The organism is Campylobacteraceae bacterium (assembly GCA_013215945.1).
Taxonomy (GTDB): Bacteria; Campylobacterota; Campylobacteria; order Campylobacterales; family Arcobacteraceae; genus NORP36.
On sequence record JABSOM010000007.1, the window covers coordinates 115,343 to 173,013 of the forward strand.

Below are 57,671 nucleotides of genomic sequence, written 5' to 3' on the forward strand. Positions count from 1 at the left end.
TCAATTACTTTAGTTGGAAAAAAACAAAATGTATTTTTTTTAAAAAAACAGCTTTTATCCAATGACAGTAGCGGATCACTTATAAAAAGAGTAGTAGAAGTAATTTCTTTAAAAAATGTAGAAGCTAAAAATGTTATCAAGATAATTGATGCCATTATAGGAAAGAAAAAATACCTAGACCCTAATATGAAACCTCTAAGCTCGATTGACGAAGAATCAAATTCTATTATTTTAGCTGGGCCTTTAGACGAAATAGAGTTTATTAAAGAATTGATTTCTAAACTTGACAAAGATAAATTGCAAGTATATGTACAAGCTAGAATTATTGAAGTGAACGAAAGTCTTGTTTCTGAAGTAGGGGCAAAATATGGAATTGCGGGAGGACGTGGAAATTCAAATGGAATTTTTACTTTTTCATCAGCACTTAATGGAGGGAAAGCTTTGGCTTTTGATACTTCAAGTATCGGACTTGTTTTGCCTAATATAAGCTCTGGACTTGCACTAGGGGCCAGTATTAATTTACTAAAAGAAAACTATGCGCTGGATATTGTTTCAGAACCCTCTATTTTATGTATAAATAATAAAGAATGTTCTATTTATGTAGGGGAAACTATTTCTATTAAAACAGGCTCTAGTACAACGGATGGAGGTGTTACCAATGATTCTTTTAAAAGAGAAGATATAGGACTTACCTTAAAAGTAAAACCTCGTATTTCGAATGATAATAAAGTGACGCTCTCAATAGAAACAATTTTAGAAGGGGTAAAACAAACGGTTTCTGTTAGTGGAAACCCTGATACCTCTAAAAAAGAAGTCAAAACAACAGCTATTGTAAACAATGGAGAATCCGTTATTATTGGGGGGCTTATTGAGAATAAAATGGAAGAAACCAATACTAAAGTACCTTTTTTAGGGGATCTTCCTCTTATTGGAGCTTTATTTAGGAATAAAAGTGAAAGTAATGTTCAAAAGAACCTTGTAATTGTCATTACTCCTTATATTATTCCTAAATCTAGGGATTTATCTTATGTAAGAAATCAGCTTGCACAATTAAAAGCATTGGAATCAAAATATACCAAAGATATGGAACTAAGGCTCTTAGAAAACAAATTAAAAAATGATAAAAATGATAAAAAACGAGAAAAAAAACTTAAAAAAGTTAAAATTGCCTTAGCTAATCAAGTAGTATCTCAAAATAAAAAGAAGAAAATATCGAATACCTTTATGAAAGAAAGACAAGAAAAGATTAACAGGTTAATGGGTCATGATTAAAGAAGAACTGCATGATTTAAACCTCACGCCTCATATCCTTGAAGGGTACGAATTGGCCTTAAAAAACTTTGTATTGTTTAGTGAATATGAAAATAATACTATTATTGCTGTAAGCTCTTTACATTTAGAAATTGCTTTTGATTATCTTTCAAAATATGAATATTCTTACGAAGTGAAATTTTTAGATGAAATATCTTATGAAAAACTTTTTTCAAAATTTGTTGATTTTCGAGCGGATAAACAAATGTCCAAGATTCAAGAAGAACAAGAAAACGCTCAAATGCAAGAGGATGATTTTACATTAGATGAATTTTTAAAAGTGGGCTCTGATATTTTAAGCTCAGAAGAATCAGCTCCCATAATCAAGTTCGTTAATGCACTGTTTTATCAAGCCATTAAAAAAAATGCTTCAGATATTCATATTGAAATGCATGAATATAAAGGTGAAGTAAGGTATCGAATGGATGGGGTTCTCTCAAAACATATTGAGTTGGATAAAAATATCATGGCTTTAGTAATATCAAGAATAAAAGTAATTTCAAACCTTGATATTTCTGAAAAAAGAATTCCACAAGATGGACGTACACAAATTAAAATATCTAAGAAAACCTTGGATATTAGGGTTTCCATTTTACCTACTTTTTATGGGGAAAGAGTGGTTATGAGAATACTTATGCAAAGTGAAGATATTTTATCTTTAGAAGGTTTGGGCTTTTCTTCACAAGTAAGAGAAGGTCTGGATAAAGTTTTATATAATTCTTATGGCATGATATTAGTAACTGGTCCAACAGGAAGTGGAAAATCAACCACTTTGCATTCTTTATTGCATAAAATTAAAAGTGAAGAACAAAATATTATAACCATAGAAGATCCAGTAGAATACAAATCCAATAATATATCTCAAATTCAAGTCAATGCAAAAGTTGGGCTTACTTTTGCAAGTGGCTTACGCTCCATTCTAAGACAAGATCCTGATATTATTATGTTAGGGGAGATTAGAGATGAAGAAACGGCTTCTATATCTATTCAAGCAGCATTAACGGGTCATTTATTGTTTTCAACCTTACATACGAATAGAGCACCTGCTGCAATAACAAGATTAATTGATATGGGGGTTGAAAAATATCTTCTTTCTTCTTCTTTATTAGCTGTTCTTGCACAAAGGTTGGTACGAATATTGTGTGAACAATGTAAAGAAGTAGATATTTTAAGTTCCCATCATGATACCTTCACCCTAGAAATAAATTCAAAAATTTATAAAGCAAAGGGATGTAAAATATGTAATTACACTGGATATAAAGGAAGAGTTGCTATTGGGGAATTGTTTATTATTACTGAAGAAATAAAAGAGTGCTTAAAACAGGATGTAGATGATTCTACTTTAATGAAAATTGCTATTGATAATGGAATGATAAGTTTAAGTATTCAAATGATACATCTATTAGAAGAAGGTAAAACCTCTTTTAATGAAGCAATACGAATTGGTCTGTAAATGAAAAAAGCCTTTACTTTAATAGAAGTTATTATTTCAATTACTTTAATGTCTTTTGTAATTGTACTTTTATTAAATCTAAAAGAACAAAATCTCTATCTCGTAGATAAAGCACAAGACTCACAAGAAAAGAATGCTTATTTTTCATCCTTTGTTTTATCTTCATCTTTTCAGAATATAAATAATGAAAATATATATCTTTCTGATGTTTTAAGTTTTCAAAAATATGAACATAATAAAAACGTTAAAGACTTTAAAATAACAGTAAAAAACACAGCATTAAAAAGTAAAGTATATGAAGTTTCTAGCTTGAATAATATTGAGTTTAAAGCATATGAAGGCCTATTCTCAAATAAAGACACACAAAAAAAATACTATTTTTTTAAGATAAACTAATGAAATTAAAAGCTTTTACTTTAATAGAAGTGATTATTTCTATTACACTATTTTCTATTATCTTGCTTTTTATGTATAAAACTTTAGACATGACAAACTTTTCTAATAAAATTTTTGAAGATAAAATAGAAAAAAATATGCTTCAAAACAGTGTAAAACAAATTATTGTAGAAGATATTTTAGAAGCATCAAGTGTTCTTAATATAGATAACACAGCTGAGTTTTCACTCTTAGAAATACAAAGTAATAATATGTACCATGATGTTTTTTACAAATATATATATTATCTTGTCTCAAGAGAAAAAAATTTACTCAGAATTGAAAGTTTAAATAAAATAAATTTTAAAAATTTTACACATGAAAGTTTAGAAAATGCTTATGTTGACCTTCTATTAAAAAACATCGAAATATTTTCTTTAGCAACATTTAGCAAAAACTACAGCAAAAATAATGCTGTCACTATCTTATTAAAACAAAAGAATACTAAAGAAATACTAATCACTTCTCTTGTAATGGCTAAAAAAATTAAATAAATCTTTTGAAAAAAAAGGATATTAAAGCTATTTAATTTATAGTTTAAAGAAGTATAAATTTATAATTATTGTGTTTAAATATCTTACCTTTATTCATCCCTCTGTTTATAATAGAATGATATCTAGAGAAATCAATTTTAGGTTTAGTTGTCATTAAATTTTTTTATAAAATAGTTAGTTAAATTATATATTTAATCTAATTAATCTGTATTAGAGATAAAAAGAGGTGGAGATTCAGTCCCTGGGGTGTAAAATTAGGGGTGTAAAATTTGGAGAATGGAGACTACTAAGATGAAAAAAGAACAATGAGTAATATATATTTACAATACTTTAGAAATATAATTGGTATTATCCTTGCCCTTATTGGTTTATATTTAGTTTTAATTGCAGAATTAGGAACATATGGAAGCTTATTCTTTCTTATTGGTATTTTTATGGTTAAAGGAATTAAAAAAGATGAAAAATAAAAAAGATAATGTAAAAGCAAAAGGAATTATTGGATTAATAGTTATGTCATGTACGATAATTTTTCCATCTAATTTTTATCCAGAATATCTAAATAACAACTATTTACTTTTTTTAGTTCTGGCAATATTCTTAATTTCTGCTTACTACTCAGGTATGTGGATGTTTAAACTATCACAACCAAAAAATTATGATTTGTATATGAAGCACAAATAAAGAAATGGGGAGATAAATTAAAAATTACACCCAAATTACACAAATTACACCCAAAATTACAAAAATTACACCCCAAAATTACACCCCAAAAATTACACCCCAAAAATTACAATTACACCCCCAATTACACCCCAGAGAATGAATCTCCACTTTTCCATTAAATCAATTTTCATGATATAATAAAATATATTATTTAAACTTTGAACTTGGGAATAAAAATGCCAACAAGAATAAGAATAGATTTAGCAGGATATCATCATATAATTAATAGAGGGGTAAACCGCTGTAATGTTTTTAATAATGATAATGATAAAGATATGTTTTTACTGATTATAAATAAAACTTCAAAGACGCATGATATTGTACTACATGATTATGTTTTGATGGATAATCACTATCACTTGTTAGTAGAAACAAAAAAAGAAAATCTTCCAATGTTTATGAGAATAGTAAATGCAAACTACGCAAAATATTACAATAAGAAATATAATAGAAGTGGCCATTTATGGCAAGATAGATATAAATCAAGATATATAATACATGATGAATATTTCTATATAGTAATAAAATACATTGAAAATAACCCCGTAGAAGCAAAAATGACATCAGAAATAGGCAAATATAAATTTACCTTGGCTTATAATATATTACATTCAAAAAAATATAAGGAGTGTTGTAAAGAATCTATATTAATTAAAGGCTTTAATCTAAAGGAATTAATTGAATTTTTAGATATTTCCATTACAGAAGATGAATTAAAGATATTAAATGAGAAAGCAAAAGTAGATGTAAAAAGAATCGAAGAAAAAATTGTTATAAAAGAAATAAAAGAGTTATATATATATTTTGTAAATATTAATACAAAAGAAAAAAGAAATAAAGCTATACTAGAAGCATATTATGATGGACATACACAAGTTAAAATATCAGAATATTTAGATGTATCTAAATCTCTTATTTCGAAGATACTAAAAAGTGGAGATTCATTCTCTGGGGTGTAAATTTCATTCTCTGGGGTGTAAATTTGGTGTAAATTTTGAATGGTAGAGTATATGACGTAGATACCGCTAGATTTTTATCTGCTGATCCGAATATTTTTCATCCGTTTGTTACGCAGAATTTTAATCGTTATTCTTATGTTATGAATAATCCTTTGATGTATACGGATCCTAGTGGGTTTGATGCTCTTACTGAATCTGAGCACAATGATACATGGGGAGATTCTTCTAGTGATGGTGGAGGTTATGATCCTAGTGCTGGTGAGAAAGAAGCTAGGGATTATAATAATAGTAGTGCTAGTAAAAAAGAAGAATATAAACGAAACAGAGCTAAAAATAAAAAAGATATTGAAATAGAATATGAACGTAGAGTAAGTCAAATGAAAGCTGAGGCTTCTATGCGAGAAGCTAGGGCTAGAGCTAGAGCTAATGAAGCTTCGAATAAAAATGTTGGACAGTTGAAGACTGGGAAAAGTTGGACAGATAAAAAAACAAAAAGAGCTAATGCAAATGCAAAAGCTATGGAAAATGTACCGGGGTGGAGTCATCCAAATGATATAGCAAAACAAAGAGCACGGAGTATGTTGGATACACCAGCAGCGAGATTTGGGCTAAATGCAATTGATAGAGGAATAGCAGGAGCAGGGCTTGGATCATTTCTTGGCCCTGGAGGGTCGTTTATTGGTGCAACAATAGGAATCTCAATTGGTTTACTTGAACAGGGAGTTTATGAATCAATTAAATGAATAAAAGTTAAAATATAGATTATTTTTAGAAGAGATATAAAATATAAAGAAATTAAGTACATAAGGATTTAGAATATATAATAATGATTTTAATAAAAAGGACTTTGTGTGAATATGAAAGAACGAGAAAATAAATATAAATTTTTTGCAATATTATTTTTATTATCAGCATTTATTAGTTTAATTAAATTTATAATAACAACAGATATTCCATTGTATAATTTTATTGAAATTATTATTCTAATAGTTATTTCAATCTACTTGTTTACTAAATCTAAAAAAATTGAAAAAAATAATCCAAAAGATAATGAAAAAAGAAATCTTATAGTATATAAATCGGATAATATTATAATATGGGAAGAATTAAAATTTAATATAGAAGAATTTTATAAAAAGAATTACTTTTCTCGTATTGTAATTAACAAAGAAAATACTTGGATGATTAAAAAAAATGAAAATGAAGAAAATAATACTTATATCGCTATGTTTCTTAGTAGTAATTGTATAAAAATAGAAGTTTTTAATGCAATTCCTATTGATATTAAAATAATAGATAACTTTAACTTAAGAGTTGAAAGAAATAAAGGAAATGAAGGAAATGAAGGAAATGAAGGAAATGGGGAGAGGCACCATTAAATCAATAATCCCTATTTTTAGGTCTTCCAATAGGATTTAAAGTTGATTCTAAACCATATTTGTTACTTGTAAAAGATTGCCAAGTAGGATCACCTAAAGGTGATTGTCTACTAATTGAATTCCTTATTGAATCTAGGTTTGTTTTGCTAGATTTCTCATTTATATAACTATGCCAATTTTTTGGGAGTACAATAGGTAAATTATTTATGATTAAACTACTAAGCTCATTAACTCTATTATAAGCAGAACTATATTTATATAAAACACAATCTTTTACTATCTTAGCTCTTAAAGGATTAGCTTCAACATACTTAATTAAAGTAAGTAAATATACTTCTTCTTGAACAATAAAACTCTTATACCTTCCTTGCCATAAATGGCCAGATAATTTATATCTTCTGTTGTAATATCTTACATAAGATGAATTAATATGATGCATAGCAAATGATAAATTCTCGCCTACATTTGTGTATAAAACTAAATGATAATGATTCGACATTAAACAATAAGCATAACACGATATATCATATTTTTCTTTTGCATCAAAAAGAAGATTCAAAAACTTATCATAATCATAAGAATCATGAAAGATTGCACTTCTTCTATTTCCTCGATTGATAATATGATATATTTGTTCATCTGCTAAATTTCTTGCTATTCTAGGCATGGTTAATCCTTTAATAAAAGGTTACATATAATAACACTAAATAATTAATATTTTTATTAAAAAGGTGACTGTCCACATTTTTTTGGTAGTAAAGAGCTCATACAAAGTTGCCTTTGCGCTTTTTTCTTTTTCTTAATTGTAAGAAAAAGAAACAAAAAGAAGCAACTGACGAAATGATAAAGCCCTTCGGGTTCCTAAATATTTTTATTGTTTAACTAGGTTCAAAAACTCCCTAAAATGTGCTAATGAGCACATTTCTAACGCTCACACAGTTTTCACCTTTTTCCGTTAAAAAATAAAAATATTTAGCTTTATCAAAGTCAGGGAAAGAGCCGTGAGAATGTCATTTTTATTTGATTATTTTTTGTATTTTACTTTGTATAAAAAGAGGCGTAAGCTTCAAGGTTTATTCAAGTAATTTAACAATAGCACTAAAAGATTCTTTTTTTGCATGATCTAAGGCATTGAAACCATTTTTATCTTTTATTTCTTTATTGGCTCCATATTCTAATAAAAGTGCTACAATTTTTTGATGATTTTTTCCACCATTTGATAAAATAACTGTTTCTAATAAAGCAGTCCAGCCTAAATAATTGATATGGTTTATATCTATTTTAGTTTTTTCTAATAAAAGTATTACTGTACTTACATAGCCTTTTTCACATGCTGGAATAAGTGCTGTTCCTCCATAATAATTTAAAATATCTGTTTTTGCATTTTCTTTTATTAAAACATTTAAAAATTCATTCATTCCTTTTGCACCTGCATATAAAAAAGCCGTCTGATCGATTACATTTTTTGAAAGATTTTTATCATAATAATCAATCTTTGCACCTAGTTTTATTAATAGTTTCAAAGCTTGAAGATTCTTTTTCATTGTAACTCTCAATACAAGTGAACGCCCAAGATTATCAACAATATCAATGTTGTGCCCTTGTGAAATTTTATTTTCTAGGCTTTGTTTATCTCCTTTTAGCGCAAGAGATAACAATGTATCAAAACTGTCATTTGCAAAAATATTTAAAGATAAAAGAAAAAAAAGAAAGAAATAGATTTTTTTTATTTTATACATAATAAAATCCTTCAAAAGTATTGTTTATATATTAACATATAAATAATATCTATCTAAACGTTAGTAGAAAGTATATTTGGATTTAAATAATCTATTATCATCAAATAAACATTTTTTAAAAAATTATAGCCCTTATAAAATAAAAGAGAGTAAATTTTATTATCTTTGTCCAGCCCTAGGAATTTTTTATAAATAAAGAGAAAACCTTTTTTTATCTTTGTTTTTTGCACCCATTTTTTCATAAAATTTTATTGCTTTATAATTATTACTTGGTGTTTGCCATTCTATATGATTACATCCCAAATTTTTTGCATGTTCTTTAATTTTTGACATGAAATTTTCTCCCAGACCCTTTCCTCTATGAGACTCTTTTATATACAAACAGTCCATGTGTAAATAATAATCAGCATCCCAGGTTGAGAATTCTTTTATCACTGTTGCATAGGCAAGGATTTCTTTATTTTGTATGGCTACAAAACAAGTAATGTTTGAATCTTCTTTAAACAAAACAAGGTGTAGTTTTTCCTCCTTGCCTGTTTTATCATAAGATGTATTTTCGTATTTTGCATGTAGAGCACATAAGTTTATGAGCTCTTTTATTTCTTGTTTTTGTATTTTTCTTATTAAAATATCACTCATTTTAACAAGCACAAGAGATGGAACTTGCTTTTTGTCCTTCTTTTCCTTTGGTTTCATAACCATCTCGTAACCACCAATCATGTCCACCCATTAATTCTTTTACTTTAAAGCCTAATTTACTCATATTTAAAGCGCCTTTAGTAGAACCATTACATCCAATACCATCACAATAAGTAATATAAAGAGTGTTTTTATTAAAATCTTTTGTAGAGTTTTCATTCATATCTTGGTGATAAAGATTAATACTCGAAGGAATATGTGAACGATCATACGCTTCTTTATTTCGTACATCAATTATTACAATATCTTCTTTATTTGTAATAGCAGCAAATAAATCTGAAGAATCTATTTCGTATTTTAATTTGTTTTCGTAGTGAGAAATTTGTGTTTTCATATTAATCCTTTTTCTTGAGTGCATTATATCACTAGAGAAAAATTAATTCTACACAATTCTTACGTACTTTATTATCTATTCTTATTCATTTTGTTCTCTTTTTATATTATAATAAACAATGCATAAAAAATTAACCCATTTAAAACACAGTATCTTAGCCAATGATTTGATGTCATATATTTACGATAATATTCAAAGTGATATTAATATGGATGAAATGGCAAACAATTTTTCAATAAGTAAATGCCATTTCCATAAAATATTTAAAGAACAAACCGGCATGGCAATATATGAAACAATTAAATCCATTCGTTTACAAAAAGCCAGCAATATTTTAATTACTAATAAATATTCTAATATTAGTGAAATAGCTAATATGTGTGGGTATAGCTCACAAACATCTTTTATTAGAGCTTTTAAACAAAGATTTTCTCAAACGCCTACGTATTGGAGAAAGGGTGGTTATAAAGAGTATTCAAATAAGATAATAAATGCGGCTACAAAGAATAAAAAACCTTCTATTGATTTCTACAATTTAGAACAAAACCTAATTAAAGTGAAACCACGAATGGCTTATTATATAAGACAAAAAGGCTACAGTGCAAATTACAAACAAACCTGGGAAAAATTAAAAGCTTGGGTATACAGCAATGATATAAAAGAATACGAGCAGATTGGAATCTATCATGACAATCCAACACTAACACCTTTAGAGGAGTGTAATTATGTGGCTTGTATTGTTCCTAAAGATGAGAACTTACGTTTAAGCCAAACGAATCTGCCTCAATTAGAAATTCAAGAGTGTTTGTGTATTACTTTTAAAATAGAATGTTTGCATGAAGATATTCTTTTATTAATACAATGGGTTTATCATGAGTGGCTTCCAACTAGTGGTTATGAAACAATAACAATACCTTCTTATATAATAAAAGAAAATGAGGACTTTTCCTCTTCAAACAATATAATTAAAGGCATATACCATGTACCTGTTAGGTATGTATAAAATTAGTAAATACATAAGAATTTAAGTTGGCTTCAAAGTGCAAATATGCTAATATTCCACAATGAATAAAACAAAGATTAATACTACATGCCTTTAAAAAACTTAAACTCCGAACAGCTTGAAGCAGCTACTTGTACAGGTGGACATAACCTAATTATTGCCAGTGCTGGTACTGGTAAAACGTCTACTATTGTAGGCCGTATTGGCCATTTGATTAATTCAGGCGTAAAACCTAAAGATATTATGCTCTTAACTTTTACTAATAAAGCTGCTGCTGAAATGGTTGAGCGAGTGGCTAAATTTTTTGGTATGGATATTGCAAAAGAAATGATGGCTGGAACCTTTCATTCTGTTTCTTATAAACTACTCAAAGTGCTTGACGTAAAAATTACGCTTAAACAACCAAGCGAATTAAAAACACTTTTTAAATCGGTTTATGAAAAACGTGTTTTTTATCACCGAGATGATGAAACCAATCCTTATGATGGTGGATATTTATACGATATGTATTCACTGTTTTTAAACTCTACCCATGGAGAAGAGTTTGATGATTGGGTAATTGAACGTAATGAAGGACATGAACTTTATACGCCTATTTATACAGATGTTGTAAAAGAGTTTAATGAACTAAAAATCAAATACTCTTATGCCAATTTTGATGATTTATTAACCCTAATGATTGATAAACAAAAAGAGACAGAGTTTACGTATAAAGAAATCTTAGTAGATGAGTATCAAGATACCAATCCTTTACAAGGTAAATTATTAGAAGGTTTTAAACCTCAGTCTTTATTTTGTGTTGGAGATTATGACCAAAGTATTTATGCTTTTAACGGTTCTGATATTGGAATTATTTCTTCGTTTGCTACGCGTTATGAGGGTGCTAAAGTTTTTACTTTAAAAAAGAATTACCGATCAACTAAACCTATATTAGATTTAGCAACAAAAGTGATTGAACACAATGAGCGAATATATGAAAAACATTTAGAAGTATTTAGAAAAGAGGCTTTGTATAAACCAAAGTTATTAATGTTTTCAGAACTCTTTGATCAATACGAACATATATCAAAATTAATAGCCAAAAGTTCTACTCCAAATGATGAAATTGCTATTATTTTTAGAAACAATTCAAGTGCTGATGGTATTGAAGTGAATTTAAGAGAATATGATATTCCTGCTCGAAGAAAGGGCGGGCATAGTTTTTTTGATTCTTTGGAAGTGAAATTTATACTTGATATTATGAGTTTATTAATGAACCGTAATGATATGATGAGTGTTATTCATATTTTGGAATATGGAAAAGGTATTGGAAAAGCCATTGCTAAAGATATTTTTGATGCTTTAATGAAACTGGGAAATGGAGATTTATTTACAGGTTTATTTAATCCAGATCCTTCTGTTAAAAACCCTTATTTAAGTGCCAAATCTAAAAATATTCAATTGGGATTATTTGATGATTTTATTGAGTTAGGTTCTGTTGCTAAGTTTAAAGATTGTGGTTTTGAAGAGAATTTTCTAGGAAATGCTATTTTAAAACATCCTAAGTTATCGTATGAAGGGGGACTGTTTTTACACGAATTTTATCTTATTGTAAAATCCTTGAAAAGAGTGACAAATCCTAATTCTTTGATTGAACATGTAATTAAATCTAAGTTATTTGCCCATTTAAAAGAAATCCTTTCAACCAAAAGAGGAACACTAAAAGATGGAAATCTGGATCCTAAATTAAAACTTGCAGCTGAGCTAAAAATTGGTACCAAAGCGCTTTTATTAAAAAAACTAGCAACGCATTATAAAGAATTGCATAAGTTTATTAATGCCATGGTTTTAGGTGGTGGAGAAATGAGTGCAGGGGAAGGGGTTCATTTACTTACTGTTCATGCCTCAAAAGGTTTGGAGTTTAAAGAAGTTTATATTATTGATTTAATGGATGGAAGGTTTCCTAATAGAAAACTGATGGCAAAGGGTGGTTCTCTTGAAGAAGAGAGACGTTTATTTTATGTAGCAGTTACAAGAGCCAAAGATATTTTGTATTTGTCTTATGCCAAATATGATCGTGTGAAAAAAATAGATTTTATACATTCTCAGTTTTTACGAGAAGCTGGTTTGGTTTCGGGCGGAGAAAATAAAGAAGAAAAAAAATAAATTATAAATTTTCTATTTGTTCTTTAATTCTATCCATGGGCATAATTCTAGAACGTACACGATTCTTACCTGATTTTTTTGCAGCATACAGAAGATTATCTGCTGTTTGTAAGATTTCATCAATACAGGTATTTCCTTGCATTTGAGCTACTCCAAAACTAGCAGTGACTCCTATTTTTTTTGTATTATTATGAGTGACTGCTTGTTGTAAAGCAGCTCTTAAAATTTCTGCTTTTATTCTTGCTTCTTCAAGATTACATCTTGGCAAAGTAATTGCAAACTCTTCCCCACCTAAACGCCCAAAAATATCTTCTTTTCCCAGATGAGGTTTAAAAGCTTTAACAAACATTTTTAGTATTTCATCTCCTACATCATGACCATAGGTGTCATTAATTTGTTTGAAGTTATCAATATCTATCATAATAAGAGATAAGTCCTCATTGCAGTCATTTGCGCTTAAGAATGTTTGTTCACTAAGACAAAAGAAACTTCTTCGGTTATTTATTTTTGTTAAATAATCGGTATTCGCAATAGCAAAGAGTTTTTTATGAGCGATTTCAAGTTGTTTAAGAGTGGTTTTTGTTTGTTTTGTTTTTAAATTTACCAAACGTTCTAGCTGTTTTTTATTTATATTAAGAAATTTTTGGAATTTATAGATTAAAAAGAAAATGAGTAATAAAGAAGTAATTATTATAAGGTTATAAAATAGAATTTTCTTTTTTCCTTGCTCCAGCATTATGTAATCATTTTTTGTTTTGATGGAAAAGGAGTAGTTCATATTATTATCATAAAAATGAAATTGTTTATAAATACTATTGTAAAGAAAAAGGCTTGATACTAATATTTGTTTAAAATTCTTAGTATTATAAATTTGATATTCTTGTTTAGTAAATTTGATATTATTTTTCTCTTTTACAGTGAAAATAAGAGCATTATATTCTTCTAGTTCTTTTTTTTGAATTTCAATTCCTGTATAAAAATAACCGTTTGTTCTTTTATTTGAATTTGAACTAGTAATCTCTTCTTTTGTAATAATAAAAAATCTTCCATTCATGTTTAAGATAGAAGAAGTTATATTTTCTTTAAACGTTGAGAGGATGTATTTATTGATTTTTTCGAGATTAATATTCCCTTCATAGGAACTTTTATGGGCAAAAATATTATTGTTTTCTAAATCATTAATAAAAATAAAACTTAAGCCCAGATTTTCTAAGGCATAAGAGCCTACTTTATAGTGTTTATAAATATAATCTGGATTTTTGTTTGTCATGAAAGAATAAAGGTCATCATCTCTTGCGTAATCAGATGCCATGTGTTTGCTGTGTTTAATGTTTCTATCGATACTGCTAATAAAGTGTTTGGTATTATTATTATTAATGCTTCTCTCAATGTCTTCAAATACAGAAGAAAAATAAAAATAAGAAAATATACTAATAACAATTGTAGAAATGATTGCAAAAGTAATAAATATAAAGTTCTTCTTTTGTGAGCTTAAAGGCATATTTTATCTTTAAAATAATTTTATTTTAGTATATCAGAAAAGTTTACAATAATTGCAATAAATTACATCTACAAAGTGTATAGTTTTATAATAAAATATTAACGTAAACAATTTTTGGTTATAATCGCGATAATAATGATTATATAGGATTTTAAATGAGCGATAAATACGAACCAGCAAAGATAGAAGATGACTATTATGCACTTTGGGAAAAACGGGGTTATTTCGAAATAGATGGTAATAAAAACATACAAGAAAAAGATAAAAACTTTTCAATTATGATGCCTCCTCCCAATGTCACTGGTTCTTTGCATATTGGACATGCATTAACATTTACATTGCAAGATATAATTACACGTTACAAACGAATGGATGGTTATAAAACCTTATGGCAACCTGGTACGGATCATGCGGGAATTGCTACTCAAAATATTGTTGAGAAACAATTAATTGCTGCTGGAACGTCTAAAGAAGAAGTAGGTCGTGAAGAGTTTTTAAAACATGCGTGGAAACAAAAAGAAGTAAGTGGTGGAAATATAGTTCACCAAATGAGAAAACTAGGTGTTACTCCTGCTTGGAAACGTGAGCGATTTACTATGGATGAAGGTTTAAAAGAAGCGGTAAAAGAAGCTTTTGTATCTTTATTTAATGAGGGGCATATTTCACAAAATACTTATATGGTAAATTGGTGTACACACGATGGAGCTTTAAGTGATATTGAAGTTGAACATGAAGAAGTTCAAGGTAAGTTTTATACCATGGTATATAAACTTAAAGATGATGCCGGACAAATAGAAGTAAAAACAACCAGACCTGAGACTTATTTTGGGGATACTGCTATTATGGTTCACCCAGATGATACTAGATACAGTGCACTTGTTGGAAAAGAAGTATATTTACCTTTAACAAACAGAAGTATTAAAATTATTACAGATACTCATGTTGATATGGAAGTAGGAACGGGTATTGTTAAAGTAACACCAGCCCATGACCAAAACGATTATGAAGTAGGAAAAAGACACGATTTAGAATTTATTAAAGTATTTGATGAAAAAGGTATTTTAAATGAATATTGTGGAGAATTTCAAGGAATGGAGCGCTTAGAAGCAAGAGAACATATTGTTAAAAAACTTCAAGAAGAAGGTTATATTACTGAAATTGAAGACCATGTTCATCAAGTAGGGCATTGTTACAGATGTAAAAATATTGTAGAACCTTTTATATCTCAACAATGGTTTTTAAGCAATGAAATGGCTCAAAGTTCCATTGATAAAACTAAAGAACAAACGAAAGAGCGAGCAAAAGAGGGTACAAGTTTATTTCATCCTCCTCATTGGATTAATTCTTATACTGCTTGGATGGATGAATTAAGACCTTGGTGTATTTCGAGACAATTATGGTGGGGACATAGAATTCCAGTTTTCACGTGTAATGAAAGTAAGTGTAACCATCAATGGGCAGATAAAGCGGATGAGCCAGAAGCTTGTCCTAAATGTAACAGCAAAGATTATACACAAGATCCAGATGTTCTTGATACGTGGTTTTCATCTGCTTTATGGGCAATGTCGCCTTTGGGTTGGGGAAATAACGATAAATTAAAAGATTTATACAATGAAAATGATGAAAAAGATTTTTATCCAAACTCTTTATTAATTACAGGTTTTGACATTATGTTCTTTTGGGTTGCACGAATGATGATGATGGGTGATCACTTTAAAAAAGAACTTCCTTTTAAAGATATTTATATGCATGCTCTTGTAAGAGATGAAAACGGTGCAAAAATGTCAAAATCTAAAGGAAATGTAATCAATCCTTTGGATATGGTTGAAGAATTTTCAGCAGATATCGTACGATTTTCACTGGCATATTTAGCCGTTCAAGGTAGAGATATAAAACTTGGGAAAAAACACTTAGATTTATACAGAAACTTTACCAATAAATTTTACAATGCCGCTAACTTTTTTATAATGAACTTAGAAAATCAAAATGAAGCCAATAATACAAATATTCCTATTAAGTTTGCTGATTTAGAAGATATTGAAATTAAAACAGCTCTTGGGAAATACATGCTTTCTAAACTTGCAATTACTACACACGATGTTAGACTTGCTTTAGATACGTATAAATTTAATGAAGCAGCAGCTGCATTGTATAAATTTGTTTGGAATGAATTTTGTGATTGGGGAATTGAGTATTCAAAAGCGTCAAAAGACTCATTATTTGAATTAGGAGCTATTTTTAAAGAAACACTTAAATTAACTTCACCTTTTATGCCCTTTATTGCAGAGTATCTATATCAAAAACTGTCATTGACTAAATTAGAAGACTCTGAGTCAATTATGATTAAATCTTATCCTAAAGTGCTTAAAAGAGATTTAGAAGTTGAAAAAATGTTTGCATATATAGAAGAAGCAATTACTTCAGTACGACGTGCAAAAGTAATTATTGATATGGGAAACAGTAAAATTTCTAAAGCCTATATTAAAATAGATGTAAATATTGATAAAGAAATAGCAAAACCTTTTATTGAAAAACTTGCGAAAGTAATAGAAATAGAATTTGTTGAAGCTAAAATAGAAAACTCAATTACAGATGTATCTGATAATTTAGAAGTATATCTGCCAACATCAGAAATTGATATGACCCCTATTATTAATAAATTAAGCAAACAAAAAGAAAAAACACAAAAAGAATTTGATAAACTAAATGGAATGTTAAAGAATGAACGTTTTGTTGCAAATGCACCAGAAGAAGTAATTACTGCTAATAGAAAAGCCCTTGAAGAAGCGCAAAATAAATTAGAGAAAATTAACAATGAACTTAAGGCGATAATGTAAACAAAACAGCTTAGCTGTTTTGTAGAAGATAAATATAATAGGATTTTAATGAGGTTAGTATTCACTGTTTTAATTTTATTTATATTTACTGCTTGTAGCACAACACAAAAAGACTACAGTACTTTTTTTCAAACCCAATCTGCTTCTATTATGAAGAGTAATTATGTAAGTTCAATAAACCTTCTTTTAAAACTACAACAAAAACTTAATACTAGAAATCCCAATTCTTATAATCATGAAAAAAATCAAGAAATGACTTCTTTGATAAAAAATCTATCAAATAATGTTTTCCTTACTTTTAAGAATCAAAAAGTTACGGATTATAAAATATATTTAAATTTGGCCTTTTCAAAAGAAAATATTAAAAACAGAAATGATTTTTTAATTCTTGGAATCTATTATTTAATTTATCAATCTTATGAAATTAATAAAGGACATAAACTCACCTCGTATTTTTATAATATTGATAAGTTAAAAAAACTGCATCATAATTTACAAGTGATTAAGTGGAAAATTAAATCGGCTAAAAAATTAGATGGTTCCTATATGTTTTTAACTTGGCAAAATAATTGGCAAATTGAATTGGCAAAAAAACTAAAAAAGAATAACAATATCAAATTAATTGCTTTAGAAAATTTGGAATATATTAAAAATAAAAAAGAAAGTTTTTTATCTTCTTCTAATTTTTCTTTTGAAGTTATTTTAACTCAAATGATAGATCGCTCAAACAACTCTTTAAAAATCTTAGATGTAGATGTTACTGATGTTGGGTTTGATGCTTTAAAAAGTATTTTTATTTTCTTATAAAAATAAAACTACTTGAGTTTATTTACAAAAGTATACATAACAGGTAAATACACCAAGTTAAGCACAGTCCCCCAAGCTAGTCCAAAGCCTAAAGCAATAGCCATGGGTTGAAAAATAGCTGCCTGTCCTGTGGGGAAAAACATTAAAGTACAAAGTCCTACTATTGTTGTAATTGTTGTTAATACAATTGGTCTAAAACGTTTGGCAGAATAATAAAAAACTTCTTCTATATTTTTGGCTTTAGTTAAAAAAGTCATCATTATAATTCCATCATTAATAACAACACCAGCTAGCCCTAAACCTCCAATAATAGAAGGCAAACTAAGATTTAAAGAAAGTACATTATGTCCTATGAGTACCCCTAGAATTGAAAAAGGAATAACAGACATAAGTATTAAGGTATTTTTAAAAGAATTAAATAAATACAGCATAGATAAAAAAATCAGAACCAAAGCAAGTGCGCTTGCCAGAAGCATATCATTCTTTAGTTCTTCTTTTTTTTCTTCTTCCCCTTTAAAAGTAAGTTTAATCCCATCTTTTCTTGCTTCTTCTAACAAAGGTTGTATTTTTTCTATCAGTTCACTGGCTGTTATTATTTCACTGTTTACATTGGCATATAAAAAGAAATTAACCACTCCATCTTCTTTTAATAAACTTTCAAAGGATTTTATTTTTACAAAAGTTGTTACTTCACTAAGTCTTACATATTTTGAGTCTTCTATTTCAATAATAAGATTTTGTAAACCGTCTTTTTCATCTTTATTTAATGACTGAATTTTTAAATCAAGCATTCCTTCTTCATCAAATAAAACTGTTTTTTTCTTAGATAAATAAATATTAGATATTTTTGTACCTAAGGTATATTCATTAAGCCCAAGACTTTCACCGTAAGCATTTACTTTTAATTTAATCTCTTCTATTCCAAAATTAGCAGAAGATGCAACATTTTTTATGCCCTCAAGTGTTTTTATATATTTTGTTATTTTATCAATATGTTCAACACTTTTGTAATAATTACTTGAATTAAAAGCAATTTTCAAGTCCGCTTTAACAGGACCTACTTTACGCTCTTTTACAGAGATATCGCTTAAGTTGTATTGTTTTTCATAGTTTTGTTTTTTTAACCAAGATTTTACTTTTTTTGCAATGACAAAAGATTTTTCATCTCTTATTCTGTTTTCTTTATTGTAATAAAAACTTAAATAAGGTGTGATATATTTATCCACAAAATTCATTGCTTTTAGTTTTTCTAATTCAATGGTGACAAACATAACATAAGGATATCTCTCAGAATTCCCGCCATTATCACGTCTGTAACCAGCAACGGAAGAAACTTCTTTAATAAAAAAGTTCTTTTTTTCTTTTAACAAATCTTTTTCTATATTTTGTACGATTTTATAGGACTGCTCCAGAGTGGTATTCACGTCTGCTTTAATCGTAATATTGATTTTACTGCTATCAAACCTAGGAAACATATGAAACTTAGAATTGGAAACTAAGGTATATATTAATAAAGGAATAAAAATAATAAAAAGAGCTAAAAAAGGTTTTTTCCAGCTCATGAAAAAATGAATTAATTTAGAATATATTCTATTAGCAGGTTTCCATGAAAGAACTTTTGCACCTTTTTTCAAAGTATGGGCTGCATGAATAGGTAAAAAGATAAAAGATTCAATCAAAGAAGCAAAAATCAATGCAGAAAAAGCAATAGGTATTAATTTTAAAAGCTCTCCCATTGTTCCACTTAATAAAAGCATAGGAATAAAAGAAAATAAAGTTGTTAGCGATGCAATAGTAACTGGTTTTGCCATCTCTTTTGCTCCAATAACAGCAGCTTCTTTTGGTTCCATTCCTTCTTCTATGTGTTGTTGTATATTTTCACTTACAACAATAGCATCATCAACAACTATTCCAATAGCTATCATAACCCCAATTAAAGAAATCATATTAATGGTATAACCAAAAAAATAAAAATATATAGCGCCCATTACAAAAGAAGTAGGAATACCAATGGCTATAATTATTGCCATTCTGGTATTTATTAAAAAAACAACTAAAATAGTGATAAGTATAATTCCTAGAATAATATTAGAGATAACAATATTTAAGCGATCAACGATTCTTGTTGAATTGTCGTCTCTTAAAATATACGTAATATCCGAATTTTCTTTTTGCAGTAGTTTTACTGCTTCTTTAATTTCTTTGGCAAGTACAATTGAGTTTCCTGTATTACTCATTTTTATTTTTAGATTTAAGGCATTGTTACCGTTAATTGAAAATAAAGTAGATGTATCTTCATAACGTTTGTTTACCTGTGCTATGTCTTTTAAATAAATAAATTTATCTCCCAATTTTAAAAGAGAGTTTTCGAGTTCTTTTTTATTTTTGGCCCCATTATAAGTAGATAAAAAATAGTGTTTTTCTCCTTCAATTTTACCCAAGGGAAAAATATAAGAAAGCCTTGATATTGCTTGGTATAAAACATCTTTATTAATATCAAGAGCTAAGAGTTTTTTTTCATTGATTAAAAGTTCATAATATTTATCTGAGTCTCCATACATAGAAACTTCTGCAATATGTTTAAGAGAAAGAATTTTATCTTTTGCATATTTTGCTACTTCTTTAATTTCTAATACATTTAATGTTGAAGACGTAATACTTAATTCTATTAAATCTCTTTTTATTTCTATTACACTTACTCTTGGTTCATCCATATCATCAGGTAAAGAGCTTTTTAAATTGCTAACCACATCTTTCATTTTGTTAGCAGTATTGTATTTGTTTGAACCAGGTTTTAGTTCAACAACTAAAGTAAAGCGTGAGGGTGAAATTATCGAGGTGATATTTTTTATGCCTTCAATATTTTTAATGTCTTTTTCAAGATCATTAACAGCAAGTTTATTTAAAATATCAACAGATGCACCGCTATATGAACCACTTACAGTAATAACATCTAATTCAAAATTAGGAAAAATTTCTTTGGGTGTTTTTATATAAGAGTAAATACCAAGGGCAAATACTAAAAAAAACAAGGTGTAGTTCATTCGTGAATTGTTAATAAAAAAGCGAATTGTTTTTTCGAACATTTTAATCCTATATGAATATAATTAAGTAATTATAAGAAAATAATATTAATGAGGTATTAACGAAAAGGAGCTCATGCATAGCAAGAGCTGCTCTTAAGCCTTTATTTACCTACTTGCAGCGTAGAGGTTAATGGATTTAATGAGATTTAAATCGTCTTCATCTTTAACATTTTCTGCATATACTTTTATATTAAGTAAATGAGAGAGTTCTTGCATAGACTCAACAAAAGCTTGTTTTCCAGCATCTTTATTGATTCCAGAAGTATAATCTCTTGCTAATCTAATATAATTTATTTTTAAATCTTTGATACGATCAAGTGGAATAAATTTTGACTCAAAACGTTTCACAATGATCTTTCCACCAGCTGTATTGATTTTATGAGAGAACTTTTTAAATAAATCAATATCTTTTGCTACTCCATAAGCAGTAATTGAAAAAATAAGCTGAGAAGAAATACTTGTATTTTCTTCTAATGTTCTTGTAATCCAATCAATAAATAAATTATCGCTTATAGAATCAAGCGATAAGTTAATAGAAATATCATGGGCTATTTTATTGTATTTTATATGATTAATAACTTGATTAACAACGGCTTTATCAAAATCAATAATCTTATTATACTTCTCAGCAATAGAAACAAAGGTTCCAATAGGAATTTGCACATTGTTTTTATCTTTTGCATGACTAAATGCTTCTTGCATTACGAGGGTATTCATATTACTGCCATTTAGTACTTTAGCATCACCAATATATCCTACTTCAAATTTTGAATTTTCAATAATATCAAAAATTAAATCTTTCCATGAAAGCATATCCCGTGCTAAATCATTTTCATCTCTAATTATAGCTTCATTAGGGCCTAATTGTTTTGCCGCTTCACACGATTCATTAGCAGCGATTAACATTTGGGGTGTTGTTCCTATTTGATTAAAAGGAGTAGCGCCCATATAGGCAATATTATTTTTATCCACTTCTTTCCCAAAAATTTCAAATTCATTTTTTAAATAAGCGGTAAGTTCTTTAATATCTTTTGAATTCTTATTTTTAACAATCATTGCAAATTCAGAACCAAAGAATCTGTAGGCAGAAATTTCAAAAATAAAATGTTTTTTCGTTTCATTTAAAATCCTAGCAAAACGTTTGATAAAACTATCTACATCAGAAGAAGAATGGTTTTTAGCATAAGAACCAAGATCTGCTATTTTAATGCTTAATACATATCCATCTGTTTTTGTAATGAACATTTTTTTCATATCGGTTTCAAAGGTTTGTAACAATTGTAAACCCGTTAAATCATCTAAAGATATTTTTTTTGTCATATTTTCAAGATTTTTATTGAGTTTTTTAATAATTCCTTCAATTTTCCCAGACATTTCATTCATGGCAATAGCAACATTTTTAATTTCTGTGGTAAAAGGAAGTTTTGAAATTTTCGAAAATTCTCCTGATGAAATGTTTTTAGCCAATTTTTCTATATTTTTTAGAGGTTTTAAAATAAACTGTAAAAAGAAAACTAAGAGTGACATTGAGATAATAAAAGCAACAAGGGCGTAAATAATAGCTGCTTTTGCTTGTTCATATAGTTTGGCATAAGCATCCCCTGGATTTGCAGAAACATAAATAATAGCTGCTGTATTCCAACCATCTGATATTTCACTTTTTTGTTCTTTCATTTCAAGGGTAAAAGAATCAATAAACCACTGAGGAATATAATCAAACTTCACATTTCTAGTTACTTTGGCTAATACTTTATTCATAGTAATAATGCTGCTAAGTTCTTTTTTCTCTCCTTCAAATTCAATGCTAAAGTGAATAGGAATATCTCCTCCTTTTAAATAACTATCATTTGGAATAAAATTATATACTTGTGTGCTTTGTTCTTCATTTGCTATAAATTCTTCATTTTCTAAGGATGCAAGTTCTTTTAATAAATCATCATCTTCATGCATTCTTTCTATATTTCCATAAACAGCATCGGTAGATACATTAGATACTTCCCATGCTTTATCTAGTGCAATAGTCTTATTTTGAATTAAAAGTTCATCTTGAATAAAAGTAAAACTGCTATCTTCTAAACGTAATTCTTTATAAAATCCTCTGTTTGCAATAGCTTTAATAATAGATACAATCTCAGGGTCTTTTTTATCTTTCATATACGCTTTTAACGTTAATCCAAGAGAAGTAGCTGTATCTTGAGCTTTGGTAGTAGATTCTAATTGTAAATACTCTTTAGTATTATTAACAGATATAATAAAATTTCCTGTAAATATCATTAAAAATATAAATGATATGATTATATAGAGTTGTTTGGATAAAGACATTATTTCCCCTTTAAATTCTGGTCATTAAATCTTGCCAGGCTTTTAAATTATTTGAACCAATTTTAATACTAGACTTTCCTTTATTTTTGGCTTGCCATAGTCCATTTGCATTAAATGAATAAATTGGTTTCAAATCCTTTCTTTTACTTGCAAGTTGCAGTTTTTTATTTACATTATCAAGTACAATTGGTGTTGAGTTTTTTTTGTGATAATACGTAAGTACCATATGTGCTTCTTCATATTTTGTTCGTTTTCTTAAAAGTTTAACGTAGGTAATTCTTAGTTTATGTTCAGGTATTCCTAATTTAATCAAAGAATAGTATTTAGCAATAGCATAATCTTCGCAATCTCCTGCTCCTGTGCCCATAAATTCAAAAGGAGCCGCCCAATAATCATTCTTTCCCCAGTGTGCTAAATCTCTTTTGTATTTTATTTTATTAAAAAAATCATTAACGTTTTTAAGTTTATGAAGGACTTTTTTATTTTGAGATTCTTGCATAATTCTGTCCCATATTTCAACTCTTTTGGTTGCTTGTGGGCCGTATTTTTTGGAGAATTGTGCCATTTTTTTAGGCGTGATATTAACATTAGAAGTTGCAGCAATAATACTGATACAAATAGTGCTTAAAGAGAGGATAGATAAGAGCTTTTTCATATTTCTTATCTATCTTGTTGTGATTGTTTCATATACTAACCTTTGATACTAACCAAGAGTTCAGTATAAAAGAAATTATTTTAATACTTTCTTAAGTGCTTCTTCTGAAAGTTTGTCTTGATCGTATTTAACAATAGCAATATTTTCTGAATTGTTAATATACCACTCATCAATAGCTTCTATATCATGAAGGCTTTCCAGTTTTTCTTTATTAATTTCTTCTAAAGAAATATATAAATTCTTTTTCTTTAATGGATTAGGAATTGTAAAAATCAAAACAGCCCATAAAACACAAATAACAGCTATTACTATTACAATATCATTTAAGGAAACGCTTTCGTAAAAAACTCCACCTAAAATTCCACCTAAGAATGTTCCTAAATAACCAAAAGAATTAAAAATCGCTAGGGTAAAACCTCTTTGATGTACTTTTGCAAATTTAGTAGCTAAAGATTGCATAATTGGTTCATGCATGTTAAAACCAACAAAAAATACAACTACTCCTACTCCAAACATAGTAGCAGTTTGGGCAGTTCCTATTATTAAATAAGAAATAGCAAATAAAATAACTCCAATAATCAGAATTTCTTTAAACTTCCCTTTTTTCTCAGCAATAATAGCAGCAGGTGCCATTGCAAGTATTCCCAGAATCATTGCAGGTAAATAAACTTGCCATAAATCTTTTAAATCCCATGAAAAAGTTTGTATTAATACCATTGGAATAATCATAAATGCAAAAGTCATTAAACCTTTTTGTAAAAAGTTTGTAATATTCATTTTTACTAGGTTTGAATTTAAAAATACTTCTTTAAATTTAGACTTTCCATTATACGAATGGGTAATTTTTGGAGGGTTTGGTACTTTTTTTACTAAAATGTAAATCGAGATACAGGCCATAATTGCTGTTGCATAAAACAAGGTTGAAACTCCAGCATAAGCTCCAATAGTAGGACCTGCTAACATAGATATAGCAAAAGACATTCCAATAAATGATCCCATTACTGCCATTGCTTTGGGTCTTTGTTCTTCTTTTACTAAATCACTGATCATTGCAATAACAACAGCAGCAATAGCTCCAGAACCTTGTAAAAATCGACCCACTAATAAGGTGTAAATATCAGTGGCGATTGCACAGACTAAAGAACCAATAATGAAAAGCAATAGCCCTGCAATAATAGTTCCTTTTCTACCTACTTTATCACTAAACATTCCAAAGGGTATTTGAAATATCATTTGAGTTAGTGCATAACCACCAATAGCTAATCCAACAAGAGTTGTAGTTGCACCTTCTAAATTAATAGCGTAAACAGACAGAATAGGTAAAACAAGAAACAATCCTAAAAATCGCAAAGCAATAATTAGTGAAAGTGGTAATATTAATTTAAACATAGTTAATCCCAATTTTAGTTAAAATATTTAGGATTATATACTAATTTATTTTAATAACTATTAAAATTCTAAAAGTAAGAAATGATATTTTATAAAAGTATTAAATGTACCCACTAATAAAAGGCAAAAAATGAGAATTATATTAGCAAGTAATAACAAAGGCAAAATTGAAGAATTTAAAAAACTTTTACCAAAGGTTGATATTATCCCTTATAGTGAAATTTTAGGAGATTTTGAAATAATTGAAGATGGTTTAAGTTTTCAAGAAAATGCCATTAAAAAAGCAAAAGAAGTATATGATAAATTAAATGATGATAACTGTATTGTTATATCAGATGATTCTGGAATAACTGTACCTGCTCTTAATGGGGAGCCAGGAATTTATTCTGCACGATATTCAAAAGAAGGTAGTGACAGCTCAAATAACAACAAATTAATAAAAAATCTAAAAGAAAAAGATCTTAATAGTGCAGATGCGTATTACACGGCTTGTATTGCTATTGTTTATAAAAATCAAGTATATACGGTTCATGCTTGGATGCACGGAATTGTAATCACACAAACAAAAGGAGAGGGTGGGTTTGGTTATGATCCTATGTTTATTCCAAAGAATTATGATAAAACGCTAGCTGAATTACCCTATGAAGTGAAAAAATCACTCTCTCATAGAAGTAAAGCGCTTCATTTAGCTCTTAAAATAATAGATTTATTGCTCTAATAACTCTTTGTGTAAAGATATGAAAAAACCTTCTTGTTTGTATTTTACAAATAAGTCGGTTTTTATATCTTTTTTAAAAGCATAAATTTCGAATAAGTCGTTTTCTATGCTCATGCTCTCTTTTATAGGGTATTTTTTTATATATTCTTCTAAAAAGTTTAAATGTAATTTTGCTTGTTGATAAAGAATAGTTTTGCTTTGATTTTCTTGTTTAAGATTTATATTTTTCAAGATATCCAAAGATACATAAGAAAATACAGCCAATAAAAAAATACTTAATAAAAGTATATAAGATTTTTTATTCATTTAAAAAGTCTTTTTTGCAGATCTCTTTTATACAAATATTTAAAAAATAGATTTTTTTGTTTTTTACTATAGAAAAACTGCTTATATTTTCCAATAAAAGTTTGTTCTGAAAATATAAGTTTTTATTTTCATATTTTAAATCTTTTACTTTTTTTATATTATTTTGTATGAAAATAAAAGTGGATAATAAATCAAGGTCAAGAACTCTTCTTTGTAAATTGTGTTTATTATTTTCTTGCATATTTTTAATAAACAATACAGTAGAGCTAATTATTATAGATGTAAGTAATAAAACAAAAATTACTTCTAAGAGGGTAAAAGACTTTTTCATGGAAGGCTGTACTTAACTAGTGTATAAGAATTATTTTTCACTTCTTGTTTATTGACGCTAAGTGTTTGTTTTATTTTATCTTTAATAATATGGATTTTTACAGGTGTTTTTTGAGTAAATATTAGTATATCATCTGTTTTGTTTTCATTAATAGTAAGTATGTTAAAAAAACCACTTACTACTAAAGATAAAATAATAATGCTAAGTAAAGTCTCTAAAAGAGAAAAACTATTTTTGGCCAAGCTCATAAGCTCTAAGATAGGCAGCTTCTACTGCTTTTATCATTGCATCTCTTACTTTATTTTCTTCTAATGCGGCAAGTCCTGCTGCTGTTGTACCTCCAGGAGAAGTTACTTGATCTTTTATAAGTGCTGGATGATTGTGTTTTAATAAATATGCCGTACTTGTAAATAATCCAGCAACAAGTTTCATACAATGAGCTCTCTCTAGTCCGGCTTTTACGCCTCCATCTGCCAGCGCTTCTGCAATAATTGCTAAATATGCAGGTCCACTTCCAGCAATTGCTGTTGCAATATCCAGTTCATTTTCAGTATTTACCCATAAAGTATCCCCAATTTTTGAGAAAATTTCGATGGCATCATTTTTGACTTCTTTATCTCCTGTAATAGAAGTCATAGAAGCATTATGAGAAGCTGCAATATTAGGCATGGTTCTAATATAATGTTTTGCGCTTAGGTGTTTTCTTAAGGTATCAATTTTAGTTCCTGCAAGAATAGAATATATGGTATTAGCTTTTCCACTTAAACGTAAGGATACCGATTCCAGCGCATAAGGTTTAACACAAAACAATATATTCTTACCTTCAATGTCTTCATTGTTTTCATTGAGTCGTTTCACAGATATTTCTGGATATTCTTGTTTAATTTGAGAAAGTTTTTTTTCATCCCGCGAGATTACTTCAATGTCGTAATCTTTAACCAATCCACGAAGCAATGCTTGTGCCATATTTCCATTTCCGATTAATGTCAGTTTCATAAATAGCCTTTTTTATTTCATTCTTTTTACTATAAATTAAGTATAGCAAATCTTTCCTAAGCAAATATTAGATAAAATAACCGCTTTAACAAAGGGGCAATAATATGCAAAGTACAAAAAAACTATCTATGTATTTCAAATCACTACTTTTTATTCTATCTTTAGCCGTTTTCTTTCAAGCGTGTTCTTCTAAAAAAATTACGGTTTATAATCAAAGTGCAAGTTATTGGTACAATGAAATGATTACATCTATTAATCAAGGGGATTTAGATGCAGCTGATGATACCTATACTTCATTAAATTCTGAACACAGAAATTCTCCTTTAATTCCAACATCTTTAGTAATATTGGCAAATGCTCATGTAGAAGAAGAAGAGTATGAATTAGCAAATTATTATTTGGATGAATATTTAAAACGTTTTGCGCAAAGTAAAAATGTGGATTATGTTAGATATTTTAAAATAAAATCAAAGTTTTTGGCTTTTAATGCTGAATTTAGAAATCAAAAACTGGTAAGTGAAATTCTTGATGAAATTCAAGAGTTTATTGTTAAGTTTCCAAAATCAAAATACTTGCCACTTGTACATACTATGAATACAAGACTGGGCTATGCAAAAGCTATTTTTGATGATGAAATTGCTGCTTTGTATACTAGAATTGATAAACCAGAAGCAGCTGCTATTTATAAAAAAAGAGTTGAAGATAGTGCTGTTAATTTAAAAGAAGTAGAAAAAGTACATACTCCATGGTATAAACGAATATTTCAATAAGGAACAATATGGAATTAGAAAATTATGATGAATTTCCACAAGAACTGCCATTAATTATAGAAGACGATGTATTTTTATATCCTTTTATGATTGCGCCACTTTTTTTAAGTGATGAGACAAATATCAAAGCAGTTGAGTATGCAATAGCAGAAAATAAATTGGTTATTGTAAGTGTTTCAAAAGCTGGTTTTGAAGGTGCAAGAAAAAAAGACAATTTTTATGATGTAGGCGTTATTGGCAATATCATGCGAAAAGTCTCTCTTCCTGATGGAAAAATTAAAGTATTATTTCAAGGTTTAGTTAAAGGTAAAATTTCTTCTTTTAATGAAGAAAATAGCACTTTTGCACAAGTAGAAATACTTGAAAATATTGTTTCAAAAGAAGAGAAAATCAATTCTTTGATTGATTTATTAAGAGATCAGGTGAAAAAACTTTCAAGACTTAATTCAAAGTTTCCTGCTGATTTAATTAAAACCATTGATGAAAACAATGATGCAAGTAGAATTGCAGATTTAATTTCATCTGTATTACGCGTTAAAAAAGACGAAGCGTATATATTATTTTCAGAAGTAAATTTAGAAATCAGATTAATTGATTTAATAGAAACCATAAAAAAAGAGTGCGAGAACTTACGTATTCAAAAAGAGATTACACAAAAAGTAAACTCAAAAATCGAAAAAACACATAAAGATTATTTCTTAAAAGAACAAATTAAAGCCATTAACCAAGAATTGGGTACGGATAATAAAAAAGACGAAGAAATAAAAGATTATAGAAAAAAACTTAAAAAAATTAAAGCACATATGCCCAAAGATGGTTATAAAGAAACCAAAAAACAAATTGATAAACTCTCAAGAATGCATCAAGATTCACCCGATGCTTCCTTATTACAAACCTATATTGAACAAGTACTGGAATTGCCTTTTGGAAAATTTGCCAATGAAAAAATCTCTGTTTTAAATGTTGAAGAACAATTAAATAAAGATCATTATTCATTAAGTAAAGCAAAAGAGCGAATTTCTGAATATTTTGCGGTAAAAGAATTATTAGAAAAAAGAAATATTAATAATTTAATGACAAAAGGAACTGTTTTATGTTTTGTAGGACCTCCTGGTGTTGGTAAAACATCTTTAGCTAACTCTATTGCAAAAGCATTAAAAAGACCTCTTGCTAGAATAGCTTTAGGTGGAATGGAAGATGTGAATGAATTAAGAGGACATAGAAGAACCTACGTTGGAGCAATGCCTGGTAGACTTGTTACTTCTTTAATTGATGCAAAACAAATGAATCCTGTAATTGTATTGGATGAAATTGATAAAATAGGTGCTAATAATAGAGGCGATCCAAGTGCCGTAATGTTAGAAATTTTAGATCCTGAGCAAAATCATGAATTTAGAGATCAGTATTTAAACTTCCCAATTGATTTATCTCAAGCTATTTTTGTAGCAACAGCTAATGATGCCAGAAGAATTCCTCCTGCTTTAAGAGATCGAATGGAATTTATTGAATTATCTTCCTATACACCAAATGAAAAATATCATATTGCAAAAGACTATTTAGTTCCTCAAGAATTGGAAAAACATGGACTTAAAAAATCAGAAGTAAATTTAAGTAAACCTACGCTGGAAGTTATTATTGAAAAATATACAAGAGAAGCAGGGGTTAGAAACTTAAGACGTGTTTTTTCTAAATTATTTAGAAAAGCAGTAAAACAAATTGTAATGAATGAAGATTTAAAAAAAGTATCTATTACAAGTAAAAATATAAAAGAATATTTAGACAATCCTATTTTTGAAATAGATCAAGCAGACAAACAGAATCAAGTTGGTATTGCAAATGGTTTAGCATGGACTGCTGTTGGTGGCGATGTATTAAAAATTGAAGCCATTAAAATTAAGGGAAAAGGAATGTTAAGTGTTACTGGAAATTTAGGCGATGTAATGAAAGAATCTTCGCGTATTTCTTTTTCAGTAGTAAAAGTTTTAATTGATAACAATAAAATTAAAATTGATCAAGACAGTATTCCTTTAAATCTTAAAGAAAAAGATGACAAGATAAAATTAGATTCATCTGAAATTTATAAACGTTACGATATTCACTTACATATTCCAGAAGGTGCAACCCCTAAAGATGGCCCAAGTGCTGGAGCTATTATGGCTGTATCTATTGCATCTATTTTATCAGGAAAAAAAGTACGTTCTGATTTAGCAATGACGGGTGAGCTTACTTTAAGTGGAAAAGTATTACCTATTGGGGGATTAAAAGAAAAACTAATTGCTGCTTATAAAGCAAAAATGAAAACAGCATTAATTCCACGTAAAAACTACGAAAGGGATTTAGAAGATATTCCAGAAGAAGTAAAAGATGCTATGGATATTATTCCTGTTGATAATATAGATGATGTATTAAAATTAACGTTGGTATAGATTTTAAATGAGAAGAGGTGCAAGGCAAAGCCAAATAATAAATAATTGGTTTTCTCTTGTCACTATTATTTTGGTTACTGTTGTTTTAACTTTTTATCTTAGATATATAGTAAAAGAAAAACCAAGATTAAATTCTGCTCTAGCTTGTCAGTTGCTTAATAATAGCAGTGATAAAATTATAAATCAAAAATTATTAAATATCCAAGATGCTTTGATCTTAAAAGGAAGATATATTTTAGATGGGGGAATCTTAGAAGCCCTAAATAAAACTTCTTTTATAAAAAGTAAAATAAAACTATCAAAAAGCAACAGGTACTTTATGCAAGAACTTAATATCTTAAGTACCAATACTCATAAACATTATGTAAAAATCAAATACGAATTTATTGAAAATGAAGATATAAATAATAATAGTGTTGCAAGACTATTAACATCTTTTAGAATCAATGGTAAAGAATCTTTTATTATGAATACAGATTTACTATCTTATAATGAAACAAGTATAAAAGATGCTATCTCCTGTACAATAAAGGCTTTTAAACACAATGTTACAAAATATTAAAACATTTACTTTCACAAACATCATAATAGGCTTAACAGTCCTTATGTACTTAGTGCAAACCAATATTGAATATGGAACCGTTCGAATGGGTCTTAATATTCTTTTTTTAAGAGAAGGTTATTATTATCAAATACTTTCAACTATGTTTGCCCATGGTGGTATTGGACATTTAGGTATGAATATGTTTGTTTTATATCAATTTGGAAATATGATTGAAAAGTATTTTGGAAAAGGTATTTTCTTATCCTTATATTTTATAGGTGGTTTATTAACATCACTTGGCAGTTTTTATTTTATGTACAGTATTGGCTTTAATCATAATTTAGTAGGAGCTTCAGGAGCAATTTCTGTTCTAATGGGATTTATTGCCCTTGTGGATAAAACACAAAGATCAGGAATTATTACTTGGATTTTGATTATTTCAGTAGCCCCTTTATTAATAGGTTTACCTATTGCTTGGTATGCTCACTTTATAGGCTTAGCTATAGGTTTAGTAATGGGATTTTTTATACGCGCTTATTTATTAAAAAAACGCTAGTTTTATTGAAAATAGGTGAAAATTCCTGCAACAAATAAAACAAAAACAATGCCTAGAAAAATATCTTTTAAATTAACCGTTGGATTCATAATTCCACAATAAGGGCAACGTTTTATTTTTTTTACTACTTCACGTTTACAGTTTCTACAATTCTCTATAATATATCCTTTTTTTGTTTTCCCATAATATCAAATTATAACAAAATGTAATATTATCTTTATTTTTTTTTAAATGAGTTATAATGTTTTTATGATTATGCACTTAGATTTAGACTGTTTTTTTGTATCTGCCCACAGAAGTATTGATAAAAGTTTGCTCAATATCCCTGTAGCCGTGGGTGGACGAAGTAATTTAAATATCTTTAATAAAAGCAAACAAAAACGTTATGTCTCAGAAAATTCTGGTGCTTTTGTTTCTTCAATTTTGAGTAAACAAGAAAAAAATCCACAGAAATATTTTGTAGATGCAGATGGACGTATACGAGGTATTATTACTACTTCTTCTTATGAAGCAAGAGCGTGTGGTGTTAAAACAGCAATGAGTGTAAATGAAGCTTTGTCTTTGTGTCCCCACCTTCATATGATAAGTCCTGATTATCCTTTGTATCATGAACTGTCTTATAAACTTCTTTCTTTTTTAGAAGAAACAACACCAGAAGTTGAGCAGTTTTCTATTGATGAGTTTTTTGTAAATTTGTCTGGTTTTATTGATGATAACGATGTTTATGATTTTGCAAAATACATACAAAATGAAATTTTACGTTTGTTTAATTTACCTATTTCAATAGGTCTTGCTAAGTCTAAGTATTTATCCAAAGTAGCTACGAATTATGCTAAACCAATAGGTATTAAACTTGTAAAAGAAGAAGACTCTTATGCTTTTATTAAAGATATGCCAATTGCGCATTTTACAGGTATAGGAAAAGCTTATCAAGAAAAACTAAAAGCTTATGGTATATCTAAATTAGGACAAGTACGAGATAGAAAAGATTTATTTTATTCTTGGAAAAAACCAGGTATTCAACTTTATAATAGAATTTTGGGTATTAATGATTTTTCTTTGGAGAAAAGAGGTCCTTCTAAATCAATAGGAATTGGTCGTACTTTTGATCCTATTTTAAAACGAGAAGAACTTAAAAGAAGAGTGGTTATTTTGTGCAGATATTTGGCATTTTTGGTTTACAAAAAAAATGTCAATCCCCAAACCTTTTATCTCAAAATAAAATATGAATTTAATTTGAGTGCAAAAGCTACCTCTACAAACAATAGAATGTTTTCAGAATTACTTTTAAAAGAAACAGTATTAAAAATGTTTGATGAACAAGACATTCATCCCAGTCATTATGTAGTACAGCTTAATGTAACAGTGAGTAATTTTATTGAACAAAGAATGGATACTTTTAATATTTTTGAATATGAAAGTGATTTGAAAATCAAAAAACTCAATTCTCATTTAAATATTTTGCGAGACAAATATGGTATTGATATTATTAAAACTGCCAAAGAATTGTATGAAGATAATTAAAAAGACTCTCTTTGAAAAAGAGCCTTTTAAAGAATATTAAGTTGCAAATAATTCTTTTTCTATGTCTCTAAAACCTTTAAATTCCAAAGCATTACCACTTGGATCACAGAAAAACATAGTCCCTTGCTCACCTGCTAGTCCTTCAAAACGAATATAAGGTTCAATGATAAACTCATCAATTTTTTCTTTCATCTCTTTAGAAAAATCATTCCACTGCTCAAAGTCCATAATAACACCAAAATGCGGCACAGGAACACCTTTTCCATCAACACCATTACAAATGCTTGATACTTTTCCACTTGCTCCTAGAGCAGGGTTAAGATGCACCACTAATTGATGTCCAAACATATTATAATCTACCCATACCTCAGAGCTTCTTCCTTGTTCAAAACCAAGTTTATCTCCATAAAAAGCTTTTGCTTCTTTTATATCTCTTACTTGAATTGCTAAATGAAAAGGTCTTAAGTTCATAAATACTCCTTTTCATTATAATAACATAGAAAAAGTAAGAAATTAGGATTTTGATATTTCTTTTCTAAATGCAAAGGGCAGTTTATTTTTGTCTTTTTTTTTGTTTATTATATAAAATATTATAATAAATGTAAAAATACTACTAGTTAAAATCTCTATCATGTATCAACTCCTGTATTATACTTAATTCGTCAATTAAACCCTGTTTGTAATTGGGATTTTTGACATTGTTTACTTTCACTTTTTGTCGTTTTATTTCTTCATCAAAGTCATGTAAAAAGTTTTTTTCTTTGTTTAAAAAAAAATAAATCATCTCATTTAACCAAAGACTTGCATCCACGCGTCCTTTTTTATATTTATCACTTAAGGTATTTTGTGAATTGTATTTATAAAAACTTATATGGCTATCACATTGCCTTGATATTTGTTCTAATTTTTGGCTTGATTTATTCATAGTTTATACTAACAAAAAGAAAGATATTGTTTAAAAAAGATTACAATATGAAAGATTATGTGAAGCAGATAAATAAGACTTGATTAAAAGAAGTACATTTAGGAAGAAGAGAGTTTTAAGCCTTGCTGTAATAAAATATTTAATGTGCTCTTTTTATTTATAAAGGATACTTATGTCAAAGGATAATTCATCTAAATCTGTAAAAGAAGATGAAAAAACAATTCAAAATGCAAAAAATACTTTAAAACAAAAAAAGCATGAACTGCATAATCTTTCTGTTCTTTTTTCTTTTTTAGGAAATGAAGAAAGAATACAAATAGTTTATTTACTTCTCAAACATAAAAAATTATCTCTTTGTACTTTAAGTGATATCTTAAATATAAAATCACGCCTACTTGTCAAAGATTTAAAGAAATTAAAAGATGCAGGAATATTACACAGTAAAAGAGAAACATTAATTTTATGCTATTTTATCAAGCCATCCTTAGTAAAACAAATAAAAATACTCTTATTATAAAAAGGATAAATTATGAAAATTATTTTGGAATCTGTTCTTACGTGCCCTTTTTGCAAGTATGAAAAAAAAGAGATTATGAAAGAAGATTCTTGTGCTTATTTTTATGAGTGTACAAATTGTAATAAAATTTTAAAAGCACAGAAAAAAGATTGCTGTGTTTTTTGTTCGTATGGCAGTATTGTTTGTCCTTCAAAACAAGGGAAATTGTCATAAGAATAGATTTTAAGTTTTATTCTATTGATAATACTTGTTTATAATTTCATCAATTCTATTTGTCTCTAAAAGTTTTTTCCCTGCTTTTTTCAAAGAATCTTTGTATTGCATTTTCTTAGATTTATTCGAAAACTGAATCCATGCGGTATTTTTAGTAAGTACATAGGGTTGGGCAAAATCATTTATGTTTAATCCAAGAAGTTTTAGTTGGTATATAATAATTTCTTTAGGACCAATTATGGCATCGATATTATGATACTGCAACATTAATATGGCATTTTTATAATCTTGTACAGGAGTAATATTAAGCTGTTTATTTTTTGAGCGAAAAGCATTATACCTAACCCCTCGAGGTGTTGCCATGTGTAATCCCAACAAATCTTCATAACTAGAGATTTTTAAGCCTTTTTTCCCAAGAACAATTGTTTCTAAATCATACATAGCAAGGAGTTTTTCGCTAAAACCTTCACTGTAATCTGATAAAAAGAAAATAGCAAAATCAATTTTCCCCAATTCCAAATGGTGTAACATCCTTTTATAAGGCAGTAATTTCACTTCCAGTTTTATATTCAATTCTTGTTCTAGGCTTTGAATGATGTCATAGCTTATTCCAGTAAGTTTTCCTTCTTCTATATAAGCATAAGGAACAATATTAAATAAACCCACACGTAACTTTTCATTAGCATAGCTATAGATGGAAAAAAAAAGGAAATACACGATAAGAATAAGTTTTTTCATCTGACATCCTTATAAAAATACTAACATATAATTTCTATTTTTATGTTAAAAGCAGAATATGGATTGTTTAATAACTATACTGCTCTTTTCAAATCTAAAAAGAAGAACTGTTTGAAAATTTAAAAAAACGATAATTTCAAACAATTATTAAGCTAAGAATAGAGACAACAAAAAAAAATTTCTGTTTGTTCCCTTAGGCATGACATACCTGATTTCTACCGTTTTCTTTTGCTTGGTAAAGTGCTTTATCCGCGCGTAGAATCATACTGTCTAAAGTATCATTTCCTTGAAACTGTGTAATCCCAAAACTACAGGTTATTTTTTTAGCAATATGAAAGGGCTCTTTTTCAATATACTCTCTTAAATGATTTGCAATTTCTAGTCCTTTACTTAAGTCAACATCAAAAGCCAGTACAAACTCTTCTCCTCCCCATCGTGCAAAGAGATCATTTTCTCTTGTATGTGATTGAATAAGTCTTGAGAGATGTTTTAATATGTCATCTCCTACTAAATGTCCATGATTATCATTAACGTTTTTAAAGAAGTCAATATCTAAGAGTAAAAATACCAAAGGGTTTTCATTCTCTTTTGCCTGTGTCATTTTCATATCTATTAGACGATTAAACATATGCCTATTGTATATTTGTGTTAAAGAATCATGACTGGCTTCATGCTTATATTCTAAAGAGAGTTGCGATATTTGTGTTATATCTGTTAAGGTGATAATATATTGATCAGAAAAAGACTTGGCTTTTAGATTAAAAATATATTCTTTTTTATTCTGTTTAATTTTCACAAGAAGGTCTTCTTCAATAGAGCGTTTCATAACTTCTTCTGTCCACGTAATTTGCCCTTTGACCAATGCTAAACTAAAATAACCTTCTTCTTCTAAAAAAGTATGAGATAAATAATCATGTTTTAAAGTAAATTCTTCAATACTTGTTACTGAAAAAAAATCAAGAAAAGCATTGTTTACGGTTAAGTCCAAACAGCCATCGGTAACTAACACAAGATTGTCTTGAGAGTCTAAAATACTGCGGGTATACTCTTTTTCTTTCATAATTAATTTATCTTGTTCTCGTGATTTTAAATGAAAGCGCATACGAGAAAGCAATTCTGTAGGGTTATAGGGTTTATTAATATAATCGTCACCTCCTACATTGAAGCATGTTTCAATTGTTTTATCATCATTATTTGCAGTGACAAAGATGATAGGAATATCTTTGGTTTTTTTGTTTGATTTAATTATTTTTGCACATTCAAAACCATCTATTTCAGGCATCATTACATCAAGTAAAATTAAGTCAATTTTTTCCTTAAGTAAAATTTTCAAACCTTCACGAGCAGAAATAGCAATGAGTACATTGTATTGATCTTCAGCCATATATTCAATTACACTTTGAATGGTAAACAAATTTGTATCTACATCATCAATGCAAAGTATATTTTTTTTCATCATGCCATTTTCCTAGATATTTTATAATCATAATATTCACACAAAGTACCATATATTTTTACTATTATTTTACTTTAATCTAAAATAATAATAAAGATCAAAGAATCAGAAGAAAGTTTTAATACTCACTTAGAAAGCTTGAGTAAAATATATAATTATATACATGTTTATTATAATATCAAATTCATTATAAAAATCTATCTCAAACTAAAAAATAAACAGTGATAAAAATTCCTAGGAAAAATACGATTAGAAGAGATTCTGATAGTTTTTGCTGATTTTATCCTTGTCTATCTAAATAAATTAAGTTCATATTTTTTTGGAAATTTGTAAATATGATAATCTCTATTAAAATTAAACCTACACGTTAACTACACGTAAATTATATATAATCCAACTAAAAAAACAAAGGAAATAAATGAAAAATATTACAAAAACTTTATTAGGAATAAGCGCAATGTTATTACCTCTGTCATTAATGGCAGGTGAGATTAAATATTCACAAAATGAGCAAACAGTTGTACAAGGAGGCCTTAGTATTAATCTTACTGGTATCATAAATAAAAAACAAATTAAAGGTGAAACTGGAACTATAAGTATTGATGGTAAAAATGTATTTATCGATAAACATACCTTTATATCGAACTCTAATGGAATTAAAATTGGAGAAAAAGTAATTGTTATTGCACATCACCAATACGGAAAACTTTTTGCTCTTAGTGTAAATTAAAATAATACTATTAAAATAGTGAAGATTAAATAAAAATAAAAATCTTCACTTAATTAAAGAAAACCACTGCTTGTTTTTAAGTTAAATTCCATTGTTTGCTAGCCAGTTAAATAAAAACCCAAGCCCATTAAATTATATATTAATGTTATATTAGTTACTAATTATATAATTTATTCATAAGATTAAAATTACATATTTCAAATAAATTTTTTTACATTTTTCTCCCTTAAATAAGGAAAACTCCCATTTTTTACTTTGTTTGTTTTACAGAGTTATGAATTAAAGATAGAAGAAGATTACACGCTTTTACTTTATCTTGATCAGCTGTAATTTGATATTGTTTATCCCTTTTTCTAAAACAGATATTTCTGAAACCATTTTTACTAAAACAAATAAAAATACCCTTATTATAAAAAAGATAAATTATGAAAATTATTTTGAATCTGTTCTTATTGCCCTTTTATACGTATGAAAAAAAGAGATTATAAAATAAAATTGCTGTGTTTTTTCTTCTTAAGGCAGTATTATTTGTTCTTCAAAACAAGAAGAACAAGTATTATTTTACTAAATGATTTGGAAAATCAAGGGGAGTCTCACAACAACATTGATCCATAACTTGTTGCAGTTGTTTTTTTAATATTGTAATAGTATGATCTCCCCCTTTTTCACCTAAAGCTCCCACTCCATACATAAAAGGTCGGCCCATAAAACAAAATTCAGCTCCAGCTGCAAGGACTCTTGCAATATCTGGACCTGTTCTAATACCAGAATCCATCATGATTTTTATTTGATTTTTGTATTTTTCTACAATTTCAAGGGTAGGTTTAATAGATGATTGCCCTGCATCTAATTGTCTGCCACCATGATTAGAAACAATAATTCCATCCAAACCCAAATCAATAGATTTTTGTGTATCTTCAAGAGAACACACACCTTTTATTACTAGGTTTCCTTTCCATTTATCTCTTATGGCTTTTATTTTATCTTCATTTAATCGGCCATTAAATGTTTTGTTCATAAAAAGAGCAAGGTGTTTTAAGTTCATACCTTTATCCATGTATTTTTTTAAGGTTTTGAATTCTGGTTGTCCATGAAGAAGGGTTTTTATTGCCCATTGTGGGGAGCTCATAATTTGAAGTATATTATTCAGAGTAATTCTTGGGGGAATAGCTAAACCATTTTTAATTTCTTTATTTCTATATCCAAAAGAAGGTACATCTGCTAAGATAACAAAAGTTTTAATACCTGCGTTATAGCAGCGCTCCATAAGATCATCTCTTAAAGAATCTTCAACAGGGTGATACAATTGAAACCAAGCTTTACCTTCTGTAATTTCTGCTATTTTTTCAATGGAAGCAGTTGATACAGTACTAAGAGTATAAGGAATATTATGTTTAAAAGCAGCTTTTGCTAATATCTCAGCAGCACCAGGCCAAATTAGGCCTTGTAATCCTACGGGAGCTATACCAAAAGGCGCATCATAAGTCTCACCAAATAATTCTGTTTGCATAGAAATTTTATCGTATTTTCTAAGGTAATATGGTTTCAGCTCTATGTCTCTAATCTCTTTTGTATTTTTAATCAGATTGATTTCTTCATTACACCCTCCGTCCAGATAATCAAATGCAAAACCAGGAATTCTAGCTTTTGCTTTTAATCGCAGTGAGTCAATTGAGGGAAAATTTGGATTATACTCTTCAGTCATTTAAAGTCCTTTAATCTTAATAATCAATATTATAATATAAAATATACAAATTAGATGGAATAATCAAATTATTTCTAGAATTTTTCTTTTTTGATGTTTTAGTTTTGCTAAGATTAAGTTAGAGTTTTTTTCAAATAGAATCTAAACTATAAATGTTAGATTTACAATAAAAATGAAGTTTTGTTTTAAGGGAGTTTGTCTTTGGTGCACCTGAGAAGATTTGAACTTCCACTCCGTTAAGAACGAGCCCCTCAAGCCCGCGCGTCTACCGTTCCGCCACAGATGCAAATAAGATTGACAGTTTAGCAAAGATGAGCTTATTAATAATTTAAAATAAGTTAAAAGTGAAATCTTTTAACTTATTTAATAAAAAGGCATTTAATTATCTCTAAATTTCTTTTCGTTAACTGCATTTAAAATCTGTTTTGCAATTTCTGCTGTATGCTGAGCTATTTCATGTGTTTTAGATGCTACAGAAGCATTGTTTTGTGTTTGTTGATCTAAACGATTAACCACATTGTTAATTTGTTCTATACTTATTTTTTCTTCCCTAGAAGAAATTTCAATGTCTTTAATAATATCAGTAGATTTTGAAATATTCTCATTTAGGACGTTATATCCAAGAATCATTTTATCTGCTATTATTTTACCTGCATTGGTTTTACTTGTTGCATTTTCAACCAAGGTTTTAATTTCTTTTGCCGCTTCTGCTGATCTGCTTGCAAGGTTTCTTACTTCTTGAGCAACAACGGCAAAACCTTTTCCTGCTTCCCCAGCAGTTGCGGCTTCAACGGCTGCATTAAGAGAGAGAATATTGGTTTGGAAAGCAATTTGATCAATTATTGTAATTGCATCTGCAATTGCTTGTGTTTGTTCATTAATCTCATTCATTGATACAACGGTGGAATTTGCTAGCTCTTGCCCATCTTTTATAGATAAAGACAAGTCATTTGAATATCCTGACATTGTATTTATTCTAACCGTATTACTGCTTACCGTACTTGTAATTTCTTCAAGCGCAGCGGCGGTTTCTTCTAAAGATACAGCCGTTTCATTTGATGCTTTATTAAGAATATCAACATTTTCTAAAAGAATTTTTGAACTGTTTTGTAATTCTATTCCATTGTGTTTATTTTCTCTTAACATATTGTTAATAATTTCGCATAAACTGTTTAATCCTCTGGAAATATTTCCATCAGGATTATCTATTTGATTTACAAAATTTAAAGAAGAATATTCTTCTAAACGATGTAAAATAGGGTTTATATCGCTGTTTACATTTTCATTGATTGTTGAAATCATTTTATTTAAGATATCTTTTAAATCATTCAATGATTGATTTGATGTTGAAGAAAGAACTTGTTTATCAAGTTTTCCACTATTAATATGTTCTACTACATTTTTCACATCTTCAATTAATGCTCTGTCTTTATCTAATTTACTTGCAATGACTTCCATTTCTTTGTCAAGAATTGCTCCCATAAATCCAAATTCATCTTTACTTATTATATTTAGTTTATGAATGTTTTTTTCTTCCCCATTTAAATATTTAAAAAATGAAATCATTCCTTCTTCAAGTATTTTTAAAGGAGCTAAAATTTTTACTAATGAGAAGTATAGAATTACTAAAATGAGTATTAAAAGTACAATGTATAAAAGTATTGCAAAAAGTAAGTCTTGATTAATTTGTTCAAACACAGTATTTTTGTCTAATTCTATTACTAAGTACCATGAAGTAGCAGGTATTTGGCTATAGGCTAATAATTTCTCTACATTGTTTTCACTCGCAAAGCCAAAGTCACTTTTTTTATCTGTTCTTATTTGTTTGAATAAAGAGCTTTCTTTTGAAAGAAGTTTTTCATTTTTATGAATAAGCATAGTTCCATTTTCATCTAATAAGTACGCTATACCATTATTTTTAATACTTACATTTAAAATTGAGTCAACTACTGTATCTAAAAAGATATCTGATCCAACTACACCCAATACTTTTCCATTTCTTATTAAAGGCATGAAAACCGTAACAACTAGTTTTTTAGTAGTGATATCAACATAGGGTTTTGTAATTCCTGCTTTTTTTATGTCTACTGCTTTTTTATACCATGGGCGAGACCTTGCATCAAAATTATCTTTTTTGATACTTAGGAATTCCCCACTGGATAAAAGGAAATCACCATTATCTTCAAAACCTACATATAAATCTGCAAACTTCCCCGCTTTTTTCCCTAAACTAAGTTTTTCTAAAATTATTTTGTTATGAATATTTAAGTTATCACTTGGTAATGTTTCTTCAACAGCTTTTACAATATCTATTTTCGATTTTAAATAACTATTGATAAACTTAGATGTTTGTTTTGCTAAGTTTAGTTCTTCTTCTTTTACTAAGCTATTTTGCGCTGCATATTCATTTTGCGTATTGTAAAAACCCAAAATAAAAAATGAACAGGATATACTTAATAATAAAAGAATTAAGAGTTTTCCTTTGATGCTTTTTATCTTCATGATATTGCCTTTTTCTTATTTAATTTATACTAAGATTATCATATAGAAGTGGCATAAAAGGGACATTGAGGAGCGAGTACTTTAGTAGTAATATTTAGGCATAAAAAAAGCCAAAGAGTTTCACTCTTTGGCTTTTTTCTAGTATATAAAATTAATTATATCTACCCTAAAAATGGGTTAGCATATAATGCAATCATTGCAATAACAAGTGCATAAATAACTTGTGCTTCGATCATCGCTAAAGCAATGAACATAGTAGTCATTAATTTTCCACCTAAACCTGGGTTTCTAGCAGTACCAGCAATAGTTGCAGCAGCAGTATTACCCATTCCGATAGCTCCACCAAGAGCAGCAAGACCAAGACCAACACCAGCAGCAAGTACTGAGTAAGCTTTTAACGTTTCGTTTGCAACTTGAGCTTCAGCAGCAAAAGCAACACCAGCAATAGCTAGTAATAAAAGTACGATTTTTTTCATTTTATATCCTTATATTTCAAAATACGTTCGGCTAGCGTAACTATATCAATTTGATATAGCAATAAACACATAAATGCATCTATTTTCCTACTTGATATTTTGTTCGACATCATTATAGGGAATTTTTTTATAAAAGGACTTAATTAAGATTATAAATATTAAATTTATCAATGTTCACTTATTGAAGAATTATTAAAGTATAATGAAAAAAATTACTATAAGGATATATATGAAAAAGTTTTTTCTATATTTAACCCTATTAATACTCGTTATTATAGGCAGTGTTTATTCTGTATTATTTACAGGCTGGGGAAATGGTGTTGTCTCAGGCATCATTAGTGATAAAATAAATGAAGAAAAAGTAATTGTATTCACTTTTGACAAATTCCTTGTTTCTACAAATAAAATTGATATTGTTGCAAATATTGACTCAAATTCAAAAATCAATATTAGTGGTGATTACAGTTTATTGGGAGCAAGTGCTGATATTAAATATGATATTAATATTAAAGACTTGACAAAATTACAAAAAATTACGGGTAAAAAACTCAAAGGTTCTTTTTCTTTAAGTGGAATTGCAGTTGGAAATAAAGAGCTTATGAATGTACAAGGAAAAACAAATATTTTTTCTTCTAAAACGACTTATGATATTAAAATGATTAATTTCGAGCCAAGTTTTATTCAAGTACAAGTTCTTAAAGCCAGAATTCAAGATGCTTTAGTAATGTTAGAAGAACCAGCTTATGCAAAAGGTTATTTAGATATCAATATGGATATCAAAAATGCACAAATAGGTACGTTAGATGGTATGATTATTACTAAAGTATACCAAGGTCTTGTAAACAATCCTGTTGTAAATAAAGCCTTTGATTTAAAATTAGTAGATAAACTTACTTTTAAAACTACTATTATTACTAAGCTAAAAAATGACTTGGCGTTAAGTTCTCTCAAAACATATACTTCAAAAGCAAATGTTTTTGTAAAAGAAGCAAAAGTTAATTTACGTACACAAAAAATTAACAGTGATTACAAAATCGTAGTTAGTGATTTAAGAAAATTATTTGATGTAAGTGGTACAAAAATGAGAGGTGCAATTACAATTGATGGTAATTTTGTAAAAGATGAGAATATCTTAGTAGATGGAAAATCTAAGTTATTAAAAGGTACCTTGAATTATAAACTTCTAAATGATGATTTTACAGCAAGCATAAAGAATATTGATTTATTAAAAGGTTTGTACATGATGTATTATCCAGAAGTATTTAATTCTAGTGCTAGTATAGATTTGGTGTATAATTTAAAAGATCAAAAAGGTTTGATGACAGCTATTTTAAAAGATGGTCAATTAGTAAAAAGTGATTATTCAAGCCAAATCAATGCTTTAACACGTTTTGATTTAACCAAAGAAGTTTATGAAGAAACCACCTTGGAATCAAAAATTAATAAAAACATCATTAATTCAATTATGCATTTAAAAAGTAAACATACTACACTTGATATGACCCAAAGTGTTCTTGATACGCTTAAAAATACTACCGATTCAACAATAAAAGTAAATATCAAGGGATTAAAGTTTGATACAATTATTAAAGGGAATTTAAATGATCCTTCTATTAAAATTAAATTAGATGCCAAAGCAGCATTAAAATCAAAAATTGATGAGAAAAAGAAAGTATATAAAGAAAAACTGGAAAATAAACTAAGAGATAAACTAAAAAGTTTGTTCTAAATTAAAGAAAACTTCATTTAAAACTTAAATAATAATTCATATTATTATTTAAGTTTCTTTGTTCTATACTCTTTTTAAGATGTTTAGAATTAAGATGAGTTGATTTTTTTAAATTGATTTGTCCTGATTCTTCTGCTTAAACGCTTAAGAATCTTTGTTCATAAGATTTTCTTCTTAAACATAGTTTTATGTTTAAGAAGTAGTTTTTATAAATATTTTCTTAAGATTTCTATTACTTCTTCTACCCCTTCAAAATGACTAATTTTATCCACTAAAATACCTTTTTTGTTAAACAAATAAATATTTGCGGTATGAGCGACGGTATAATCGATTGATGAATTTTCTTCTTCTATTAATTTATAATATACTTTATATCGTTTAACAATATCATCTAAGTTTTCTTTAGTACTGGTTGCACCAATAAATGTTGGGTTAAAAAATTCTACATATTCTTTTAAATTATCCACTTTGTCTCTTTTAGGATCAACTGATATAAAAAGAGCTTGAAATTTCTTTTGATCTTCTAGAGGAAAAGTACTTATTGCATGTGCTAGTGTACTCATTGTTGTAGGACATACATCAGGGCAAAAAGTATAACCAAAAAATACCCCTAAAATCTTGCCTTCAAAATCGGATTTATGTATGATTCCCTTACTTGTATTTAGTGTAAATTCATGTTCTTGTTTGGCCTGATACTCTTTTATTAAAGGGCTTAAAAAGATTGCAGCTCCTCCAAGGACTAAAGCTACTATTAGAAAGATTTTTTTCATTATTACTCCGTATTAAATTGGTATCTTGCACCAATTAGTTTATTTTTATCAAGAATTTCAAGATCTGCATTCCATTGCATTTTTCCTACAATACAAGTAGGTATAATACCTTTTGTTTCATAATAACCCTTGCCTGTATTTTTTAATACAAAATCAAAAGATCCCATAAACATATTTCTTGAATAAATTTTCAAATGCATTTTATCCAAAGATTGATTTGAACTGTGTACTTTAAAGTGAAGCGTTTTCATTAAAGGAATGTCTTTTGGAAAAATTTCAAGACTTAGTACTTCCCCATTTGCAATTACAATGGAACAAGGACCCTTATGTAAATCACAGTTTTTTTGCAAAACAAGTTCGCTTTTGGGACTAAGTGAAAGGTATAATTTATTAAAATCAACAAATAAATATGCAGAAATTAAGAGTAATAAAGCCAATGCACTTAGAACTGATTTCATCGTTTTTTATTTACTTTCAATCATTTTTTTGTGTTTCATAGCTGTTTCATCTTGCATTTTCATGGGCATTAAGGAATGATCCATTTTTTTCATTTTTGAATGCATCATACCTTGCATTACGGATTTAACGCTTAGCTGTAAAGTAAGTATTTCTTTATTTGAAAAATTAAATATAAATTCATGTTTATCACCTGCTTTTAAAGGTTTGTTTTTAATTCCAAACAACATAATATGTAAAGAACCAGGTTTTAATGTTGTTGATGAGTTTGCTTTAATAAGAATGTTTTTTACTTGTTTCATACTCATAACTGCATTTTTCATTGAACTGTTATGCATTTCAATATTAGATACAATATTTGACGTAATAGAATCCAAAGTAATATCTTCATTGGAGTTATTAACAATACTTAAAAAAGCTGCTGAGTTTGGTACCATTGGGGGAGTTGCTCTTATATAAGCATTTGTAATTTCTATGCTAGAAGCATATATACTTGAGCATAAAAGTAATAAACTTAAGATTGATTTTTTGAACACGAATTTCCTTTTTTATTTTATAAATGTATTTTATTGGATTATTGTTAATTTTGTGTTAAATTACATTTTGATAACTTAATTTTTTTCTTTAAGTAGTCCCAAAGCATAAATATGAAAAAATCACAAATATACTTTTAGTGAAAACTAAAAACTATAGTGTAAAGATATTAGATAAACATTTACTTAGTGTAAGAACTAAGAAACGTAATGGAAAAATTCGATTTTTCTCTTTTAACTTTAAGTAATAGATGAAAATTATATTACTGCAATATGCAGTTTTAAAATAGTGTTTAAAAGCTTAGTGATAATTGAAAATGTTTGCCTTAATGGATTTGTACGTACTAATTACTCAATATCACTCTTTTTCTCAACTATTCTATAATTTTTTCTAAATTAAATTTTTTAAGGATAAACATGATTGTTTTAGAAATAAAAGACATCAAAGAATTGATTTCAAAAGTAGGGTATAAAGATTTTTTCTTACAACTAATTGATACATTAGAAGAAGACTATAAAAATTGGGATGATTTTGATAAGAGTCCAAGAGTTGCTAACCATGTACATGGTGGAGTGATTGAATTAATGCCAATTTCAAATGATGAAATGTATTCATTTAAATATGTAAACGGACATCCAAAAAATCCAGATCAAGGTAAATTCACAGTAATGGCTACGGGACAACTCTCACTTACAAATACAGGTGAGCCTCTTATGTTTTCTGAAATGACACTCTTAACAGCTTTTAGAACAGCTGCAACATCTGCTATGATGGCAAAACATATGGCAAAAAAAGAATCAAAGGTTCTTGCTTTAATTGGAACTGGGTCCCAAAGCGAATTTCAATACCTTGCTTACTCATTTATTTTTGATTTAGAAGAAGTACGGTTTTATGATACTGATCCAAAAGCTATGCGAAAATTTGAAAAAAACATGGCACAGTTTAATGTTAAATTAACGCCTTGTAAAGACTCACGTGAAGCAGTAATTGGAGCTGATTTAATTACTACTTGTACGGCTGATAAAAAATACCAAACAGTACTTACAAAAGACATGATTACAAAAGATGTTTTTATTAATGGTTTAGGTGGGGATTGCCCAGGTAAAACTGAAATAGAAAAAGAATTAGTTGAAGCTTCTACTGTTGTAGTTGAGTTCTTGCCTCAGTCAAAAATTGAAGGTGAAATTCAACAAATGCCAAAAGATTTTACCTGTACAGAATTTCATGAAATTATAAAAGGTGAAAAAAACATTAATGTTGCAACTCATGGAACAGTACTTTATGATTCAGTAGGTTTTGCATTAGAAGATTATTCTGTATTAAGGCTGATTTATTCTCTTGCTAAAAAGAATAAAGTAGGAAGAGAAATGAATTTGATTCCTGAAATTAATGATGTTAAAAATTTATTCTCTTTGTTATAAGAGTGATGGAAAATAAGGAGTATAAATGGAAAAAATAATTAAGTTAGTAGAAGTGTATTCAGATATTGCAGGGCATAAAAAAGGAGCATCTTTAGGTATTGATGCTTTAAAACAATCCTGTGAAGATTTAGATTCACAGTATTTCAAAAAATATTTAAGTGAAGCTATTAAAGATGAAAATGATGCATATAAAGAAAAAAGCGAATTTGAACATGCTAAATATATTGATAAAATTTATTTAGTAATATCACGCTTAGCAAACAGAATAAAAGACATAAGAGAAAAAAAACAATTTCCTATTGTTTTAGCGGGAGATCATGCTTCATGTGCAGGAACTATGCATGGTTTAAGAATGGCACATCCAAACAGTGAAATAGGAGTTGTTTATATTGATGCTCATGCAGATATTCACTCCCCTTATACTTCTGATTCAGGAAATATGCATGGTATGCCTTTGGCAATGGCGTGTAATTTAGACAATAAAGATTCAATGATTCATGATATTACAGACAAAGAAAAAGAGTACTGGGACAAACTGAAATTTTTGGCAGGAAAAAAAGAAGCTTCTATCAAACCAGAAAATGTAGTATTTTGTGCGCTTAGAGATTTTGAAACCCCAGAACAAGACTTGATAACTAAATACAATATTCCTGTGCATACAGTTGCTGATATTACTTTAAACGGTGTATCAAACACAGTAAAGGCTATTTTTGAGAAACTAGCTCATTGTGAGCATATTTATGTATCTTTTGATGTAGACAGTATTGATCCTTTATATGTTCCAGGAACAGGTACTCCTGCTAAAGAAGGTTTATCTTATGACCAAGCCTTACAATTAAATATGGAATTGATTAAAAATAAAAAAGTATGTTGTTGGGAAATAGCAGAAATTAATCCTATTTTTAATAAAAGAAAAGACGATTCTGATAAACTTTTTAAAATATTAGAAAATGTTACCAATATGTTGGTAAAACATTATTAGTAAAAAGCTGGTTTTTTTACATACTTTTTGATTTTATTAAAAAGTATGTATTTCATTTGAAAAGAGTATATTAAAGACTGGTATGCTAAAGCTCTTTGATTCTCTCAAATTCTTCAATAATATCCTCAATATCTTCAATTCCTACAGCTATTCGTATTAAATCAATGGGAATATTATTCTGCTTTAAAAAATTTCTTCCTTTTTCACAAGTAATGAAGTCATAATGAGCCAAATATACATAAGGCATAAGAAGCGTAAATTCAGTTCCTAAACTAGGACCTTTTGGGAAATTAAGTAAATCATATACTTTTTGGAAACTTTTATTAAAAGTAAGAGAAATTATTCCCCCTACAGCTTCTTTATGTTCCATAACTTTGACATAATTTTCTTCTTTTAGGGTATGAAAAAGTTCATCTACAAAAGGTGCTTTTTCAAGATATTTAATTAGTTTAATTGTATTTGCATTGATTTTTTGCATTCTTTTTTCATAAAAACTGCTTTGGTAAGCTAAGCGTTGAATATCTTTAATATAAGGTTTATCACAATGTTTGAAAAATTCTTCTTTACAAAAAGACAAGGGTGAGTTTTCATTTAAGATGAGTACTCCCATTAATACATCTGCATTTCCACAGGCATATTTGGTTAAAGACTCTATCATAATATCGGCATAAGGTTTTAAGTTGATATTATAAGGCGTAGCAAAAGTAGCATCCACTATCAATGGAATATTATATTTTTTACATAAAGCAGATAAAGCAATAATATCTACACTTAATAATAAAGGATTAGTAGGAAGCTCTGTTACAATTGCAGATACTTGTAAACCATGTGATTTTAAATATTCTTCTAATAATGAGAGCTTTTTAATATCGTAAAATATTTTGCTTTCATTGTGATGATTTTTAACCACATTCATTGTGTCTAAATATAACCATCCCAGTTGAACTAAAATAGTTCTTCCGTTTTTTGCCCCAATACTTTTAATTCCTTTTAGGGCTGAATAAATTGAGTTCATCCCAGAAGGAGATAAACAAAGATTCTCTTTTTTTTGTTTATAGGCAGCTGCTATATTATTTAATAAAACATCTTGTGCTTTATTTTCATCAGGATAAAGAACTTCTTCATGTTTGTTTTTTAATAAACCCAAGTCATATAAATAATCTTGTGCAAAACGTGAGCTTAGATTACAGCCCACGTGTTGAATGAATTTAAGTACTTTTTGTAATTGACAGGTGTTTTTAAGTACAAGAATAATTCCGAAGTTTTCATCAACATTAATACTATTGTGAATAAAATACTTATCAGCAATAATTTTTACTGCTTTTTGTGAAGATACAACAACTACTTCAAAATCATCACTTACCTTATATTTCTTTTTTATATATAAAGCCATTTGTTTTAAATAAGGGTGTAAAATAAAACGAGGATATGCCGTAACGATTTGTTCTACAATTTGAGGTGTTTGTTCTTCATAATCAATTACATGCTGTAATTTTGGCATAGAAACTGAAACGGCATGAATATTATTAATAGGTATGCTTTGTCCCAGAGGAATTTCTTTAAAGATTTTTTTTGACATAGTCTTCGCTTATTATTGTAAATTTTAATATTTTTATGATTATACCTTTTTTTTAAAAAATCATTACAAGATATTAAAAAAGTAAATACCTTAATTATTTACTCTTGTTTCTTTTTAGCCCCTTCATAAACAAGAAGATCTTTTTTGCGCTCAATTCCCCAGGTATATCCACTCATAGCTCCTGATTTAGCAAGAACTCTGTGACAAGGAATTAAATAAGCAATATGATTAGAAGCTAAAGCAGCAGAAAGAGCAGCAGTTGCTTTTGGTTTATTAATGCTTTTTGCTAAAGCAGTATAAGAAGTAACGTTACCATTGGGAATATTTAACAAAGCTTTCCAAATATTAATTTGGAAATTGCTTCCTTTTACATAAAGATTAAATTTTTTGTTTTTTAAAAAGATATTGTTTAAATAATCCTGTGCTTTTATGTCATTTTTAATAAAAGTAGCTTTTTCCCATATTTCTTTAAAACGTTTATAAACTTCTGTTTCATTGTTATCAATAAAACCAAGATAAGACACACCTCTTTTTGTAAAAGCAATTAATGCTTCCCCAAAAGGTGTAGTTCCATAACCATAAGTTAGTTCTACATTATTTCCTAGTTCTTTATATTCTTTTGGAGTAACGCCAATAATTTTAACAAATAAATCATGTAATCTAGAAGAGGAAGATAAACCTATATCTAAGGATGAATCCAAAATACTTTTTGATTCTTTGAGATGTTCTTTGGCATAATTAAGTGTAATGCTTTGTAAAAACTGCATAGGAGTAACACCCACATATTCTTTAAAAACTCTAATAAAGTGGTACTTACTCATACCTATATAAGATGCCAGCGTATCAATATCTGGTTGTTCTTTAAAGTGTTCATCAATATATTTTATGACTTCTTCCATTTTTTTATGGTTTTCATTGTTGGAAAGTATTTTCTCACTCATAAAATATTTTTATCTCCTTTTCCCTCTTTTTTGTTTTGAGTTTTATTTTTTAAAACGTGAATATACAGCGTGTAAAAATACTCCTGCTACTAAACCCCAAAAAGCAGATGAAATACCAAAAAATGAAACTCCTGATACCGTTAGTAAAAACGTCACCAAAGCAACTTCTTGATATTTAGGCTCTGCACTGGCAATAGAAAGTGCATTTGAAATTGCAGGGAAAAGTGCTAGTCCTGCAATACTAGCTACTAGTACTTTTGGAAGTGTAGCAAAAATAACTATAAGAGTTGATCCAAAGATTCCAATAAGTAAATAAAATCCGCCCGTAGCTAATCCTGCTATATATCTTTTGGATTTGTAAGTATTTGCTTCTTCTCCTGTACAAATAGCAGCAGTAATGGCTGCTAAATTTAAACCATGAGAACCAAAAGGTGCTAAAATCAAGGATATAAAACCCGTAAAAGAAATAAGTGAATTAACATTGGGTTTATAACCTGCTGCTTTAAGAACGGCAATACCAGGAACATTTTGTGATGCCATGGTTACAATAAACAAAGGTATGGCTACATTTATAAAAGCAGATAAACTCCAAGAGGGTTGGGTAAACACAGGAACTGCAAAAGAAACATTAATTGAGCTAAAACTCAAGTCATTAAAAAACAAAGCAATTATAATTCCTAAAGCAAGGGAAGCAAGAACAGCATAACGTGCAAAAAAGACTTTGCCTAGAAAATAAATCAAAATCATAGGAAGTACAATTAAAGCATCAATACTAATAGAGGTAAAAACTTCAAGCCCAAATTTAAATAAAATTCCAGCAAGCATAGCAGCTGCAATTGGAGCAGGTACTTTGTCCATTAGTTTTTGAGAAAATCCAGAAAGACCAATTAAAAATATTAACAAAGAAGATAAAATAAATGCTCCAATAGCTTGTTCAAAACTATAAGCAGGTAAAGCAATAACTAAAAGGGCTGCACCGGGGGTTGACCATGCGGTAATAATAGGTTGTTTGTATTTTAAACTTAAATAAATACCTGTAATTGCACTTCCTATAGATACTGCCCAAACCCAAGACGTAATTTGTTCCGCTGTTGCATGTCCTGCAAGTGCAGCTTGATATACTATTACAAATGGACCTGCATAAGAAACAATAACAGCAATAAGTCCTGCAACTAAAGCAGAAAGAGAAAAATCATTTTTGATATTTTTTAATGATGTAGCTAAAGACATAAAAATCCTTAATATAAATTGCCTAAGTATAGTTAAATCAAATAAAATAACAAGCCAGATATTGCTAATTACTTTTGAAAACTAATTATGTTTTTACAATATTTAACTATACTTAGCAAAAAAGTAATAATATGAAACTAAATGAATTAGAATGTAAAGTCGATTTTTTTGACTTTGATGAAAAACTTTACCAAGAATTAGAAGCAAGTCCTTTAAAAGATGCTTTTTTAATCTCTTATAATAAAGAAGGTTTTAAAGAACTTAGCTTAGATGAAGAAGAAGCAAAAAGTGAAGATTTTCTGGCTTTTATGAACGGGGAAAAACTTCTTAATCATAGTAAACCTTATTCTATGGTATATGCAGGGCATCAATTTGGTCAATTTGTACCACAATTAGGAGATGGCAGAGCTATTAATCTAGGAAGTGTTAATAATTGGCATTTACAAACAAAAGGCTCAGGACCTACACTTTATTCAAGAAGAGGAGATGGACGGGCAGTTTTACGCTCATCTATTAGAGAATATATTATGGGTGAAGCCATGCATGCTTTAGATATTCCTACTACAAGAGCTTTAGGAATAATAGGCTCAAGACATGAAGTTCCAAGATCTTATGATGAGGTAGAATATGGCTCAATCGTTCTTAGAATGTCTCCTTCTTGGATCAGAATTGGAACCTTTGAATTTTATGCAAGAAATGAGAATGCCAGTAAAAATATTCCACAACTCTGTGATTATGTTATCAAACAATCTTATCCCAATTTAGAGGGTGTTAATAAACCTTATGAAAAAATGTTTTATTCTATGGTAGATAAAACTGCGGAACTAATGGCAAAATGGCAGGTATATGGTTTTATGCATGGGGTTATGAACACAGATAATATGTCTATGGCTGGACTTACTATTGATTATGGTCCTTTTGCATTTATGGATTATTTTGATAAACATTGTATTTGTAATCACAGTGATGTAGAAGGACGATATTCTTATAATAATCAACCTTATGTAGCACGATGGAATTTAGAAGTTCTTGCTAATGCTTTAAGCGAAGTATGTGAAGTGAAAAAATTAACGCAGTACTTAGAAACATTTTTTCCTCAACATGAAAAAGTATATTTAGAATTAATGTGCGAGCGTTTAGGACTTGATACAAGAAGTGTCGCAAATTATCATGTGGATTTAATTATTTCATTATTAGCAGCACTGCAAGAAGCAAAAGCAGATTATAATTGTTTCTTTTATGAGCTAAGTAGGTGTGATAACTTAGATGATATCTCTTCTGTTTTAGCTGTATGTGTTAATCCTTCTGCAATACTTGCTTGGTTTGAAGATTATAAAAAAGTTGTTTTGTCAGATTTAAGAGAAGAGGGTGTTAGAAGATCTCAAATGAAAGAGAGTAATCCAAAGTATATAATTAAAAATTATATGTTACAAGAAGCAATTGATGCTGCCAAAAGTGATGATTTTACTTTAGTGAATGCTTTATTGCATATTGCTCAAAATCCTTTTGATGAGCATAAAGAATATGAGAGATATTCAAAAGTTACACCTATGGAACACGCCAATTTACAATTGTCTTGTTCTTCATAAAAAGATTTAGTATTAAATTATTTATAAGAGGCTTAAGATGAATAAAAAAACTTTTTTTAAAAAACAAAAAAGAGAAGGTATTAGTTATAAAGTGATTTTTGGATTTATTCTTTTATGTTTATTTGCTTATATCCCTTATACTTATTACCTAAGTCTTTCTCTTGAGTATACAAAAACGCAAGAAGTCTTACGTTATAAAGGAGATATCGTTTTTGATGGTTACAAAAATAAACCGTGTTCAGTTTATTTAGAAACAAATAATTCTGAGCTTGATTTTAATAAAACAGCTTCTTTTGCTAAAAAATACGATGCCGTTGCTTATTATAAAAATGGGGAATTAATGCTCTCTAATTATATCCTTGCGCATACAAGTAAAGAACTTTTAATGAAATACATAAGAGCTTGTGATAAAGAATTGTTACTTGCTAAACAAAATGCTGAGGTAGAATCAAAACAAGAAAAGAAAATACGAGCCTATATTTTACTTAAGGATGAGAACTAAGTAAAACAAACTGGCTTTTTATTTGTAATCATTCTGTAATAACTTCACGTTACAATGGAAATCATTAGGAAGAACTAATTGACAGAATAATAGAGATTCCATTGTATATTAAGTATTTAAAAAAAATCTTATACACATGTGATCTAACTCTTACAAACATCTACATATATTTATATTATTTTTCTGATATTGCGAATAAATATTCCACTATCAATTATACCAGTTGAAACTAGAGTAAAAACTATGGCTTAAATTGAACTAAAACTATATTAACACACAGTAATACTTAAAAAAGACAGTAGAAAATATTATATTGAGATAGATTATAGCTTGATTATTATTCAATAAATAAGTACTTCATAATGTATTAAATACAAGTGAAGGAAAGAAATGCAAAAGAACAAATATATAGAAATAGTAACATCTCCAATTGGAGGTTTAAATTTAATGCCACAAAAGATACTTCTAAATTTACATGAAAAACTAAGTAAACATTACAAGAAAGTGAAAATAACTATTATTAAGAATAGAAAAGATTTAGATAAATTACTTGAAAAAAAGCCTGACTTGGTAGTTTCTGGCCTTAAATATTTGCTTTTTGATGAGGATTCGAAAAAAAGGGATTCTGAAAAAAAACTTTGGTTTACTGATATTTTAGAGAAACATGATATTTTATATACTGGCTCGTCTAAAAATGCTCTTAAACTCGAGTTTGATAAAAGTATTGCAAAAGAAAAAATAAGAGGGGCAGGATTAAAAACTGCGTCATCGTTTGTAGCAAAACCAAATCAGTATGACAAAGAATCATTACCTCTTCCTTTTCCTTTATTTGTAAAACCACTTTATGAAGGGGATTCTCGTGGAATAGATGAACATTCACTTGTTCATAAATTCAAAGAGTATGAAAACAAAGTAAAATCAATATATAAAGAACAACATACGGTTTCGTTGGTTGAAACGTATTTGAGTGGAAAAGAGTATACGGTTGCAATTATAGAAGATTTTAAAAACAGTACTTATGATATTTATCCTATAGAACTCATTGCTGAAAAAAACAGCAAAGGAGACAGAGTTCTTGGTTTTTTTGATAAACAAAGAGACAGAGAAAAGTCTTTAAAAATTAAAGACAAAGAAATAAAAGAACTGATTTCTTCTTTGGCAATAAATGCATTTAAAGTCTTAAAAGCAAAAGGATATGGAAGAATAGATATCAAAATGAATGATGAAGGTATTCCTTATTTTATTGAAGCGAATTTAGTTCCTGGTTTAGGATATGGATACTTTTACAGATGTTATCATTTAAATACTGGATTAGAACATGAACAAATGGTTTTAGATATAGTAAAGAGTACTTTCTCTAAAAAAACAATCAAAAAATAATTCTAATATTTTACCGTATAAAATACATTTCAAAGAGTTAGCTAAAGCAGTATTTTACTTTTGTTTCTTGAAGCATATGAAGGTATGAGTGAAGTTTTGTATTACTTGGGAATATGACTATATCTAAGAATACAAATACTTCGCTGTGTAATTCTGAAAGATTTAATAGTTTATTTTAAGAGGTCTTAGTAAAAATAAATTATTTTAGCAGTATTTCCAAAATTTTAAAAGTGATGATGCATTTAATCTCTCAGGCAAGTGATTGTCACTGATAAGACCATACACAATTACTTACTTTGTATCTTTTTTTATGATTCTTTCTTATAAAACGTTTTCCAGTTTTTTCGAGATATTTTTCTCTCTGAGCGATAAAACCTTAGCAGTTCTTTATTAGATTTAAACCATGTCTTGAATCCTCTGAAGTAATTATCCCTCAGCATTTGTTTATGCAATGACTTAAGTTTTTTGTCTGTCATTATCATTTGATTCTCCTTATAGTTTAGTTTAATGTGATTTAGTGTTGCAATGGTGTGATTAATATCTCCTTCAACAAGTCGCGAAATTTGAAAAGTGGTTTTGCCTCTTGGGTGTAATTTACCATAAATTTATTGTTCTTATAATCTACGAAATTGTGCATATTTAGATTAAAATAGATACTATGTTTCATGAATAAATACTTATCCGAAGAAAAAGAAATAGACTTTTATTCGCTCCCTCAGGCACTGTATAAAGAAAAAAATATTAAAAATATTTTAAGATATGAGAATAACTGTATTTTATACAAAGAATCTAATGTAGATTTAATTAACAAAGAAAAGCTAATAACTTCACACTCTATTGTTTATGTCATTAATGGAAGGCTGAGAGTTAATACTTATGATGGAGATGAAGTTATTATTCAAAATGGTGAAATGATTTTTATGCCAAGAGATTCTTATATAATTTCGGATTACATAAAAAACAATACTAGTATGAAAGTGTATCTATTCTTTTTTGACCATGATATAGCCTTGAAATTTTTAGCTCAAAATCATACACCTAGTGCTTTTAAAGAATCAGGTAGATTGTTATGTCAACTTAAAGTAACACAGAATATAAAGTATTTTATATCTTCTTTAGAATCATTTAATTTTAAGACATTAAATACTAAAGAAATTTTGGAACTTAAACTATTAGAACTCTTATATTTATTAGATGATAGTAATCAAAATAACATTATAAAAACACTATTATCTTCTGAGTCTTTTAAAGAAAAAAGAGATATAGAATCATTTATGCTTGAACACTATGATAAGAATCTTTCAATTAATGATTTTGCAAGTTTAAGCGGAAGAAGTCTCTCCTCATTTACTAGAGATTTTAAAAAGAAATATAATACTACTCCTAAAAAATGGCTTATTAAAAAAAAGATGAACAAAGCAAAAACTATGTTAGAGAAAGGGTCTAATGTAAGCTCTTGTGCTTTTGATTTAGGATATAACAATGTTTCAAACTTCATTAAAGCGTATAAATCTGTTTATAAACTCACTCCAAAATATATGCAACAAACAATTCTTTTGGATTCTGAATAAAAATCACTGTTTTTGACTTTTTATAAGTAGAAATCATTTTTAATTTTATATATAATTACTCACATAAAGATTACTATGATTTATATAGTTTTCAAATATAATTAGGAGTTATAAAATGAGTGTTATTGTAATATTAGAAGCAGAAATAAAAGAAGGTAAAATTAAAGAATTAGAAAACTTACTTAGAAAATACTTACCTGAAACTAGGGCATACAGTGGTTTTGTAGATATAAAAATACATCAACAAAAAGATAAGAATACAGTTATATTTTATGAAGAATGG

Annotated in this window: 56 protein-coding genes and 1 tRNA gene (2 of these 57 running past the window's edge); 30 read left to right on the plus strand and 27 right to left on the minus strand. The window is 28.2% G+C overall.

Features of this window, described 5'->3' with window-relative positions; genetic code table 11:
• The 9 genes from HRT41_08950 to HRT41_08990 form a co-directional block, all read left to right on the plus strand.
• Positions 1-1,272, plus strand: partial view of a type II and III secretion system protein:NolW gene (locus HRT41_08950; protein ID NQY24150.1) — the 3' portion only. Its footprint begins 681 nt before the window's first position; only the last 1,272 of its 1,953 coding nucleotides appear in the window; the start codon falls outside the window, past its left edge; the stop codon is at positions 1,270-1,272.
• Positions 1,265-2,764, plus strand: a complete 1,500-nt coding sequence (locus HRT41_08955; GenBank protein NQY24151.1) for a type II/IV secretion system protein — start codon at positions 1,265-1,267, stop codon at positions 2,762-2,764. Before HRT41_08950 ends, HRT41_08955 begins: the two co-directional genes overlap by 8 nt.
• Entirely contained in the window at positions 2,765-3,160 is a 396-nt protein-coding gene (locus HRT41_08960; protein NQY24152.1) for a prepilin-type N-terminal cleavage/methylation domain-containing protein, read from the plus strand.
• Positions 3,160-3,693 (plus strand): prepilin-type N-terminal cleavage/methylation domain-containing protein, encoded by a 534-nt coding sequence (locus tag HRT41_08965; GenBank protein NQY24153.1) that lies wholly within the window; start codon positions 3,160-3,162, stop codon positions 3,691-3,693. Before HRT41_08960 ends, HRT41_08965 begins: the two co-directional genes overlap by 1 nt.
• Before the next feature lie 305 nt (positions 3,694-3,998).
• Complete coding sequence (locus HRT41_08970; GenBank protein ID NQY24154.1) at positions 3,999-4,160, plus strand: hypothetical protein; 162 nt, start codon at positions 3,999-4,001, stop codon at positions 4,158-4,160.
• Entirely contained in the window at positions 4,150-4,374 is a 225-nt protein-coding gene (locus HRT41_08975; GenBank protein NQY24155.1) for a hypothetical protein, read from the plus strand. Before HRT41_08970 ends, HRT41_08975 begins: the two co-directional genes overlap by 11 nt.
• A 218-nt stretch (positions 4,375-4,592) precedes the next feature.
• Positions 4,593-5,375: a transposase gene (locus HRT41_08980; GenBank protein ID NQY24156.1), complete on the plus strand. Its 783-nt coding sequence runs from the start codon at positions 4,593-4,595 to the stop codon at positions 5,373-5,375.
• A 35-nt stretch (positions 5,376-5,410) separates the two neighbouring features.
• A complete protein-coding gene (locus HRT41_08985) occupies positions 5,411-6,118 on the plus strand; it encodes a hypothetical protein (protein ID NQY24157.1) in 708 nt (235 codons plus the stop codon).
• 114 nt (positions 6,119-6,232) lie between these two features.
• Positions 6,233-6,754, plus strand: a complete 522-nt coding sequence (locus HRT41_08990) for a hypothetical protein (GenBank protein ID NQY24158.1) — start codon at positions 6,233-6,235, stop codon at positions 6,752-6,754.
• 1 nt (position 6,755) lies between these two features.
• Here HRT41_08990 and HRT41_08995 read toward each other — a convergent pair whose 3' ends face one another.
• The 4 genes from HRT41_08995 to HRT41_09010 form a co-directional block, all read right to left on the minus strand.
• Positions 6,756-7,421 (minus strand): transposase, encoded by a 666-nt coding sequence (locus tag HRT41_08995; protein ID NQY24159.1) that lies wholly within the window; start codon positions 7,419-7,421, stop codon positions 6,756-6,758.
• A 406-nt stretch (positions 7,422-7,827) separates the two neighbouring features.
• A complete protein-coding gene (locus tag HRT41_09000) occupies positions 7,828-8,493 on the minus strand; it encodes an ankyrin repeat domain-containing protein (protein ID NQY24160.1) in 666 nt (221 codons plus the stop codon).
• Between the two features lie 186 nt (positions 8,494-8,679).
• Entirely contained in the window at positions 8,680-9,213 is a 534-nt protein-coding gene (locus HRT41_09005) for a GNAT family N-acetyltransferase (GenBank protein ID NQY24161.1), read from the minus strand.
• Positions 9,134-9,532 carry a rhodanese-like domain-containing protein gene (locus HRT41_09010; protein NQY24162.1) on the minus strand — a complete coding sequence of 133 codons (399 nt, stop codon included), beginning with the start codon at positions 9,530-9,532 and terminating at the stop codon, positions 9,134-9,136. Before HRT41_09010 ends, HRT41_09005 begins: the two co-directional genes overlap by 80 nt.
• 112 nt (positions 9,533-9,644) lie before the next feature.
• Between HRT41_09010 and HRT41_09015 the strand changes: the two genes are divergently transcribed.
• Complete coding sequence (locus HRT41_09015; protein ID NQY24163.1) at positions 9,645-10,529, plus strand: AraC family transcriptional regulator; 885 nt, start codon at positions 9,645-9,647, stop codon at positions 10,527-10,529.
• A gap of 87 nt (positions 10,530-10,616) precedes the next feature.
• Positions 10,617-12,674: an ATP-dependent helicase gene (locus tag HRT41_09020; GenBank protein NQY24164.1), complete on the plus strand. Its 2,058-nt coding sequence runs from the start codon at positions 10,617-10,619 to the stop codon at positions 12,672-12,674.
• Between the two features lies 1 nt (position 12,675).
• Here the strand turns inward: HRT41_09020 and HRT41_09025 are convergent, their stop codons facing one another.
• The gene (locus HRT41_09025; GenBank protein ID NQY24165.1) at positions 12,676-14,175 is read right to left on the minus strand and encodes a diguanylate cyclase; all 1,500 of its coding nucleotides are present in this window, start codon (positions 14,173-14,175) and stop codon (positions 12,676-12,678) included.
• Between the two features lie 155 nt (positions 14,176-14,330).
• Between HRT41_09025 and HRT41_09030 the strand changes: the two genes are divergently transcribed.
• The gene (locus tag HRT41_09030) at positions 14,331-17,012 is read left to right on the plus strand and encodes a valine--tRNA ligase (GenBank protein ID NQY24166.1); all 2,682 of its coding nucleotides are present in this window, start codon (positions 14,331-14,333) and stop codon (positions 17,010-17,012) included.
• Positions 17,013-17,060: 48 nt separating this feature from the next.
• Positions 17,061-17,819 carry a hypothetical protein gene (locus HRT41_09035; GenBank protein NQY24167.1) on the plus strand — a complete coding sequence of 253 codons (759 nt, stop codon included), beginning with the start codon at positions 17,061-17,063 and terminating at the stop codon, positions 17,817-17,819.
• A gap of 8 nt (positions 17,820-17,827) precedes the next feature.
• Here the strand turns inward: HRT41_09035 and HRT41_09040 are convergent, their stop codons facing one another.
• From HRT41_09040 to HRT41_09055, 4 genes are all read right to left on the minus strand, one after another.
• Positions 17,828-20,905, minus strand: coding sequence for an efflux RND transporter permease subunit (locus tag HRT41_09040; GenBank protein NQY24168.1), 3,078 nt, complete (start codon positions 20,903-20,905; stop codon positions 17,828-17,830).
• Between the two features lie 105 nt (positions 20,906-21,010).
• The gene (locus HRT41_09045; protein NQY24169.1) at positions 21,011-23,227 is read right to left on the minus strand and encodes an EAL domain-containing protein; all 2,217 of its coding nucleotides are present in this window, start codon (positions 23,225-23,227) and stop codon (positions 21,011-21,013) included.
• Positions 23,228-23,237: 10 nt separating this feature from the next.
• Positions 23,238-23,882 (minus strand): transglutaminase-like cysteine peptidase, encoded by a 645-nt coding sequence (locus tag HRT41_09050; protein NQY24170.1) that lies wholly within the window; start codon positions 23,880-23,882, stop codon positions 23,238-23,240.
• Positions 23,883-23,957: 75 nt separating this feature from the next.
• A complete protein-coding gene (locus HRT41_09055) occupies positions 23,958-25,271 on the minus strand; it encodes an MFS transporter (protein NQY24171.1) in 1,314 nt (437 codons plus the stop codon).
• A 130-nt stretch (positions 25,272-25,401) separates the two neighbouring features.
• On the opposite strand from HRT41_09055, the gene rdgB reads away from it, so the two are divergent.
• Positions 25,402-25,989 (plus strand): RdgB/HAM1 family non-canonical purine NTP pyrophosphatase, encoded by a 588-nt coding sequence (rdgB, locus tag HRT41_09060; protein ID NQY24172.1) that lies wholly within the window; start codon positions 25,402-25,404, stop codon positions 25,987-25,989.
• Here rdgB and HRT41_09065 read toward each other — a convergent pair.
• Genes HRT41_09065 through HRT41_09080 form a run of 4 tightly spaced genes read right to left on the minus strand, consistent with a single transcriptional unit; the run spans position 25,978 to position 27,622 of the window.
• On the minus strand, positions 25,978-26,295 hold the full coding sequence (locus HRT41_09065) for a hypothetical protein (protein NQY24173.1): 318 nt from the start codon (positions 26,293-26,295) through the stop codon (positions 25,978-25,980). The two genes, rdgB and HRT41_09065, sit on opposite strands and share 12 nt — an antisense overlap.
• Positions 26,288-26,626 (minus strand): hypothetical protein, encoded by a 339-nt coding sequence (locus tag HRT41_09070; GenBank protein NQY24174.1) that lies wholly within the window; start codon positions 26,624-26,626, stop codon positions 26,288-26,290. The genes HRT41_09065 and HRT41_09070 overlap by 8 nt, the downstream gene beginning before the upstream one ends.
• A complete protein-coding gene (locus HRT41_09075) occupies positions 26,623-26,874 on the minus strand; it encodes a hypothetical protein (protein ID NQY24175.1) in 252 nt (83 codons plus the stop codon). The genes HRT41_09070 and HRT41_09075 overlap by 4 nt, the downstream gene beginning before the upstream one ends.
• Complete coding sequence (locus HRT41_09080) at positions 26,855-27,622, minus strand: pyrroline-5-carboxylate reductase (protein NQY24176.1); 768 nt, start codon at positions 27,620-27,622, stop codon at positions 26,855-26,857. The genes HRT41_09075 and HRT41_09080 overlap by 20 nt, the downstream gene beginning before the upstream one ends.
• 104 nt (positions 27,623-27,726) lie before the next feature.
• On the opposite strand from HRT41_09080, the gene bamD reads away from it, so the two are divergent.
• The 5 genes from bamD to HRT41_09105 all read left to right on the plus strand — a co-directional run bounded on the left by bamD (position 27,727) and on the right by HRT41_09105 (position 33,442).
• Positions 27,727-28,392: an outer membrane protein assembly factor BamD gene (gene bamD / locus HRT41_09085; protein ID NQY24177.1), complete on the plus strand. Its 666-nt coding sequence runs from the start codon at positions 27,727-27,729 to the stop codon at positions 28,390-28,392.
• 8 nt (positions 28,393-28,400) lie between these two features.
• Positions 28,401-30,818, plus strand: a complete 2,418-nt coding sequence (lon, locus tag HRT41_09090) for an endopeptidase La (GenBank protein ID NQY24178.1) — start codon at positions 28,401-28,403, stop codon at positions 30,816-30,818.
• A 7-nt stretch (positions 30,819-30,825) separates the two neighbouring features.
• Positions 30,826-31,380 carry a hypothetical protein gene (locus tag HRT41_09095; protein NQY24179.1) on the plus strand — a complete coding sequence of 185 codons (555 nt, stop codon included), beginning with the start codon at positions 30,826-30,828 and terminating at the stop codon, positions 31,378-31,380.
• Positions 31,364-31,918: a rhomboid family intramembrane serine protease gene (locus HRT41_09100; GenBank protein NQY24180.1), complete on the plus strand. Its 555-nt coding sequence runs from the start codon at positions 31,364-31,366 to the stop codon at positions 31,916-31,918. The genes HRT41_09095 and HRT41_09100 overlap by 17 nt, the downstream gene beginning before the upstream one ends.
• A 249-nt stretch (positions 31,919-32,167) precedes the next feature.
• A complete protein-coding gene (locus HRT41_09105) occupies positions 32,168-33,442 on the plus strand; it encodes a DNA polymerase IV (protein ID NQY24181.1) in 1,275 nt (424 codons plus the stop codon).
• A 36-nt stretch (positions 33,443-33,478) separates the two neighbouring features.
• Here the strand turns inward: HRT41_09105 and HRT41_09110 are convergent, their stop codons facing one another.
• Positions 33,479-33,913 carry a VOC family protein gene (locus HRT41_09110; GenBank protein ID NQY24182.1) on the minus strand — a complete coding sequence of 145 codons (435 nt, stop codon included), beginning with the start codon at positions 33,911-33,913 and terminating at the stop codon, positions 33,479-33,481.
• A 142-nt stretch (positions 33,914-34,055) separates the two neighbouring features.
• Positions 34,056-34,367, minus strand: a complete 312-nt coding sequence (locus HRT41_09115) for a hypothetical protein (GenBank protein NQY24183.1) — start codon at positions 34,365-34,367, stop codon at positions 34,056-34,058.
• Between the two features lie 172 nt (positions 34,368-34,539).
• Between HRT41_09115 and HRT41_09120 the strand changes: the two genes are divergently transcribed.
• Both HRT41_09120 and HRT41_09125 read left to right on the plus strand, forming a co-directional pair.
• On the plus strand, positions 34,540-34,884 hold the full coding sequence (locus HRT41_09120; GenBank protein ID NQY24184.1) for an HTH domain-containing protein: 345 nt from the start codon (positions 34,540-34,542) through the stop codon (positions 34,882-34,884).
• A 12-nt stretch (positions 34,885-34,896) separates the two neighbouring features.
• Positions 34,897-35,097, plus strand: coding sequence for a hypothetical protein (locus HRT41_09125; GenBank protein ID NQY24185.1), 201 nt, complete (start codon positions 34,897-34,899; stop codon positions 35,095-35,097).
• 21 nt (positions 35,098-35,118) lie between these two features.
• Here HRT41_09125 and HRT41_09130 read toward each other — a convergent pair whose 3' ends face one another.
• Both HRT41_09130 and HRT41_09135 read right to left on the minus strand, forming a co-directional pair.
• Positions 35,119-35,835, minus strand: a complete 717-nt coding sequence (locus tag HRT41_09130; GenBank protein ID NQY24186.1) for a transporter substrate-binding domain-containing protein — start codon at positions 35,833-35,835, stop codon at positions 35,119-35,121.
• A gap of 193 nt (positions 35,836-36,028) precedes the next feature.
• Positions 36,029-37,294 (minus strand): diguanylate cyclase, encoded by a 1,266-nt coding sequence (locus tag HRT41_09135; GenBank protein NQY24187.1) that lies wholly within the window; start codon positions 37,292-37,294, stop codon positions 36,029-36,031.
• 415 nt (positions 37,295-37,709) lie between these two features.
• On the opposite strand from HRT41_09135, the gene HRT41_09140 reads away from it, so the two are divergent.
• A complete protein-coding gene (locus HRT41_09140) occupies positions 37,710-38,021 on the plus strand; it encodes a hypothetical protein (protein ID NQY24188.1) in 312 nt (103 codons plus the stop codon).
• A gap of 556 nt (positions 38,022-38,577) precedes the next feature.
• Here HRT41_09140 and HRT41_09145 read toward each other — a convergent pair.
• From HRT41_09145 to HRT41_09160, 4 genes are all read right to left on the minus strand, one after another.
• Positions 38,578-39,726 (minus strand): alpha-hydroxy-acid oxidizing protein, encoded by a 1,149-nt coding sequence (locus HRT41_09145; protein ID NQY24189.1) that lies wholly within the window; start codon positions 39,724-39,726, stop codon positions 38,578-38,580.
• A 202-nt stretch (positions 39,727-39,928) separates the two neighbouring features.
• A tRNA-Leu gene (locus tag HRT41_09150) sits at positions 39,929-40,012 on the minus strand.
• A gap of 92 nt (positions 40,013-40,104) precedes the next feature.
• Entirely contained in the window at positions 40,105-42,228 is a 2,124-nt protein-coding gene (locus HRT41_09155; GenBank protein ID NQY24190.1) for a methyl-accepting chemotaxis protein, read from the minus strand.
• A 161-nt stretch (positions 42,229-42,389) separates the two neighbouring features.
• Complete coding sequence (locus tag HRT41_09160; GenBank protein NQY24191.1) at positions 42,390-42,704, minus strand: F0F1 ATP synthase subunit C; 315 nt, start codon at positions 42,702-42,704, stop codon at positions 42,390-42,392.
• Between the two features lie 229 nt (positions 42,705-42,933).
• Here HRT41_09160 and HRT41_09165 point away from each other — a divergent pair, with 229 nt between their 5' ends.
• Complete coding sequence (locus HRT41_09165; protein ID NQY24192.1) at positions 42,934-44,433, plus strand: hypothetical protein; 1,500 nt, start codon at positions 42,934-42,936, stop codon at positions 44,431-44,433.
• A 206-nt stretch (positions 44,434-44,639) separates the two neighbouring features.
• Here the strand turns inward: HRT41_09165 and HRT41_09170 are convergent, their stop codons facing one another.
• From HRT41_09170 to HRT41_09180, 3 genes are read right to left on the minus strand one after another with little or no spacing between them, the layout of a single operon-like run.
• Positions 44,640-45,203: an SCO family protein gene (locus HRT41_09170; GenBank protein NQY24193.1), complete on the minus strand. Its 564-nt coding sequence runs from the start codon at positions 45,201-45,203 to the stop codon at positions 44,640-44,642.
• 2 nt (positions 45,204-45,205) lie between these two features.
• Positions 45,206-45,661, minus strand: coding sequence for a hypothetical protein (locus HRT41_09175; protein ID NQY24194.1), 456 nt, complete (start codon positions 45,659-45,661; stop codon positions 45,206-45,208).
• A 6-nt stretch (positions 45,662-45,667) separates the two neighbouring features.
• On the minus strand, positions 45,668-46,195 hold the full coding sequence (locus tag HRT41_09180; GenBank protein NQY24195.1) for a copper chaperone PCu(A)C: 528 nt from the start codon (positions 46,193-46,195) through the stop codon (positions 45,668-45,670).
• Positions 46,196-46,609: 414 nt separating this feature from the next.
• On the opposite strand from HRT41_09180, the gene HRT41_09185 reads away from it, so the two are divergent.
• Together HRT41_09185 and HRT41_09190 are read left to right on the plus strand one after the other, a co-directional pair.
• The gene (locus HRT41_09185; GenBank protein ID NQY24196.1) at positions 46,610-47,614 is read left to right on the plus strand and encodes an ornithine cyclodeaminase; all 1,005 of its coding nucleotides are present in this window, start codon (positions 46,610-46,612) and stop codon (positions 47,612-47,614) included.
• Between the two features lie 25 nt (positions 47,615-47,639).
• Positions 47,640-48,596: an arginase gene (locus HRT41_09190; GenBank protein NQY24197.1), complete on the plus strand. Its 957-nt coding sequence runs from the start codon at positions 47,640-47,642 to the stop codon at positions 48,594-48,596.
• An 85-nt stretch (positions 48,597-48,681) separates the two neighbouring features.
• Here the strand turns inward: HRT41_09190 and HRT41_09195 are convergent, their stop codons facing one another.
• From HRT41_09195 to HRT41_09205, 3 genes are all read right to left on the minus strand, one after another.
• Positions 48,682-50,175, minus strand: a complete 1,494-nt coding sequence (locus tag HRT41_09195) for a PLP-dependent transferase (protein ID NQY24198.1) — start codon at positions 50,173-50,175, stop codon at positions 48,682-48,684.
• A 98-nt stretch (positions 50,176-50,273) separates the two neighbouring features.
• Complete coding sequence (locus HRT41_09200; protein ID NQY24199.1) at positions 50,274-51,116, minus strand: methylated-DNA--[protein]-cysteine S-methyltransferase; 843 nt, start codon at positions 51,114-51,116, stop codon at positions 50,274-50,276.
• A gap of 42 nt (positions 51,117-51,158) precedes the next feature.
• On the minus strand, positions 51,159-52,346 hold the full coding sequence (locus HRT41_09205; GenBank protein ID NQY24200.1) for a benzoate/H(+) symporter BenE family transporter: 1,188 nt from the start codon (positions 52,344-52,346) through the stop codon (positions 51,159-51,161).
• A gap of 131 nt (positions 52,347-52,477) precedes the next feature.
• Between HRT41_09205 and HRT41_09210 the strand changes: the two genes are divergently transcribed.
• From HRT41_09210 to HRT41_09230, 5 genes are all read left to right on the plus strand, one after another.
• On the plus strand, positions 52,478-53,935 hold the full coding sequence (locus tag HRT41_09210; protein ID NQY24201.1) for a YdiU family protein: 1,458 nt from the start codon (positions 52,478-52,480) through the stop codon (positions 53,933-53,935).
• 37 nt (positions 53,936-53,972) lie between these two features.
• Positions 53,973-54,437, plus strand: coding sequence for a hypothetical protein (locus HRT41_09215; GenBank protein NQY24202.1), 465 nt, complete (start codon positions 53,973-53,975; stop codon positions 54,435-54,437).
• 390 nt (positions 54,438-54,827) lie between these two features.
• Positions 54,828-55,817 (plus strand): D-alanine--D-alanine ligase, encoded by a 990-nt coding sequence (locus HRT41_09220; protein NQY24203.1) that lies wholly within the window; start codon positions 54,828-54,830, stop codon positions 55,815-55,817.
• A gap of 665 nt (positions 55,818-56,482) precedes the next feature.
• Positions 56,483-57,388, plus strand: coding sequence for a helix-turn-helix transcriptional regulator (locus HRT41_09225; protein NQY24204.1), 906 nt, complete (start codon positions 56,483-56,485; stop codon positions 57,386-57,388).
• A gap of 115 nt (positions 57,389-57,503) precedes the next feature.
• Positions 57,504-57,671, plus strand: partial view of an antibiotic biosynthesis monooxygenase gene (locus HRT41_09230; GenBank protein ID NQY24205.1) — the 5' portion only. 123 nt of this gene lie beyond the right edge of the window; only the first 168 of its 291 coding nucleotides appear in the window; it begins with the start codon at positions 57,504-57,506; its stop codon lies off the right edge, out of view.

Excerpts from the sequence above, each read along its gene's own strand:
- HRT41_08955 (NQY24151.1), top strand. The coding sequence starts at position 1,265 with ATGATTAAAGAAGAACTGCATGATTTAAACCTCACGCCTCATATCCTT.
- HRT41_08960 (NQY24152.1), top strand. The coding sequence starts at position 2,765 with ATGAAAAAAGCCTTTACTTTAATAGAAGTTATTATTTCAATTACTTTA.
- HRT41_08965 (NQY24153.1), top strand. The coding sequence starts at position 3,160 with ATGAAATTAAAAGCTTTTACTTTAATAGAAGTGATTATTTCTATTACA.
- HRT41_08970 (NQY24154.1), top strand. The coding sequence starts at position 3,999 with ATGAGTAATATATATTTACAATACTTTAGAAATATAATTGGTATTATC.
- HRT41_08975 (NQY24155.1), top strand. The coding sequence starts at position 4,150 with ATGAAAAATAAAAAAGATAATGTAAAAGCAAAAGGAATTATTGGATTA.
- HRT41_08980 (NQY24156.1), top strand. The coding sequence starts at position 4,593 with ATGCCAACAAGAATAAGAATAGATTTAGCAGGATATCATCATATAATT.
- HRT41_08990 (NQY24158.1), top strand. The coding sequence starts at position 6,233 with ATGAAAGAACGAGAAAATAAATATAAATTTTTTGCAATATTATTTTTA.
- HRT41_08995 (NQY24159.1), bottom strand. The coding sequence starts at position 7,421 with ATGCCTAGAATAGCAAGAAATTTAGCAGATGAACAAATATATCATATT.
- HRT41_09000 (NQY24160.1), bottom strand. The coding sequence starts at position 8,493 with ATGTATAAAATAAAAAAAATCTATTTCTTTCTTTTTTTTCTTTTATCT.
- HRT41_09005 (NQY24161.1), bottom strand. The coding sequence starts at position 9,213 with ATGATTGGTGGTTACGAGATGGTTATGAAACCAAAGGAAAAGAAGGAC.
- HRT41_09015 (NQY24163.1), top strand. The coding sequence starts at position 9,645 with ATGCATAAAAAATTAACCCATTTAAAACACAGTATCTTAGCCAATGAT.
- HRT41_09020 (NQY24164.1), top strand. The coding sequence starts at position 10,617 with ATGCCTTTAAAAAACTTAAACTCCGAACAGCTTGAAGCAGCTACTTGT.
- HRT41_09025 (NQY24165.1), bottom strand. The coding sequence starts at position 14,175 with ATGCCTTTAAGCTCACAAAAGAAGAACTTTATATTTATTACTTTTGCA.
- HRT41_09030 (NQY24166.1), top strand. The coding sequence starts at position 14,331 with ATGAGCGATAAATACGAACCAGCAAAGATAGAAGATGACTATTATGCA.
- HRT41_09035 (NQY24167.1), top strand. The coding sequence starts at position 17,061 with ATGAGGTTAGTATTCACTGTTTTAATTTTATTTATATTTACTGCTTGT.
- HRT41_09040 (NQY24168.1), bottom strand. The coding sequence starts at position 20,905 with ATGTTCGAAAAAACAATTCGCTTTTTTATTAACAATTCACGAATGAAC.
- HRT41_09045 (NQY24169.1), bottom strand. The coding sequence starts at position 23,227 with ATGTCTTTATCCAAACAACTCTATATAATCATATCATTTATATTTTTA.
- HRT41_09050 (NQY24170.1), bottom strand. The coding sequence starts at position 23,882 with ATGAAAAAGCTCTTATCTATCCTCTCTTTAAGCACTATTTGTATCAGT.
- HRT41_09055 (NQY24171.1), bottom strand. The coding sequence starts at position 25,271 with ATGTTTAAATTAATATTACCACTTTCACTAATTATTGCTTTGCGATTT.
- rdgB (NQY24172.1), top strand. The coding sequence starts at position 25,402 with ATGAGAATTATATTAGCAAGTAATAACAAAGGCAAAATTGAAGAATTT.
- HRT41_09065 (NQY24173.1), bottom strand. The coding sequence starts at position 26,295 with ATGAATAAAAAATCTTATATACTTTTATTAAGTATTTTTTTATTGGCT.
- HRT41_09070 (NQY24174.1), bottom strand. The coding sequence starts at position 26,626 with ATGAAAAAGTCTTTTACCCTCTTAGAAGTAATTTTTGTTTTATTACTT.
- HRT41_09075 (NQY24175.1), bottom strand. The coding sequence starts at position 26,874 with ATGAGCTTGGCCAAAAATAGTTTTTCTCTTTTAGAGACTTTACTTAGC.
- HRT41_09080 (NQY24176.1), bottom strand. The coding sequence starts at position 27,622 with ATGAAACTGACATTAATCGGAAATGGAAATATGGCACAAGCATTGCTT.
- bamD (NQY24177.1), top strand. The coding sequence starts at position 27,727 with ATGCAAAGTACAAAAAAACTATCTATGTATTTCAAATCACTACTTTTT.
- lon (NQY24178.1), top strand. The coding sequence starts at position 28,401 with ATGGAATTAGAAAATTATGATGAATTTCCACAAGAACTGCCATTAATT.
- HRT41_09095 (NQY24179.1), top strand. The coding sequence starts at position 30,826 with ATGAGAAGAGGTGCAAGGCAAAGCCAAATAATAAATAATTGGTTTTCT.
- HRT41_09100 (NQY24180.1), top strand. The coding sequence starts at position 31,364 with ATGTTACAAAATATTAAAACATTTACTTTCACAAACATCATAATAGGC.
- HRT41_09105 (NQY24181.1), top strand. The coding sequence starts at position 32,168 with ATGATTATGCACTTAGATTTAGACTGTTTTTTTGTATCTGCCCACAGA.
- HRT41_09110 (NQY24182.1), bottom strand. The coding sequence starts at position 33,913 with ATGAACTTAAGACCTTTTCATTTAGCAATTCAAGTAAGAGATATAAAA.
- HRT41_09115 (NQY24183.1), bottom strand. The coding sequence starts at position 34,367 with ATGAATAAATCAAGCCAAAAATTAGAACAAATATCAAGGCAATGTGAT.
- HRT41_09120 (NQY24184.1), top strand. The coding sequence starts at position 34,540 with ATGTCAAAGGATAATTCATCTAAATCTGTAAAAGAAGATGAAAAAACA.
- HRT41_09125 (NQY24185.1), top strand. The coding sequence starts at position 34,897 with ATGAAAATTATTTTGGAATCTGTTCTTACGTGCCCTTTTTGCAAGTAT.
- HRT41_09130 (NQY24186.1), bottom strand. The coding sequence starts at position 35,835 with ATGAAAAAACTTATTCTTATCGTGTATTTCCTTTTTTTTTCCATCTAT.
- HRT41_09135 (NQY24187.1), bottom strand. The coding sequence starts at position 37,294 with ATGATGAAAAAAAATATACTTTGCATTGATGATGTAGATACAAATTTG.
- HRT41_09140 (NQY24188.1), top strand. The coding sequence starts at position 37,710 with ATGAAAAATATTACAAAAACTTTATTAGGAATAAGCGCAATGTTATTA.
- HRT41_09145 (NQY24189.1), bottom strand. The coding sequence starts at position 39,726 with ATGACTGAAGAGTATAATCCAAATTTTCCCTCAATTGACTCACTGCGA.
- HRT41_09155 (NQY24190.1), bottom strand. The coding sequence starts at position 42,228 with ATGAAGATAAAAAGCATCAAAGGAAAACTCTTAATTCTTTTATTATTA.
- HRT41_09160 (NQY24191.1), bottom strand. The coding sequence starts at position 42,704 with ATGAAAAAAATCGTACTTTTATTACTAGCTATTGCTGGTGTTGCTTTT.
- HRT41_09165 (NQY24192.1), top strand. The coding sequence starts at position 42,934 with ATGAAAAAGTTTTTTCTATATTTAACCCTATTAATACTCGTTATTATA.
- HRT41_09170 (NQY24193.1), bottom strand. The coding sequence starts at position 45,203 with ATGAAAAAAATCTTTCTAATAGTAGCTTTAGTCCTTGGAGGAGCTGCA.
- HRT41_09175 (NQY24194.1), bottom strand. The coding sequence starts at position 45,661 with ATGAAATCAGTTCTAAGTGCATTGGCTTTATTACTCTTAATTTCTGCA.
- HRT41_09185 (NQY24196.1), top strand. The coding sequence starts at position 46,610 with ATGATTGTTTTAGAAATAAAAGACATCAAAGAATTGATTTCAAAAGTA.
- HRT41_09190 (NQY24197.1), top strand. The coding sequence starts at position 47,640 with ATGGAAAAAATAATTAAGTTAGTAGAAGTGTATTCAGATATTGCAGGG.
- HRT41_09195 (NQY24198.1), bottom strand. The coding sequence starts at position 50,175 with ATGTCAAAAAAAATCTTTAAAGAAATTCCTCTGGGACAAAGCATACCT.
- HRT41_09200 (NQY24199.1), bottom strand. The coding sequence starts at position 51,116 with ATGAGTGAGAAAATACTTTCCAACAATGAAAACCATAAAAAAATGGAA.
- HRT41_09205 (NQY24200.1), bottom strand. The coding sequence starts at position 52,346 with ATGTCTTTAGCTACATCATTAAAAAATATCAAAAATGATTTTTCTCTT.
- HRT41_09210 (NQY24201.1), top strand. The coding sequence starts at position 52,478 with ATGAAACTAAATGAATTAGAATGTAAAGTCGATTTTTTTGACTTTGAT.
- HRT41_09215 (NQY24202.1), top strand. The coding sequence starts at position 53,973 with ATGAATAAAAAAACTTTTTTTAAAAAACAAAAAAGAGAAGGTATTAGT.
- HRT41_09220 (NQY24203.1), top strand. The coding sequence starts at position 54,828 with ATGCAAAAGAACAAATATATAGAAATAGTAACATCTCCAATTGGAGGT.
- HRT41_09225 (NQY24204.1), top strand. The coding sequence starts at position 56,483 with ATGAATAAATACTTATCCGAAGAAAAAGAAATAGACTTTTATTCGCTC.